Below are 57,671 nucleotides of genomic sequence, written 5' to 3'. Positions count from 1 at the left end.
CGAGCAGGGCACGGCGCAGCTCGTCGGGGCCGGCGTCGATCGGGAGGGCGAGCGGCATCAGATACCCGGTGAAGTCCGGCTCGGTGCGCCATCGGAGCCACAGATCCATCTGCTCGGGGGTGAGCGGCAGATCCACCCCGTCAGCGGCGGCGAAGTCGGCGAGACCGGTCCGGGAGCCGTCGGCGATCGTGCGTCCCGAACTCGCCGCGGACTCGATGTGCGCGGCGAGTGCGGCCACCGTCGGGTGGGCGAACACATCGGCGACGGAGACATGGCCGCCGGTGCCCGTCAGCGTGGCCGCGAGTCGCGCTGCCGACAGCGACGTTCCTCCGGACGCGAAGAAGTTGGTGTCCGCGGCGAGCACGGCGTCCGTGCCGGTCACCGCGCGCATGGCGTCGGCGACGGTCTGCTCGGCCGGTGTCAGTGCTCGGGTCGGTCCCGTCGGCACCTCGGGCAGCAGCCCCGTGAGCCGGTGGCGGTCGAGTTTGCCGGTCGGGGTCATCGGCCAGCCGTCGACGATCGCGAGTCGCGCCGGGATCATGTGCCTCGGGAGCCTGGTCGCGCAGGACACGAGGATCTGCTCCGCGGACAGGGCGTCCAGCACATCGAAGTCGGCGAGACCGTCCTCGGTGACGAATGCGAGCAGCCGTTCCTCGCCGCGGCGGCTGCCCGGGTCGAGGAGCACGCGCGCGTCACCGACGCCGGGGTGCTCGCGCAGCACCGACGCGATCTCACCGAGTTCGATGCGGTGCCCGCGGATCTGGACCTGGTCGTCACTGCGGCCGAGATAGACCATGCGGCCGCCGGCGATCTCGCGTACGCGGTCGCCGGTGCGGTACATCCGGCGGCCGGTGCCGCGCGGGTCGGCGACGAACCGCGCGGCGGTCGTGGCCGGGGCGTTGTGATAGCCGAGCGTGACCTGGTCGCCGCTCACGTACAGTTCGCCGATGGCGCCCACCGGAACCGGGCGTAGGTCGCGGCCCAGGATCGCCGCCGAGACGCCGTCCAGCGGGACACCGATGTCGCTGCGGGCGTCGTCGACGTCGACGTCGACCGCCGTGAGGTGCACGGTCGTCTCGGTGATGCCGTACATGTTGACCAGCCGGACGTCCGGATGCGCGGCCGACCACTCCCGTAACAGCCCCGGCGACAACGGCTCGCCACCGAAGACGACGGCGCGCAACGCGGTTGATCCGGCGTCCGGGGCGACGGCGGCCACCGTCGGGTCGATGAGGTTGCCGAACGCCGTCGGGGTCTGCGAGCAGATGGTGACCCCGTACCGGTCGATCGCCGCCGCCAGCAAGCGCGGGTCGAGCACGGTGGCGCGCTCCAGCACGACGACGGCACCACCGGAGGCCAACGGTCCCAGGATCTCCCAGACGGAGAAGTCGAACGCATAGGAGTGGACCCAGCTCCACACGTCGTCGTCGGACGCGGCGATCGTGTCCAGCGCGGCGCCGAGCATGGCCGCCAGATTCGCGCGGGTCACCAGCACGGCTTTCGGGACACCGGTGGAGCCGGAGGTGTGGATCACGTAGGCGCCACCCGGAACCGGTTGTGCACGTTCGCCCGTCGCGACGGCGCGCACCGCCGGCCCGGCTTCGATGACCGCGACGGGAGCGGTGGCATCGACGATCAGCTCCGTCCTCGACGGCGGATCGTCGGGTTCGATGGGCACGTACACCGCGTCGGCCAAGAGCACCGCGACGATCGCGATCACGGCCTCGGCGCTCCGAGGCAGCGACAGCGCGACTCGGTCTCCCGGTTGTACCCCGTTCTCCCGCAACGTGTTCGCGAGGGCCTCGGCGCGACCGAGCAGTTCCCGATAGGTCAGGGCCGTGTCGTCGGCGATGACGGCGGCGGCGTCCGGTTTCGCCTGCGCACGGCGTCGCAGGGCATCGATCGGGTCGACGGGAGTGGTCCGGCGGCTGCGGTCGGAGAGTGCCCTGGCGGCGGGAACCGGGATGCACCCCGCGACGACCGAGTCGGGCGTCGCGACACCGAGCGCGGCGACCGTCTCGACGAAACGGTCGAGCAGGTGGCCGGCAGCGATCGGGTCGACCCGGCGTTCGGCGACGGCCAGCGCTATCGACAACCCGTCCGGTTCGTCGAAGACGGTTACTTCCAACGCGGTTCGCGCCTGGCCGGCGGACAAGGTCTGGACCTCGGCGAACACCGCCGGGTCGGCGACGTCGGGCCGGGAGGCGTGATAGGCGAAGATGACATCGGCGAGCCCCGTCGGTGCCGCGTCGGCGTGGGTGATCGCCGCCGTCAGGTCCGCGCCCACGCGGGCGAGGACCTCCGCAACGCTGCGGCGCCGCACCCCGGTGATCCGCACCGGTACCGTCGCGACGAACATGCCGACCGGGCGTAGTTCCTCGGTGGTGAATCGTCCTGAGACCGGCACCGACAACACGAAGTCGTCGGAATCCGAGTACTCGGCCAGTACGGCCGAGAGCGCCACGCACAGCATCGTGTTGAGCGTCGTCCCGTAGTCGCGTGCACGAGCAGCGGCACGGTCCCGGGCCCCACGGTCGACGTCACGACGCAGGACGGTCGCCGGACCGGAGGTGAGTCCCGCCGGCACCGGTTGCGCCGGCTCCGGCAGCACGATGCGAGAAGGTGCCTCCCGCAATGTCTTCGCCCAATAGACCTCGGCCGCCGCATCCACCGCGGCCGGCCGTGCGGACAGCGCGGCACTGAAGGCCACCGCGTCCTCGGTCCACACCGGAGTCGCACCGTCGAGACGAGCACGCAGTGCATGCGCGAAGTCGTCGACGACGGTGTGCAGCGACCACTCGTCGATCGCGATGTGGTGGGCGACGAGTACGAGCTCGGTCCGTTCGCAGGTCTCGTCGACGACCGCACGCCACGGCAGGTCCACCGTCAGGTCGAAGGGGGCCGCGACGGCGAGGTCGATGCCGGTCGCGTCGAGGGTGGCCGCGGTCACCGGCGCGGCCACACTCGCCTCGTCGACTCCGCGGACGACCGCGACCGGCTCCCCGCCGTTGTCGGGGTACACGGTCCGCAGCGCCTCGTGCCGCGCCGCGACGTCGATGAGTGCGGCGCGGACGACCTCGGCCGAGATACCCTCGGCGAGAACGACATGCACCGGCAGGTGATAAACGGTCGCCTGCCGGTCGGCGCGATTGAGCAGCCAGATCTCCTGCTGCGCGCGGGTCGGCCGGTAGCGGACGGTGCCCGCGGGATCACCCGGCGCGGCGCGGCGCGGCGCGGAGGCCTCGAGGACGGCGGCGAGTTCGGCGAGGGTCGTGACATCACCGAGATCGCGCACGCTGACGACGACCTGCAAGGTGTCACCGAGGTGCGTGGCCAGTTGCATGAATCCCAGTGACGTGGCGCCGAGCTGGACCAGTTCGTCGTCCAGGGACGGGTCGGGCACGCCGAGGACGGACGTCACCGCGTCGGCAACGGCGCGTTCGATCGGCGTCGACGGACGGCGGCGAGCGGCGGGCGTTTCGGGCGCCGCGGCGATCAGCCCGGCGGCGGCAGACCGGTCGACGCCGCCGAACCCGTCGAGCGGTACCGCATCCAGGATCGTGACCCGGCGGAGCCACAGCACCGCCGGGAGTTCCGCGTTGACCCGGCGTCGAACCGCCGCCCGAATCCGTTGCGGATAAGTCGGTTCGGTCGCCGCCGACGACGCGGAACGGGCGGGCACGAGTCCGAGCCCGAGCCCGTCGCTGTCGCCGAGTACGGTCGCGGTCGCGGCCGCGACACCGGGGACCTCTGTGGCGGCACGTTCGAGCAGCGCGAGATCGACTCGGATGCCGTCGATCTCGACGATCTCGCCGGCGCGGTGATCGACGACGAGAAGTCCCGTCCCCGGTTCGCGGTGCCCGCGGTCGCCGGTGACCAGCATGCGCCGGCCGGGATGCCACGGACAGGCGACGAGCGTCGTCGAAGTACGCGAGCCTTCCTCGGCGAAGTACTGTGGCACAACGCTTCCCACGACGTACACGTCGCCGGTGATGCCGGGCGGCAGGGGTCGTAGACGGTGGTCGAGGATCGCGATGCCGACGCCGTCGCGCGGGTGTCCGCTCGGGAGGGGCCGGTCGATCGGCTGGTCGGAACGGATCCGGTTCGCTGCGGTGTAGGGGCCCAGCACGCCCCGAGGGCTGTAGCCGGCCCGCACATCGCGGCCGGCGGCGTGTCGGACGGCCGGCGCCGGCGCGGCGCCGGCATCGACGATCAGCACCGTCGTCGCGGCGCCGTGCCCCGGGTCGTCGACGAGCAGCCCGGAGGGCACGATCCGGTGCGTCACGCCGGCGGCGTCGGGCTCGACGAGCCGCAACCCGTGGGCGGCACCGGCGACGATCTCGAGGTGGGCCGCCCAGGAGGCCTTCGGCGCCGTGACCGCGAGCTGCCCTTGTTCCGCGTCGGATACGTTGTGGCCGAATGCTTCCGGCGCGAACAGGCCGTCAACGATGAGCGCGGCCACGGCCCGCTGCGGGAGTGCGACCACATCCTCGGCGCCGGCGACGAAGCAGGCGGTGTCCTCCGGACGGGGCGACGCGGGCTCCGCCGACGGCGCGACCCCGGTCAGTCCGGCCAGCGTGTGCACGTCCTCCGCGCGGACGCCGGCCGGCACGTCCGCATCGTCGTCGGCGATCACCAGCACGCCGGACACCCCAGGGACATCCGGCGGCACCGAGTGCGGTGCTGCGGGATCGAGCAGGATCACGGCGGCCCCTGTCGCCGCGACGGCCCACCACGACAGCACCCGGTCCGCGTCCGACCCGACCAAGACGCCGACCGCCGAGCCGGGTCGCGCTCCGAGCGTGCGCAACCGGGCGCCGAGATCGCGAGCCCGCGCGTGCAGCTGTTCGAAGGTCAGCAGCGTTGCGTCCGAAGATGTTCCAGAGATCTCGACGGCGGGATCACGCCGGTGCCGCAGCGCGACGTCGGTGAGGGCCGTCCAGACGGTGCCCGCGTCCGGCGCCTCGTTCGCCGGCAGCTCACGCGCCTCTCCGGCCGAGGTGTCGGAGAAACGCAGCGGGAGGTCGTCGACGCGGGTGTCCGGCGCCCGGAGGAGCGCATCGGCGAACGTGTCTAGCATCGACAGGAACTGCCCGTGGTGTTCGGCGACCTCCGCGTCGTCGTATCGGTTGGGGTTCGCCTCGACGCCGATCATCAGCGAGGAATCCTGATCCTCGCCGGGTACCGGGTAGATGTTGATCGTCAGGTCGTCGGCTGGGCCGACGGTCAGGATGTGAAACGTGGCTCGTGCTTCGCCGCAGGGGAATTCGCGGTCGAACAGCATCAGGTTGAGCATCGGGCCGGAGCGTTCCTGAGCCGCCGTGCGCGGTGTCGCCCCGGAGGATTCGTCGGCGGCGAGGTCGGCCCAGATGTCCTCGCCGCGGTAGCGCTGGTGCCGCAGCGCGCCCATGAGCGCCGCCTGGGTGGACGCGAGCGCGTCGGCGACGCTGCCCGATCCGGTGACCCCGGTGCGCAGCGGCACGATGTTGGCGACCGGGAGCGGGGTGGCACGCAGCGCCGCGGTCGTGCGCGCGGCGACCGGGAACTGGAAGATCACCTCGTCGCCCTGCGCGGCCGCGCGGCCCAGATAGGCCGCGAAGGCGGCGACGAGAACGTTGGGCAGGATCGTCGAACCGCGTTGTGCGGCAGCACGTAACCGCGCCATCGTGTCGGCGGGCACCGCGGCGGCGACGCGTCTGGCAACGGCTGCGGGACGCCCCGGGCGGTGCGCCAGGGTCGCGGCGATCCCCACGCCCGCCATGTTCTCCCGCCAGTACGCGCGGTCGGTGGCGAAGCGCTTCGACTGGCGATACTCGGCGTCGGCGCGGGCCGGAAGGTCCAGGTCGACCGGCTTCTGGGGCGGCGCGGGCTCGCCGGTGACCGCCGCGTGATAGGCCGCGAGGGCCTCGACCATCCGGTCCTTGCCGCCCATCCCGTCCGAGAGCAGGTGATGACCGCGGTTGTAGACCAGCGCCTTGTCGTCGGACAGCCGGAACAGGCACCCGCGTGCGGTCCGGTCCACCCGGGGGTCGAGGGGTCGCGAATAGTCCTGCGCCATCATCTCCTCGGCGACGGCGCGCGGGTCCGGCCGGTCACGGAGATCGATGATGTCGGCCCAGTAGTGCAGGGCGGGGTCGTACACGCCGACCAGCCCGTCCTCGGTGTCGACGAACCGGAGCTGGGTGAACTGCGCGCGCTGCACCACCGTGCTGGTCGCCCGCACGAAGAGCTCGGCGTCGATGGGACCGTCGATCTCGACGTACTGGGCGACGTTGATCGGCACATCGAGCGCCGCCTGCTGGGTGAACCACAGCGATCGCTGGGCCGCGCTGAGGGTGAAACGACGCGGGGCGTCGGGGTCGGAGGGACCCGACGGGACCACGAACTCGCGCTTGGACGAATCGCTCATTGGACGACCCGGCCTTTACGCGTGCGGCCGGGGAGAACGGGGCTCACGGGCCGGGCCGACCGTCTGATCCCCCCGGTCCCAGAAATGCCATGCCACACCCCGACGTGCATGAAAAAGGCATGCGTCGGCCGCGAGATCGAAACACGGGCGTCGTCGAATTCAACGCCTTGCCTCACCACTCACCATGTGCCGTCCTCTTGTCACGCCGATCCGTTGCCGCCGGTCGCGTGGTGATTCTCATCATCGACGCGTCACCGGGGCGAACGGCCATTTCCCGACACTGTCATCGCAACGGCCGCTCGGCGTGAAACCGATGCGCGCCGAGCGGATGACAAGAGCCTATGGGACGGGTTGTCGCCTCACAACTCGGGGGGAACGCCGTTACTGACGCTAATCGATGTGAACGGAATGGTATTTCGCGCGACCTGCGACGGGATTCGGACACACCGTGAATGCACACCCGAATTCACGGTCGGCAGAACATCGTCGAAGTGTAGTGAAATGTCTCGGAATTGCACCCGAGGAGCAAATGACCGAGAAAGGAAAACGACGGCCGTGCGTACACGGGCCGTCGTTTTCCGGACAACAATCGCCGATCGCGCGATCAGCCCCCGAAGATGTCGCGCAGGTGCTCGACCTCGGTGACGCGCTCGGCGTGGGTCGGCGCGGTGGGCGAGGCCAGGACGCACGTGACACCGGCCTCCCGGAACGCCGCGACCCGCTCGGCCACCTGGGCCTTGGAACCGATCAGCGACATCGACGTGACGAGGTCCTCGGGGACCGCGGCCGCGGCCTCCATCTTCTTGCCGTCGAGGTAGAGGTCCTGGATCAGCTTCGCCTCGTCGGCGTAGCCGTAGCGGATGGCGAGCTGGTTGTAGAAGTTCTTCCCGCGGGCGCCCATCCCGCCGATGTACAGGGCGGCATGATGGCGCACGAGTTGCTTGGCGTTGTCGATCTGCTCGGCGTCGTCGGAGATGCGTGCGGTGGCCTGGACGACAATGCCCAGATCCCCCAGCGACGGATCGCGCTTGGCCTTGCCCGCCGCCAGCGACTCACCGAAGGCAGCGTCGATCTGCTCCGGGTGGAACAGGATCGGCTGCAGCTCGTCGAACATCTCGGCGGCCAACTCGATGTTCTTCGGGCCGATGGCGGCCAGGAGCAACGGGATGTTGTCGCGTACGGGGTGATTGATGATCTTCAGGGACTTGCCCAGTCCCGAGCCGCCGTGCTCCTCGTCGAGCGGCAGCGTGTAGTGCTTGCCCTGGTAGTTCAGCTTCTCGCGGCGCCAGACCATCCGGCAGATCTCGGCGTGCTCGCGGGCGCGTCCCAGCGGGTAGTCGTACTTGACGCCGTGGAATCCCTCGATCACCTGCGGACCGGATGCGCCGATACCGAGCACCGCGCGACCGCCACTGATGTAGTCGAGGCCGGCCGCGGTCATCGCCAGGTTGGTGGGCGTCCGCGAGTACATGGGCAGGATCGCGGTCTGCAGTTCCATCGTCTCGGTCTTGGCCGCGATGTACCCCAGCTGCGAGACGGCGTCGAAGCTGTAGGCCTCCGGAACCGCGATGCGCTGCACGCCCGCGGCTTCGAAGTCCGCGAGGTTGTTGATGGTCTCGCGGAAGTCGCCCGCGTAGTTGATCGGCATGCCCAGCTTCATCGATGTCATGCCGACGGATTCTTCCACAGCGGCGACCGGTTTCCGAGGGTCTGTTGAACGTTCGATAGGTCGGCCCCGGCCGGGGACCCCGCGCACCGGAACTGTGCCCGATGTTTAGGTAAATGGGGGCGGTAGGTCCCACAATCGTCACCATGAGCGGCGAGATGCTGATCCTGGTGCTGTTGGTGGTCACAGCCCTCGGCTTCGACTTCACCAACGGCTTCCACGACACCGGCAACGCGATGGCGACGTCGATCGCCACCGGCGCCCTGAAGCCGAAGGTCGCGGTCGGGCTGTCGGCGGTGCTCAACCTGGTCGGCGCCTTCCTGTCCGTGGAGGTCGCGGCGACCATCACCAAGGACGTGCTGAACATCCAGCAGACCTCGGGACCCGACGCCGGGGAGCTGGTGGCCGGCTTGTCGGCGACGACGGCGCTGCTCATCATCTTCGCGGGCCTGATCGGCGGCATCCTGTGGAATCTCTTCACCTGGCTGTTCGGGCTGCCCTCGAGTTCGTCCCACGCCCTGTTCGGCGGGCTGATCGGTTCGGGCCTGGCCGCGATCGGTGTCAGCGGGATCAACTGGTCCGGGATCACCTCCAAGATCCTCATCCCCGCGCTGGCCGCACCGGTCATCGCCTGTCTGGTCGCGGCGTGCGGAACCTGGCTGGTCTTCGCGATCACCCGCCGGATCGCCGACCGGCAGAAGGAGGACGGCTTCCGCTACGGGCAGGTCGCCACCGCATCGCTGGTCTCGCTGGCCCACGGCACCGGAGACGCCCAGAAGACGATGGGTGTCATCGCGATGGCCCTCATCGCCACCGGACACCTCGAGGCGTCGAGCGTCAGCCACGGACTCCCCTTCTGGGTGGTGTTCAGCTGCGCCGCGGCCATCGCGATCGGCACCTACCTGGGCGGCTGGCGGATCATCCGCACCCTCGGCAAGGGGCTTGTCGAGATCACCTCGCCGCAGGGCATGGCCGCCGAGGCGTCGTCGGCCGCCATCATCCTCACCTCGAGTGCCGCGGGCATGGCGCTCTCTACCACCCAGGTCGCGACCGGCTCCATCCTGGGTTCGGGGGTCGGCCGCAAAGGCGCCCAGGTCCGCTGGTCGGTCGCCGGCCGGATGGCCGTCGCCTGGGTGACGACCCTGCCCGCCGCCGGCGCGGTCGGTGCCGCCTGCTACTTCATCGCGCACCTGTTCGGCGACGTCACCGGGGCCCTCATCATCTTCGCGATCCTGGTGGTCGCGTCGGGCTACATGTACTGGCGCGCGCAGGAGAACAAGGTCGACCACGAGAACGTCAACGACGCCTGGGAGGGCGAGGCCCTCGCGGGCGAGGAGTGGGAGGAAGCGGTCGCCACCGAGACGGACGACACAACCCTCCCGCTGCCGCCGGTCATCCCGGCCGAGATCATCGTGCAGCACGACCCGGAGAGGAGCGCTTGAGAATGGAGACGTTCGAGGCCATCGGCAAAGTCCTCATCGTCGGACTGGTACTGGGAGCGGGACTGCCCGCGCTGTTCGCAGTCGGGTTGCGTCTGCGGTCCCTCGCCGAGGGTTCCGTCGCCGCCGACGGAACGACCTCCGATCCGCATCCCGCGCTGAAGCCCGTGGCGTATCTCATCTTCGGCGTCGTCATCCTGGTGATCGTCGTCGGGATCCTCTGGATCACCCGGCAGACGATCTTCTACTACACCGGCGTCAAGATCTTCCCGTTCGGCTACAAGTGATCGTCCCCGCTTCTGATCGGAGACACCCCGTGGACCGCCCGACACTTCTGCAGAAGGTCGTGGAGTGGTTGCGCGCCGGCTACCCCGACGGCGTCCCGCACAACGACTACATACCGCTCGTGGCGCTGCTGCGCCGGCAGCTGACCGACGACGAGGTGAGCCAGGTGTCGGCGGAGCTGGCCCGCGAGTCCCCGCCACCACCCGAACCGATATCGCGGATCGACGCGGCGGTGAAGATCACCCACTACACCCATGAACTGCCGCACGAGGACGACATCGCGCGGGTACGCGCACACCTCGTCGCCCGCGGATGGCCGTTCAGCGACGACCCCGATCCTGATGGGGGCCGTCCGACCGATGGGGACCCGTCCTGAGGACCCTGCGAACCCTGCCGCTGCCGTCGACCGCCGCCGTGCTCGACCACGTCGACGACCTCCGGGCGATCCTCGACGGTTCCTCGGCCTTCCTGCCCGTGCCCGACAACGCCCGCGCCGCAACCGAACTCGCCTCGGCGCTGCAGGTCGACGCACCGATCGACGACCCCGTGTCCCTCGTCGTCTCGACGTCGGGGTCGACGGGCACCCCCAAGGGCGCGCAGCACTCTCCCGCGACCCTCGCCGCGTCGTCGCAGGCCACCGCCGATCATCTGGGCGGGCCGGGCAATTGGCTGCTCGCGCTGGCACCGCACCACATCGCCGGCCTGCAGGTCCTGCTCCGGGCGCTGACCGCCGGGCAGACGCCGGTGGTCCTGGACATGCGGGCCGGTTTCGATCCCGAGGTCTACGCCCGCGCCGTACGCGACTTCGAAGGTCCGCGGCGATACACCTCGCTGGTGCCCACCCAGCTCGTCAAGGTTCTCGACCAGCCCGCCGCGACCGCCGCCTCGCGGGAGCTCGACGCCATCCTCGTCGGCGGCGCGGCCACCCCGAAACCGTTGTGGGACAGGGCGGTCGACGAAGGTCTCCCGGTCGTCGCGACATACGGGATGAGCGAGACCGCCGGAGGGTGCGTCTACGACGGGCGACCACTCGACGGCGTCGCGGTCCGCATCGCCGATCCGGCACCCGACGGGGTGGGGCGCGTACTGCTCGGCGGTCCGGTCGTCGCCTCCGGCTATCGCAATCTGCCCGACCATCCGGCCTTCGCCGAGCCGGGCTGGTTCCGCACCGACGACCTCGGCCGCGTCGACGACGCCGGACTGCTCTCGATCGTCGGCCGCGCCGACGAGGCCATCTCGACCGGCGGGCTGACCGTCGTACCGCAGGTCGTCGAGGCCGTGATCGCCGACGACCCGGCGGTCGCCGAATGCGTCGTCGTCGGACTCCCCGACGACCGGCTCGGCGAGGCGGTCACCGCATTCGTCGTCGTCCGTCCCGGAGAACGCCTCGACGTCAACCGCATTCGCGATTCGGTCACCGAGCGGCTCGACAAGTACGCGGCCCCCCGGCGGGTCGTCGAACTCGACGCCCTCCCCCTCCGCGGACCCGGCAAGTACGACCGACGCGCGTTGCGGGCCCGCTTCGGTGCGCAGATGTAGTGTGTCGTCGCGCCTGGCGCAACGATGTGCGACAACTGCAGTTCAGGCGGCGGTCGCGAGTGCCCGGGAGATCGACGTCGCGACGTGACCCGCTCGGTCGCGGAGGTCACCCCAGGTGTAGTTCAGCACCGTCCAACCCGCCGCGATGAGCGCATTGCGTCGGGTGCGGTCACGCTGGAACGTCTTCGCGTCGCGGTGGAAGGCGAACCCATCGATCTCCACCGCCACCATGCGGTCGAGGAATGCAAAGTCGATCTCGTACCCACACGTCGGATGGTTTGCCACCCACCCTTCGATACCCGCGGTCCGGAGGATCGTGACAGCGAGACGCTCGGCGGCCGACCGCGCACCTGATTCCAGCAGCTGGACCATCGGGCCCATGTCCGCCGCGCCGACGCAACGGCGCCGCCGCTCGTAGGCCTCGACGAGACGCTCGACCGTGGTGCGCCGCTGTTGCAGCGCAGAATCGATGACCTCGATGCCGCCCTCTACCGCACCCTCCAGAACCGACAACGCGACCCCGGTGACCGGTAGCCCGTCCCGGGTCAGCACGTCGGCCTCGGCGAGTGCGCGGTTGAGAATCCGGACTCCCGTCACCGGATGACCGTGGCGGCCGCGCAGCGCGGTGACCGTGGGCAAGCTGGGTGGGGCATCGACGATCCCATGCCACCACGCTGCAGCGAGTCCCGACAGGACCGCGTGTGCGCCGACGGCCAGCGTCGCGGTCCGGATTCGCGTGCGGTCGGTCTCGGGGTGGTCGGCGAGCCGATAGATACGAGGATGCACCGATATCACTCGCCGGCCCGCACCCGGCGGTGCACCGCCGACCGGTTGACGCCGTGTTCGCGGGCATCGGCAGCGGTGAACACGCCGTCCTGGTCGAGGGCGAGTGCTCGAAAGTCCGGCGGAAGATGCATGACCTTCAGACGCATCTGCGCCGCAACCGGTTCCATCGCTCGACGGCCCCCGCAGATGTAGTGTGTCGTCGCGCCAGGCGCTACGAAGTTCTACACCTGCCGGGCAGCCGCCGGCCGGGCGCGCGGCCGTGACACGATGAACCCCGTGGCTACCCCCTCGCAGTGGATCCAGGGCGCTCGTCCGCGCACGCTCCCCAACGCGATCGCGCCGGTCGTGGTCGGTGTCGGCGCGGCGGCGCACTCCGGCGACGTCACGTGGTGGAAGTCCGTACTCGCGCTGGCGGTGGCCGTCGCGTTCATCATCGGCGTGAACTTCGCCAACGACTACTCCGACGGCGTGCGGGGGACCGACGACGACCGGGTCGGTCCGATGCGCCTGGTCGGGTCGGGCGCCGCCTCGCCGAAGGCCGTGAAGACCGCCGCGTTCCTGTGCTTCGGGATCGGGGCGGTCTGCGGGCTCGTCCTCGCGATCGCGACGGTGTGGTGGCTCGTGCTGGTCGGCGCGATCTGCATCGCCGGCGCCTGGTTCTACACCGGCGGCAAACGCCCCTACGGCTACGCCGGCTGGGGCGAGGTCGCGGTGTTCACCTTCTTCGGGCTCGTGGCCGTCCTCGGCACCCAGTTCGTCTCCGCCGGCCGCGTCGACTGGGTCGGACTCGCCGGCGCCATCGGGATCGGCGCGATCTCGAGCAGCGTGCTGGTCGTCAACAACCTCCGAGACATCCCCAGCGACAGCGAATCCGGCAAGATCACCCTCGCCGTGCGCCTCGGTGACGCCCGGACCCGGATCCTGTTCGCCGTGCTTCTCCTGACCCCGCTCGCGATGAGCGTGGTCCTGGCCTTCGCGACCCCCTGGGCGCTGCTCGGCCTGGTGACGTTCCCGCTGCTGTGGCAGGCCTACGCCCCGGTCCGGACCGGGGCGGCCGGACCGGGACTGATCCCGTCGATCGGAACGACCGGCAAGGCGATGCTCGCCTGGGCGGTCGTCACGGCGGTCGCGCTCGCGCTCACTTAACGGACCTCGACGCCAGACCTGCGCCGACGATCAGACCTGCGCCTCGACGTCGGGCAGGCTCGCCACGACCGCGGCGCGGAGTTCGTCGGCGGTGGTGGCGGATTCGATCAACGCCCGCGACGCGTCGTCGGCGGTGTCGATGATCCCCAGCAGCAGGTACTCCGCGCGGAGGCGCCGGTCACCCCGTTCCCGCGCGATCTCCATGGCCCGGCCGAACACCGTCCGGGTGTCGTTCGCGAAACGCGGACGGGCGCCCCGGCCCCGCGGTCCGCGCCGGCCGCGACCCGGCTCCCAGGGCCCCTCGCCGCCGAACGGTCCGCCCGGCCCGAAACCACCCGGCCCGAAACCTCCTGGGCCGAAACCCTCCGGTCCGAGACCACCCGGCCCGAAACCCTCTGGCCCGAGACCCTGTGGGCCGCAATCCGGCCGGGGTCCGCGACCGCGACCATGGTGCCGGTGCCCCCGACGCCCGTGACCACGTCCTCGGGGGCCGCGCTCGGCACGCTCGCCCCAGCCATCGGACAGGTCCTCGCCGAAGCGACCGCGCACCGCTTCCCGGACCTTGTCGAGGTCGATTCCGATGCCGCGCAGGGCTTTTCGATCCTCCTCGTAGCGTTCGCGGGCCGACTCGTCGTCGGCGGTCTCCGCGGTGTCGGACCGTTCCGCGTGCTCGTCGCGGTACTTCCGGACCACCTCCCGGGCCGACGTCAGCGTCAACCCCTGATCGGCCAGCAGCGCGAACAACGGGCTGCGGGCATTGCAGAGCATGCCCAGGATCAGGTGGTCATTGCCGAGTTGCCGGTGACCCAGGTCGCCGGCCTCCTGCGTGGCGAAAGCCAGCAGCATCTTGTCATCGCGACTGATTCGCTCAAACATCTGTGTCTCCTTCTGGCCCACTCGCGCGGGCCTCACGTTGTGAGTGCTTCTGATGCACGGCCTGTCGGCTGATCTGCAGCACTTCTGCGATCGCCTGCCAGCTCCACCCGTGGGCACGGGCGTTGGCCACCTGCACGTCCTCGAGTCGGTCGGCCAGGGTGCGCAGGGCGCGTACCGCGGCCAGGCCCCTCGCCGGATCGCCGCTCGAGGCGTCTCCGGCCAGCTCGGCGCTCGGTGCGTCGGGTGCGGTGTCGGTGCTGTGGTCGTCGTGCATGATGTCAGGTTATGTTGACATCGACGATGTGTCAAGAATTGTTGACGAGCGGGGCATGGCGGATCTGCTCGACCGCGCAGCCGCGGCCGGACTACTCGTTCTGGATCGACTCGCTGATGTTCATCCGCCCGGCCCGGACCGCGGGGACGAAGGCACCGATCAGGCAGAGGGCCACGGCGATGGTCACGAAGAGCAAAGCCGACGGCCGTGGCGAATACACCACCGTCAGGGACGTCGTGATGGTCAGGATCTGGTTGCTGAGCAGATGCATGGCGGCACCGAGGACGACGCCGAGGACCGACCCGACCAGGGCGACCGCTCCCGCCTCGGCGAGCACTGTCCGCGAGACGAACCGGCGGGAGGCCCCCATCGCCCGCAGGACGCCCAGCTCACGGCGTCGTTCGAGGACCGACAGCAGCAGTGTGTTGAGCAGTGCGATCGCGGCCGCACCGGCGACGATCCACTGGATGGCGACCGCGAACGCGCCCGCCTGCTCGACGGTGGCCTGGGTGGCCGCGAGGGCCTCGGCACCGCTGTAGACCCAGATCGGCTTGTTGCCGGTCGTCGGGACACCGTCGACCAGCGCCTCGAGGTCCCGACGGACCTGCTCCGGGTCGGCATCGGGCGAGATGATCACCTGCAGGTAGGTGTCGCCGTCGCGGTCGAACCACTCCCCCAGCAACTCCTGCGACATGGCCGCCACACCGGAGTCGAGGGAGACATAGTCGACGGTGTCACGCACGACCGTCTGCCGCGGACCATTGGGGGTCGCGAGTTCCACCGTGTCGCCCGTGCCCACGCCCAATGCGCGGGCCAGGACGTTCGACATCAGGATGCCGTCGCCGGCGAGGACGCTCGCCACCGCTTCCGGCGACGCCTTGCGCATGAACGGTGCGCGCGAACCCGGCTCGAGCCCTTGCACATTCGCCTTGCTCTCGCCGATGTTGACCGCGGCCCACTGACCGCCGACGACCTCGGTGACCCCGGGAACCGCCGCGACGCGTTCGGCCACCGAGGGCGGCAGGATCGGCCCCAGGGGCAGGCTCGCGGCCGACGTCGACGACACGTAGAAGTCCGGATCCCCCAGTCCGTCGAGCGATTTCGACATCGACGAGACGAGGTTGTCCAGTGCTCCCGACGTCCCCATGCCGACCGCGATGGCCACCGCGACCGTCATCAGCGTCGCCCACGCGCGCCGCGGGGCGCGCTCGCTGTTCACCGAGGCGAGCTGTCCGGGGCCACCGAACCAGCGCGCCACCCGAACCACCGCCCAGGCCAACGGTTTCGACAGCGCGAAGCACAGCAGCAGCGCGCCGACCAGATAGAAGACGCCGGCGACGATGGCCGGGCGGCCCGGCACGGTTGCCACGACCACCCACGACGCGATCAGGCCGGCGACCCCGAGCACCGCGGCGATCACCACCGCGGGACCACGCCGCGCGGCGGAGTCCGACACCTCGACCGGAGCCATCGCCTCCACCGGCGAGACCGCGAACACCGCCCGCGCGGCCAGCGTCGTCGCCGCGACACACGCGACCACGCAGGCGATCACCGCCGCCGCGGGCGCATACCCGGGCAGGTGGTAGTTGATGACGGTGCCGACGGAATCGGCCGGGGGTTCGGGCAGGCTGCTGATCACCGCCCGCCCGGCCAGGATTCCGAGGGGGATGCCGAGTACGCCGCCGACGAAACCCATCAGCGCGGCCTCCCCGAGCATGTCCCCGACGAGGTGAGACCGCCTGGCGCCCAACGCCCGGATCATCGCCAGCGACCTCCGCCGCGACGCCACCGCCATGTTCATCGTGTTGAACACCAGGAAGGCGGCGATCACCAGCGACACGAGCGAGACCAGCAGGGTCGCATCGCGGGTCACCGAACTCGCGACCTCGGCCTGCTTGGCGCGGAAGTCCGGATCGACCACCACCGCGCGGCCGTCCACGATGCCCTGCACCTGCGAGCGCACGGCGGACAGATCGGCGCCGGGCTCGGTCACGATGAGGATCGAGTCGAGCCGGCCCTCGAGTCCGACGAGCCGCTGCGCGAGGTCGACGTAGGCGAAGAGAAAGCGGCCGTTGTTGAGACCGGCGGCCTGTTCGTTGCCGACGACCTCGAGGACCTCGACCTCGATCGCGTTGACGGTCAATCGGTCTCCGCGGTCGAGCCCGAGTCCCGGGCCGACGAACACGCCGGTGCGCAGTCGGTCCAGGTCGACGGTCCCCGGACCGGTCCCGGCCTGCCCCTGTCGCAGGGCGCCGCGCAGACTGCCCGAGAGCTGGGTGACGCGTTGATCGGAGCCGAGCAGCGGCACGGCCGATCCATCGACGACGACCGACCCGCGGATCATCGGCACGACGGCCGCCGCCGCGTCGACGTCGCGACGGATCTCGCCGGCCAGCGACTCGTCGACGCCGGTGTCGGTGATGCCGGCGACCTCGATGTCGGCGACCCCCGACACCGCATTGTTGAAGTCCCGCACCGATTCCGACGCCGACCCGTAGGTGCCGAGCACCGCGATCAGCAACGCCGACGACACGACCACCACCGCCAGCGAGGTGAGCAGGCGCAGCCGGTGGGTACGGATCTCGCGCAGGTTCAGCAGGCGGATGCGGGTGAGACCGGCGGCTAGGGCGGCGGCCCGAGAACCCCGTCGCGCCACTAGGCGATCTTCCCGTCGCGGACCGTGATGGTGGTGTCGGCGACCGCGGCGGCCTTCGGGTCGTGGGTCACCATCACCACCAGCCGGTCGGGGGTGTCGTGGGCGACCTCGGAGAGCAGTTCGAGTACCGCCTCACCCGTCTTGGAGTCCAGGTTGCCGGTCGGTTCGTCGGCGAGCAGGATCGTCGGGTCCATGATGAGCGAGCGGGCGATCGCGACGCGCTGCATCTGGCCGCCGGACAGCTCCGAGGGCCGATGGTCGACCCGGTCGCCGAGTCCGACCCGCGCAAGCAGTTCCACGGCACGGGGTTTCGCCTTGCGGAGCGACTGGTTGTCGAGCAGTCGCGGCAGCGCGACGTTCTCCCACGCCGACATCGTCGGCACGAGGTTGAAGAACTGGAAGATGAACCCGACGCGGTTGCGCCGGAACTCGGAGGCGGCGGTGTCGTCGAGTGCCCCGAGGTCGACGCCGTCGATGCTGATCCGGCCCGACGTCGGGGTGTCGAGAGCTCCGAGTACGTGCAGCAGGGTGCTCTTGCCCGCTCCCGACGGGCCGACCACCGAGACGAACTGACCGCCGTCGATGGACAGGTTCAGACCGTCGAGGGCGCGAACCCGTTCCTCGCCCATCTGGTACTCGCGCACCAGATCGACCGCTTCCACCAGGGCACTTCCGGTGCCGGGCGTCCGCCCGGGTTCCATCGACACTCCCGGATCGTAACCCACCCGCGGCGACCGGCCCGGGTCTCAGGCGGTCCAGCGACCGGTGGCGAGGAACTGGTCGAGCACCGTCTCGGCGGGGCCGAGGTCGAACGAACCGGCGGCGAGCCAGTCGTCGTCGAAGTAGGTCGTCGCGTACCGGTCACCCGAGTCACACAGCAGGGTGACGATGCTGCCGGGCGTGCGCGCGGCGACCATCTCGGCGACGAGCGAGAAGGCCCCCCACATGTTGGTGCCGGTGGAGCCACCGACCCGACGACCCAGGAGGTCGCTCACGCGCCGCGCGGTCGCGATCGACGCCGCATCGGGCACCCCGATCATGCGGTCGATGACCTGCGAGATGAACGACGGCTCGACCCGCGGCCGGCCGATGCCCTCGATGCGCGAGCCGGTCTGGGCGGTCAGCGTGCCGTCCGCCGACGCGTAGGCCGGCAGGAACACCGAGTTCTCCGGGTCGACGACGGCCAGCCAGGTGTCGTGGCGCCGGTAGCGCACATACCGTCCGAGGGTCGCCGATGTACCGCCGGTACCCGCCCCCACGACGATCCAGGTGGGGATCGGGTGTTCCTCCTCGGCCAGCTGGGCGAAGATCGACTCGGCGATGTTGTTGTTGCCGCGCCAATCGGTGGCCCGTTCGGCCATCGTGAACTGGTCGATGAAGTGGCCACCGAGTTCGGACTCGAGACGCAACGCCTCGGCATAGACCTCACCGGGGTGCTCGACGAAATGACACCGCCCGCCGTGGCGTTCGATGAGTGCCGTCTTCGCCGGGGACGTGCTCCGTGCCATCACCGCGATGAACGGGACGCCGATCAGCTCGGCGAAGTAGGCCTCGCTCACCGCCGTCGACCCCGACGACGCCTCGATCACCGGCGTGCCCTCGACGACCCACCCGTTGCACAGCGCATAGAGGAACAGCGAGCGCGCGAGCCGGTGCTTCAGCGACCCCGTCGGATGGGTCGACTCGTCCTTGACATAGAGGTCCACGCCGACCTCGCGGCTCGTGTCGCCGTCGGCGACGGTCCAACGGGACCATGCGGGCAGCGCGACGCGGAGGAGATGGGTGTCGGCACTGCGCCGGCCGTCGGCCTCGATGAGGCGGACGGCGTTCCGGGTCCAGGCCCGATCAGCGCGACGGTCGACGACTCGCGTGGGTTCCACGGGTCGCCGAACTCACTTCTCGCCGCGGAGCCGGGCCTGCAGGTCGTCGTGCTTGGAACGGCGACCGGCCTCCAGTGCCGCGATCTCGCTGTTGACCTTCAGACGCAGGGTCTTGAACAGGACCATGCCGAGCGGGAGCGCGATCAGCACCCCGAACACCGCCGCCACGAGGAACGGCACCTCGACGCCGACCAGGTTGCCGCCGACCATGATGATCACCACGACCGCGGTGACGAGCAGCAGACGCGCGAACGTGTACGCGAACAGGGCGAACGCCAGGGTCATCGGGCGTCCACTCGCCTGCGGCGTGGCGTCGCCGGCCGTGGTCTCGCGGGTGGCCGCGTCGGGCGTGGCCTTCTTGCCGGGGGTGGGGTCGGGCGTTTCACTCACCCCCTCAGCGTACTGGGCGGTCTCGGCGCTCCCGCAGGTCGCGGGCCTTTGCATGCTCTTTACCTCCCACTGACGGTTCGAGTACCTGGGCGATTTGCGTGTATTCATAAGGAACTCGTCCACCACCGTGCAGAGCCGCTTCGCCATCTCGGCGCACCGACCGAGCACTCCAACACGCACAGGGGGAATCATGACCAGCATCGAGACCGCACCGCCCACGACCTACATCACCCCGGGACTGGCCAGCCAGCACACGTTGACCCCCGGCCAGGTCGCCGCGATGTTCAACGTGAATCCCAAGACGGTCGCCCGCTGGGCGAGCTCCGGCATCCTCGGCTCGATCCGCACCCCGGGCGGCCACCGACGCTTCCGCGAGGAGGACGTCGTAGCCTTGCTCAACCGCCGCGCCCACTGACCCGGCGGCCCTGTGGTTCTCCCGACGACCCGACGCCCGGCCGGACCTCATCCGATCAGTGGAGAAGTGCGGGTCAGGTCGGCTTTCGCCCTGACCTCTCAGGCGTCTCACGTACGCTGGTCGTCGGGAGGTTGTCATGATCTATCTGTTCGCCGTTCTGGGTCTGCTGGCCATCGGTTTCCTCATGTGGCGCGCCTTCGGGCCCCACTCCGACGAGTCCGGCGACACCCCTTCGCCCGGCCCGCGTCGATCCCGTCCCCGCGGCCCGCTCGGCCCCGACGACGACCCCGATTTCCTGCGCGACCTGGACAATCGCACCCGCGGCACCAACGGCACCGACGGTGATGAGATCTGAGGCGTGACGCGCGGCCGAAAAGCTGAGACCAGGTTCAGAACGTCTCTGCGGAACATACCCGTGGGTAGGGTATTGTCCACTTCACCATCGACTCCCCGATGGCCGGACCGAGAGAAGGCGCCGTTGAACCCGGGACGATCTCCGCGAGGGGCGTCGACCGATGACGACCTGAGCTTCGCCGAGAAGATCGGATACCTCTTCGAGCACAGCCGTGACGAGAACGGCATCCGATATACCGGCAAGAAGATCGCCGAGAAGGCCAACCGTCTCGGCTACTCGCTGTCCGACGCGTACATCTCCCAGCTACGCACCGGCAAGGCCCGCACGCCGTCGTTCCGCACCGTCGAGGCCATCGCCCGCGCCTTCGACGTCAGCGTCACCTACTTCCTGTCCAACCCCGACGAAGACCTCGAACGCGTTCGGCAGCAACAGAATTACGTCGAGATGCTCCAGGTCACCGGGAGTCACCTGTCCGGGATCGACATGGGTTCGCTGTGCCCGGACACCATCGACGCACTCATCGACCTGCTCAAACTGGTCAAGGCCCAGGCGATCGCCAAGCGGGCCGAGGAGAACTCCCCGAGCGAGGCGTCCGGCTGACGGTTCCGCCGGCGGGCCTCACGACCGGGCGGTACTCACAGGCCGGCGTAGGAGTGCAGTCCCGAGACGACCAGGTTGATGATGAACAGGTTGAACAGCATCGCCACGAAACCGGCGACGTTGATCCAGGCCGCGGCATTGCTGCGCCAGCCCGCCGTCGCGCGTGCGTGCAGGTAGGCCGCGTAGATCACCCAGGCGATGAAGGACACCGTCTCCTTGGGGTCCCAGCCCCAGAACCGGCCCCAGGCCGCCTCGGCCCAGATGGCACCGCAGATCACCCCGAGGCCGAACAGCGGGAAGCCGATCACGACGCACTTGTAGGCCAGGCGGTCGAGCTGCTCGACGGACGGCAGATGGTCGACGACCCGACGGACCGCGCCGCCCAGACCCGGACGGGTCGCGGCTGTGGCGGAGTCGTCGGACGAGGTCGGAGCCCAGCGCATCTTGATCAGGTAGAGGATGCTCGCCACACCGGACACCAGCAGGATGCCCGAGGACACCGAGATGATCGAGACGTGCACGGCCAGCCAGTAGGACTTCAGTGCCGGGACGACGGGTGCGGCCTGGGTGTAGAGCCAGCGGCCGGCGATGAACATCAGCAGGATGACGGGCAACAGCACGAACGAGAGCAGCGGCCGGTGCTCGCGCTTGCGCAGGATGATCAAGGCGGCGAGCACACCCGCGGCGCACGTCATCGAGATGAACTCGTACATGTTGCCCCAGGGCGCACGGTCGGTTGCGATGCCGCGGAGCACGATCGAACCGATGTGCGCGGCGAGGCCGACGACGACGACCGGGAGCGCCATGTTGCCGAGCTTCTCGCCCAGGGTCCGGCGCGACGACTCGTCGACCCGCCCGGGCACCCGCGTGTCGGTTCCGTTCACCCCGGCGTTGACCAGCTGCTTCTGCTCGAGGCGTCGGCCGCGGACCGCGGCGAGGGCGCCCAGGAACAAGATGACCGCGACGACGTAGACCGTCATGGCCGTGCCGTAGAGCAGGTCCGAGTACCGCGCGAGAGTCTCGTCGATCGGCATCGCCGGAGCGTCGGTGTTCATGTGCTTCCTTTCGCCGGCCGCTAGAGCCGCCGGGTCGTCCGCCGCGAGGCAGGTCCGTCGGCGTCGTCGGCCACCAACTCGGCCGCCTGCTCGTCGAAGCCCTCACCCCAACCGGCCTGATCGGTACGCGCCAGCCCGGCGATTTCTACTACAGTACGTCGTTGCCCAGTGTCCGGGCCATCGGTGTCCGGGCCATCGGTGTCCTGGCCATCGCCGTCGGCACGTGCGCTCGCGGCCGGCACCGGGACCAGGCGGGCCCAGATACGGCGGCGGCGGATCAGCAGCGACACCAGCAGACCGCCGAGCATGACGATCGAGCTCACCAGCACCCAGATCTGGGCGGGGTCGTGCGAGACCTGCACCGACACCCACCGCTCGTAGCCGTCGAAGGTCACCGTCGTGCCGTCGGCGAGGGTGTGGCTCTGGCCGACCGCGAGGTTGACCTGCGCCTGACGCTGGAGGCGGCCCTGCTCGATGAGGTCCTGGTCGAGCGAGTAGACGTTCTGCGGTCTGCCGGTGTCCAGACCGGTGTCGCCCTTGAAGATCCGGATCGCGACGAAGGGGTCGTCGGGGGTCGGCGACGACGACGTCAGCAGCGAGCCGTGGAACGACGCGGTGGGCGCGAACAGGCCCTCCAGCGCGATCTGGTTCTTCCGGCGGTCGTCGGCGTCGGGGTACAGGCCCGCCGGGGTGTCGAAGCGTGCCGCGCCCGACGAGAGCATCGTCTGGAGCTCGTCCGGCACGAACGGGGTGGTCTGCGTGCGCTTCTCCCCGTTGGGGAAGGTCACCGTGAACGTCGGCGCGAAACCGTTGCCGAGGACGTAGACCCGGTCGCCCGCGACGCGAAGCGGTTCGTTGACGCGCACCGACGCGGTGTCCCAGCCGGCGGGATCGCCGAGGTTGCCCACGCTGCCGTCACTGCCCGCGGCGTACCGGATGGTGGCGTCGTACATGTCGGGCTGACCGCTGGGCAGGAAGGTCGCCGAGAAGTCGTCGACGCGGAAGCAGAACGGCGACAGGTCGGTGCCGTCGACCAGGTTGCCGGCGCGGAACGAGTCGTAGACGGCGGTCGAGGTGTTGCACAGTCCCTGTTCGCCGTCGGCGACGAGGCTGCGGGTGCCCTCGTAGCCGTACATCTTGCCCAGCGCGATCGACACCAGCAGCGCCAGCAGCGCGAAGTGGAACACCAGGTTGCCGAACTCGCGCAGATAGCCCTTCTCCGCCGAGACCTCGACGCACCCGTCCGGATACGCCTTGCTCGGCTCGCGGACCACGACCTCGCGACGCCACCCGCGCAACCGGCCGTCGATCCGTCGGGCGACCGTCTCCGGATCCCCGTCGACGGTGTGGGTCACGTGCCGCGGCAACCGCGACAGGTTGCGCGGTGCGGCAACGGGTTTCGCGCGCAGGCTGTGGAAGTGCTCGACCATGCGCGGCGTCAGGCAGCCGACGAGGGAGATGAACAGCAGGACGTAGATCGCGGTGAACCAGGCGCTGGAGAAGACGTCGAAGAGCTGCAGGCGGTCCATCCACACGCCGAGCTGACCGCGTGCGGCGATGTACTCCAGGGTCTTCTGCTCGTTGAGCTCGCGCTGCGGGAGCAGGGCACCGGGGATCGCGGCGAGGGCGAGCAGGAAGAGCAGGATCAGCGCGGTCCGCATCGAGGTCAGCGAACGCCACAGGTTGCGTAGCGGCCACAGCACCCGGCGGCGGGCCCAGTGGGGCTTCGGGGCCGGCTCGGGGGTGTCCACCTGCGGGCGGTCGGTCACATCGGTCATCAGGACAGCACTCAGATCGGTAGTTGGGTGTCGGTGACGAAGCGGACCTGGACCCAGACGATGAACTGGTCCCACCAGCCGGTCAGGAGGGCGACGCCGACCCCGATCAGCAGGACGCCCCCGATCACCTGGATCGTGCGGGCGTTCCGGCGGAGCCAGCCGAGACTGCGCAGGGCCCAGGCCGAGGAGAAGGCCAGGATCACGAAGGGCAGGCCCAGGCCGAGGCAGTACGCGACGATGAGGGTCACGCCCTTGGCCGCCGTCGACCCCTCGGTCCCGCTGACGGTGGCGATCACCGCGGCCAGCGTCGGCCCGAGGCACGGCGTCCAGCCGAGTGCGAAGACCGCTCCGAGCAGCGGCGCCCCGACGATGTTGGAGACCCGCCGCGGTTCGAAGCGGACCTCGCGCTGCAACGCCGGGATGAGGCCGATGAACACCAGGCCCATGGCGATGGTCACGACCCCGCCGATGCGTTGCAGCAGTTCGCGATTCAACACGAAGGTACTGGTCACGCCGAGGACGGTGGCGGTGGCGGCGACGAAGACGACGGTGAAGCCGAGGACGAACAGGCCGGCGGCCAGCGCGACCCGCGACCGGCCGCTCTTGGCGCTCTCCCCCACCTTCACCGCGGGCGCCTCGGCCCCGACGAGACCCGCGAGGTAGGACAGGTAGCCCGGGACGAGGGGCACGACGCACGGGGAGGCGAAGGACACGAGCCCGGCGAGCAGGCAGGCGGCGAAGGCGAGCAGCAGCGGTCCGCTGGAGACGGTGTCGGCGAACGTGTCGCCGATCGAGGAGGCGAGCACCAGGGTGGTCGAGTCCTGGGTGAACGGGTCCATCACATCGACCCCGCCGGCTCGGCCGCGACGCGCTTGACGACCTCGTCGAGCTCGTTGTCGGAGACCGCCTTGAGGAACACCGCCGCCGGCCGGTGCTCACGATCGAGGACGATCGTCGTCGGCACCACCGAGGTGGGCGTGGTCAGAGCGGCCAGTGACATCCCCGGGAAGTCGTAGATCGACGGGAATCCGACCTTGCGGTCGATGACGAAGTCCTTGGCCGACTCGCGGTCGTCGCGCAGGTTGATCCCGAGGAATTCCACTCCGTCGGCGCGATTGCGTTCGTAGACGCGCTCGAGGTCGTCGGCCTCACCGCGGCAGGGTCCGCACCATGAACCCCACACGTTGACGACGACGACCTTGTCCGCGAACCGCTCGTCGGACAGCGACAGCGGCTGCTCGGTGACGAGGTCCTCGCCGGCGAGTTCGGCGATCGGCTTGCGCTCGTCGGGCGCGTAGGTGATGACGGTCTGCCCGCCCGGTGACACGAACTGGAAGGTGTTCCCCTGCGCGACCGCGTCGTCGCCGGTGCTGCATCCGGCGACCAGCAGGATCAGGGCCGACAACATCGTCGGCAGGAGGAACTTGCGCACTACGTCAGGCTTTCTTCACGCACCGGTGGCCAGTGGGTCCGAGGACCCGGCCGGCTCGGAGTAGATGATGTCGACGAGGGCGTCGTCGTCGTAGATGAGGCTGGTCAGCGAGGCCAGGGAGCACTGCCGGCGACGCGGGTCGTGCCAGAGTCGCTGACCTTCGAGGAACCGGCGCAGGGTGTACACGGGCAGCTGGTGGCTGACGCAGACGGCTTCGTGACCGCGGGCGGCGTCGCGGGCCTTGTTCGCGGCGGCGAGCATGCGGTGGGCGAGCTGGATGTAGGGCTCGCCCCAGGAGGGGGTGAACGGGTCGCGGAGTTTGGGCCAGTGCCGGGGCTTGCTCAGCGCACCGTCGCCGACGGAGACCTTGAGACCCTCGAAGACGTTGTCGGCCTCGATGAGGTCGTCGTTGGTGAGGATCGGGATGCCGTGCGCGGCGGCGATCGGGGTGGCGGTCTCCTGCGCGCGCTGCAGCGGCGAGGCGAACACGGCCTTGACGTCGTGGTCGGCGAGGGTGTCGGCGACCTTACGGGCCTGCGCCTGGCCGTCGCCGGAGAGGCGGAAGCCGGGGAGACGGCCGTAGAGGATGCCGTCGGGGTTGTCGACCTCTCCGTGGCGCATCATGTGGACGATCGTGTGCATCAGGCGTTGTCCCCCGGGGTGGCTGCGGTCGCGGCCGCCTGCGCTGCCGCGGGCAGCGCATCGGCGATCTGCGAGAAAGCATCCTCGTCCAGCGCCGCGGACACAAACCAGGCTTCGTAGGCGCTCGGCGGCGCGTACACGCCGCGTTCGAGCAGGGCGTGGAAGAACGGCGCAAACCGCCAGGTCTCGGTGGCGGCGACGCCGTCGTAGTCGAAGATCGGGATCTCCGGGTCGGTAGTGAAGAACACACTCAGCAGGCTGCCCGCCTTCTGCACGCGGTGGGCCACCCCGGCCGCGGAGAGTGCCTCGTGCAGCAGGGTCGCGAGCCGGTCGGCGTTCGCGTCGAGCGTGCGGTAGACCTCGACGTCGGCGTTGCGCAGGGTGGCGAGGCCGGCGGCGACGGCGACGGGATTCCCCGACAGCGTGCCCGCCTGGTACACCGGCCCGGTCGGCGCGAGACGTTCCATGACGTCCGCACGGCCGCCGAACGCCGCCGCGGGCAGACCTCCGCTCATGACCTTGCCGAAGGTGTAGAGGTCACCGGCCACGCCCTCGAGTCCGTACCAGCCACTCGGGCTCACCCGGAACCCGGTCATGACCTCGTCCATGATCAGCAGCGCGCCGTGGCGGCGCGTCAGGTCGCGGAGTCCGGCGTTGAATCCCTCGACCGGCGCGACCGCGCCCATGTTCCCGGCCGCGGCCTCGGTGATGACGGCCGCGATGTCGTCGCCGAACTCCGCGAAGGCGTCGGCGACGGCGGTGAGGTCGTTGTAGGGCAGCACGAGGGTGTCGTGCGCCGACGCACCGGTGACGCCGGGGCTCGTCGGCAGGCCGAGCGTGGCGACGCCGGAGCCGGCCGCGGCCAGCAGCGCGTCGACGTGACCGTGGTAGCAGCCGGCGAACTTGATGATCTTGGACCGGCCCGTGTACCCGCGGGCCAGGCGGATCGCCGACATCGTCGCCTCGGTGCCGGAGTTCACCAGCCGGACGCGCTCGACGGGGTCGACGCGGCCGATGATCTCCTCGGCGAGTTCGATCTCGGCCTCGGTCGGGGCGCCGAACGACAGGCCGCCGGTGGCCGCCTCACGCACCGCCTCGACGACGGCCGGGTGCGCGTGCCCCAGGATCATCGGACCCCAGGAGCTCACGAGGTCGACGTAGTCGTTGCCGTCGGCGTCGGTCAGCCGGCATCCGGACGCCGAGGCGATGAAGCGAGGGGTCCCGCCGACCGCGGAGAATGCGCGCACCGGGGAGTTGACGCCGCCCGGGATGGCCTGGGTCGCGCGGGTGAACAGCGCGGCGGAGGCGGCCGTGCCGGGAGCGGGCGTGGCAGCAGCGGAAGGGGTCACGGCCTACAGTGTTCCAAACGGCACCGGGTGACCCAAATCCTCGCTGGTCGGAGGGGGTGCGACCCGGCTCGAACCGGACCCGGTCAGCTCGCGAGCGCGGTGCGTACCTGGTCGGCGATCGCCGCCTGACCCTTCTCGTTGGGGTGCACCGCACCCGGACCCGGGGTGGTCATCGGCTCGATCCAGCGCTGCGCGCCGGCACAGGCGTCGTGACCCTCGGACACCTGAGACATGTCGACGAACTCGACGCCCTCGTCCTGCGCCGCGCGCCGCCCGTACGTGTTGAGCGCGGTCTGGAGCTCGCGGATCATCGGTACGTCCCCGGCGGCGAGCCGCATCTCGGGATAGCAGCCGGTCGTCGGCGGGACCAGCCAGGGATAGCCGACGAGCAGGACGCGCGCGTTCGGCGCGCGGTCCCGGACGTTGCGCAGGGCCTGCCGCACGGCGGGATAGATGTCGGTGGCGACCGGCTCGATCAGCGCCCGTCCGTAACGGTCCGTGCACGGCGAGCCGGTGCGGTCGGAGTCGGCCAGTTCGCCGCAGAGCCGGATCGCGCGACCGTAGGTCTCCTCGTCGTTGCCGCCGATCATCATCGTGACCACGTCGGTGTCGCCGTCGAGGGCGTCGAGCTGGGGCGGCACGCCCTGGTGCTGCGACTCGCCGAAGTCGTCGGTGTCGGCGCCCGCGCAGCTGACGTCGGTGAGGTCGAAGTCCTCGTCCGCCGCGACGACATGCGCGTAGTTCCTCGACGACCGCAGGCAGTAGATCGGCGAGTCCTCCTCCAGCGGCCGCACGCCGGTCCCGGCGCTGAAGCTGTCGCCGAGGTTCACGTACTCCGTCGACCGGGTGTCGTTTTCCGTCGACTGGGCAGGCGTTTGCGTCGACTGGGCAGGTGTTTCCGTCGACTGGGCGTCGTTCTGCGTCGACTGGGCACAGCCGGCGAGGACCGCTCCCGCCGCGAGCAGCACGAGTCCGGACCGGATGAGCCGCCGTGGACGTCGATCGTCGAACCTGCGTGCCGTCATGCCGCCATCCTGCGTGCGGTGAAGCCCGTCGGCAACCACCGGCCGGCCGCCCGCCCGCGCGGGTAGCGTGGTTCGCCGAGGGGATCGCCGCTTCGTGCGGAGTCCCGCAGCCGAGTCACGAGGATGTGAATGCGCATGAGCGACAAGGAGATTCTCGACCCGCAGGCCGTGCTCGACGGCGTGCCCACCGGACTCTGGATCGACGGCCGGTCCACACCCGCAGCCGACGGCGGGACCTTCGAGGTCTACGACGCCGCGACCGAGGAGTCGCTCGTCTCGGTCGCCGACGCGGGGGTCGCCGATGCCCGCCGCGCTCTCGATTCCGCCGTCGCCGCGTCGGCGGACTGGGCGGCCACCCCACCACGGGAGCGCGGCGAGATCCTCCGCCGGACCTTCCAGTTGCTCACCGATCGCGCCGACGACATCGCCATGCTGATGACCCTCGAGCTGGGCCGCGCCCTCCCCGACAGCCGGGCGGAGACCACCTATGGACTCGAGTTCTTGCGGTGGTTCGCCGAGGAGGCCGTCCGGATCGGCGGTCGGTTCAGTCCGGCGCCGGCCGGCAACGGGCGCATCCTGGTGGCCCACCAGCCCGTCGGGCCGTGTCTGGCAATCACCCCGTGGAACTTCCCGCTCGCGATGGGGACGCGCAAGATCGGACCCGCGCTCGCCGCGGGCAACGTGATGCTCGTGAAACCGGCCCGCGAGACGCCGCTGACGATGCTGGCACTGGCCGAGGCCTTCGCCGAAGCCGGTTTGCCGCCCGGCGTGCTGTCGGTGTTGCCCACCACGTCGAGCGGCGACGTGTCGTCGACGTTGATCACCGACGATCGCATCCGCAAGATCAGCTTCACCGGGTCGACGCCGGTGGGTCGCAGCCTGCTCGGCCAGGCCGCCGACCGCGTCCTGCGCACGTCGATGGAGCTCGGCGGCAACGCCCCGTTCCTGGTCTTCGACGACGCCGACGTCGACGCCGCGGTCGAGGGCGCCTTCGCCGCCAAGATGCGCAATGGGGGCGAGGCCTGCACCGCCGCGAATCGGTTCCTGGTGCAGTCCGGTGTCGCCGAGAAATTCACCGAGAAGCTGGTGGCGAAGATGTCGGAGGTCCGGATGGGACCGGGGTACGACGACGGGGTGACCCTGGGGCCGCTGGTGAACGCCGACCAGCGGGACAAGGTCGCCGACGCGGTCGAGCAGGCGGTGGCCGACGGTGCCCGTGTGCGACTGGGCGGTGAACGTCCGGAAGGTCAGGGTTTCTTCTATCCCGCAACGGTTCTCGACAACGTCGATCCGTACGCGCCGGTCACGCGCGAGGAGATCTTCGGCCCCGTCGCGGTGATCAGCAGCTTCGACGACGAAGCCGCGGGGATCGAGGCCGCGAATTCGACCGAATACGGCCTGGCGTCGTACTTCTACAGCCGCGACCTCGAGCGCTGCATGCGCGTCGCGGGCGCCCTGGACTCCGGCATGGTCGGGGTCAATCGCGGCGTGATCTCCGACGCCGCAGCACCGTTCGGTGGCATCAAGCAGTCCGGGATCGGGCGTGAGGGCGGCAGCGAGGGCATCGACGAGTACCTCTCGGTGAAGTACATCGCGCTCACCTAGCGTGTTACGTATGTGACTAGTGATACAGGTGTTATCGATCCGATACCTGTACGACCGTACTGATCCCTACACTCGGTCACCATGCGTCGTAGAACCCTCACGACCGCGGCAGCCGCGGCCGCAATCGCAACTGCCGCCTCGGTGGCGGTCGCCGTCGCACCGTCCGAACCGGTGGCGTAGGTCGAGAACGCCGCGATCAGTACCGATTTCGGCAGCGTCGACCTCGGTAGCTCCGAACTCGGGACCCCCAACAGCAACTTCCTCTGGCAGAGTCCGGGGACCCGGTACATCGTCGTACTCGGCGCCAAGTTCGGCGTTCTCGGGCAAACTCCGGATGTCCTCAAGCGTCGTCTCGACGTCGCGGCGAACCTCGGCAAGAAGCACCCGTTCAACCGCATGATCGTCTCCGGTGGCGACACCCACTGGCTGCCCGTCACCGAGGCCCAGTTCATGAACCTCGGACTGATCCGGCGCGGAATCCCGCCGTGGCAGATGGTGAACGAGGTCGCGTCGACCTCGACGGTGCAGAACGCCCAGAACACGGTGGCGATGCTGAAACGGATGGGCGGAACCGGCGCGCTCATCGTCACCAACGGCTTCCACATGGAACGCGCGATGAAGAACTTCCGCGACGCGGCCCGGCAACAGGGCGCGCGCATCGAGTTCCGGTCGGCGTACGCCTAGCACCTCGCGAATACCCTTCTCGCGTCGCCATTTCCATCCCGCTGATTCGATCCCATCAGCGGGACGGAAACGGCACCGCGAGAACGCAGCTCGCCCCGCCGGCCGAAGCCGACGGGGCGAGATCGTGTTGCTTCAGGGGCGATCAGCGCAGGAGCGCGCGGCTCATGACGACGCGCTGGATCTGGTTGGTGCCCTCGTAGATCTGGGTGATCTTGGCGTCGCGCATCATGCGCTCGACCGGGAAGTCGCGGGTGTAGCCAGCGCCGCCGAAGAGCTGGACGGCGTCGGTGGTGACCTCCATGGCGACGTCGGAGGCGAAACACTTCGACGCCGAGGAGATGAAGCCCAGGTTCTTCTCGCCGCGCTCGGCGCGAGCGGCCGAGGTGTAGACCATGAGGCGAGCGGCCTCGACCTTCATAGCCATGTCGGCGATCATGAACTCGACGCCCTGGAACGAGCTGATCGGCTTGCCGAACTGCTTGCGGTCCTTGACATATGCGATGGCCTGGTCGAGCGCGCCCTGCGCGATGCCGACGGCCTGCGCGCCGATGGTCGGGCGGGTGTGGTCGAGGGTCTGCAGGGCGGTCTTGAAGCCGGTGCCCTCGTCGCCGATGATGCGGTCGAGCGGGATGGTGCAGTCCTCGAAGTACAGCTCCGCGGTCGGCGAACCCTTGATGCCGAGCTTCTTCTCCAGCGGTCCGACGGTGAAGCCGGGGTCGTCCTTGTGGACCATGAACGCGGAGATGCCGTTGGCCTTCTTCTCCGGGTCGGTCACGGCCATCACGGTGTACCAGCTCGACTTGCCGCCGTTGGTGATCCAGCACTTGGACCCGTTGAGGACCCAGTTGTTGCCGTCCTTACGGGCGCGGGTCTTCATGCCCGCGGCATCCGAACCGGCCTCGCGCTCACTCAGGGCGTACGACGCCATGTCCTCACCGGAGGCGATGCCGGGCAGCACCTGCTGCTTGAGTTCGTCGGAGCCGTTGAGGATCAGGCCCATGGTGCCGAGCTTGTTGACCGCGGGAATGAGCGACGACGATGCGTCGACGCGGGCGACCTCTTCGATGACGATGCAGGCGGCGATGGAGTCGCCACCCTGGCCGCCGTATTCCTCGGGCACGTGGATGGCGTTGAAACCCGATGCGACGAGGGCGTCGAGCGCCTCTTGCGGGAACCGCGAGTTCTCGTCGACGTCGGCGGCGTGCGGCTCGATCTCCTTCTCCGAGAGCGCACGGATCGCCTCGCGCAGCGCGATGTGCTCTTCCGGGAGCTCGAAGACGTTGAAGTCGGGATTTCCGTAGCCCATGACAACTCCTCACGGCACAGCGAGTGCCTGTTCGTTCCCGGCACACGGGGTGCCGGCAGATGTTGACAACCAGTTCAGCACGGCACTGAGTGCCATGTCAATCGATGCAATCCCCGTCCCCGCCGATTGTCCCCGAAACCGGCGCCGATGTCCCGCAGCCCTCCGCCGGGTCAGTCCTCCCCCAGCTCTTCGGCCACCCGACGTGCGACTTCCGAGCGAGACATCCCGGCCGGATAGGCAACCACGGTGACCTGTCCGCGCGACCCGCCGCCCGGGACCGATGCGCCGCCGGCGCCCCCGGCACCGAGTGCCATCGCCACTCGGTGCAGCTCGTCCCGCAGTCGTTCGGGGGTGGCTTCGGCGTCGCCGCGGATCATCTGCCGCAGCAGGAAGTTGTGGGTGCCCGTGACCGCCGCGACGTAGGCAACCACCCGCACCGGCGACTCGCCGGGCAACCGTGCGCGCAGGAACTCCTCGAACGCACCCTGGTAGCGGTACGTCGTCACCAGCTCCCGATCCCGCAGCGCGGGCACCTCCTGCACCACCTGTGCGCGCCGCACCGCGAGTTCGCGATCCCGGACGAAGTGGGCGAAGACCAGCTCGGCCGCCGCACATACCGCCAGCCACGGATCCTCGTCGGAGGCCGCGAGCCGGTCGCCGACCTGCGCGAGCAGCGACTCGTGGTCGGCGAAGATCACGTCCTCCTTCGACCCGAACTGCCGGAAGAACGTGCGACGGGACATCCCGGCGGCGGCCGCGAGCTGCTCGACGGTCGTCGACTCGTAGCCGTGCTCGCTGAACAGACGGATGGACTCGGCGACGACGCGCGTGCGGAAGGCGGCCGGATCGGTGTCCGCGACTGACATGGGACAAGTATCACCACATCGAGGCGACGAGACCCTCGGACCGTCCCGAACCGGGAGTTCGGCGCGGACCCGTGCAGCGGATCGGTGCGCATTACTCGTCAGTAGCGACCGCCACAAAAGCTGGGTCCGACGCGTGGTCACTACGTACGGTGGAGCCATGGCAACCCCCACCGCTCCCACCGAGAAGACCCCGGCTGAGAAGAGCTCGACGGAGAAGACCCCGTCGACGACGAGTCCGACACCCATCGCGACCGAACCGACCGTCGACGACCCGGTCGCCCCGACCGACGTCTCCGCCGACGACGAACTGTCCGCGGACGAGCGTGCCCTGCTCGTCGACAATCTGCGGTTCGTCCTCGACGGTCGCTGGCGCGCGACGAGGGAGACGGTGCGGGAGAACTCGAACCGCGCCGACCTCCTGCCCGACCCGTCCCGGACGCTCGACGAGGCGCGCGCCCACACCCTCGAGGTGATGCGCGAGCTCGCCTCGCAGGGTTTCGCGGCCGCCGGTTTCGCCGAGGACCACGGCGGCAGCGGCGACATCGGCGCGTCGATCACCGCCATCGAGATGCTCGGCTACGCGGACCTGTCCCTCATGGTCAAGGCGGGCGTGCAATGGGGTCTCTTCGGCGGCGCCGTCGAAAACCTCGGTACCGCACGGCATCACGAGAAGTACGTGCCCGGCATCATCGACCTGAGCGTCCTCGGGTGCTTCGCGATGACCGAGACCGGGCACGGTTCGAACGTGCAGGCCATCGAGACCACGGCGACCTACGACCGTGAGGCCCGCGAGTTCGTGATCAACTCCCCCACCCCGTCGTCCCGCAAGGACTACATCGGCGGTGCCGCCGCGCACGCCCGGTACGCCGCGGTGTTCGCCCAGCTCGTCACCGGCGGGCCCGACGAGGAGCCCGAAGGTCGTGGCGTCCACTGTTTCGTGGTGCCGATCCGCGACGAGGACGGCTCCGACCTGCCCGGCGTCACCACCAGCGACTGCGGGTACAAGGGCGGACTCGCCGGCGTCGACAACGGCCGGATCATGTTCGACAACGTCCGCATCCCCGCGGAGAACCTGCTCAACCGCTACGCCGACGTCGCCGAAGACGGCAGCTACAGCTCGCCGATCGAGAACACCAACCGCCGCTTCTTCACCATGCTGGGCACCCTCATCCGCGGCCGCGTCAGCGTGGCGGCGACCGCGGGTGCCGCCGGCCGCAAGGCGCTGGCACTCTCGACCCGCTACGGATTGATCCGCAAGCAGTTCGAGGCGCCCGAGGGCACCGACGAGATCACCGTGATGGACTACCTCGGTCACCAGCGGAAGCTGTTGCCGATTATCGCGAAGTCGTACGCGATCGGATTCGCGCAGAACGAGATCGTCGACGAACTGCACGAGGTCCAGTCGGTCGCACCCGACGACTCCGACGCCGGACGCCAGCGCCAGCTCGAGGGGCAGGCCGCCGGCCTCAAGGCCTACGCCACGTGGCACGCCTCCCACGCGATCAACGTCAGCCGTGAGGCCTGCGGCGGCGCAGGCTATCTCGACGAGAACCAGCTGTCGATCATGCGGGGTGACATCGACGTCTTCACCACCTTCGAGGGCGACAACACGATCATGACGCAGCTCATCGCCAAGGAGCTGCTGTCGGCGTACTCCGAAGACGTCCAGGGCCTTTCGGCGGGCGGCTGGGTGCGCTTCATCGCGGGGATGGCCCGCGACGTGGTGGCCGAGAAGACCGCGGTCCGGCAGGTCGTGCAGACCCTGCTCGACGGTTCCGACGAGGACACCGAGAAGTCGGCGCTCACCGACCGCAGCACCCAGATCAGGTTGTTCCGCAACCGCGAGGACCACCTCGTCCGGACGTGCGCGCAACGTCTACGCCGCGCGCTCGACGACGACAACGACGCTTTCGAGGTGTTCAACAACGCGCAGGACCACCTGCTGAAGGTCGGGCACGCGCACATCGAACGCGTGGTGCTCGAGGCCTTCGTCGAGGCGATCGAGAATTGCGATTCACGTTCGGCGGCCGAGCTTCTGGGCAAGGTGTGCGACCTCTTCGTCTACTCGGCACTGGAGGACGACCTGTCCTGGTTCATGATGCACCGGCACATCTCGGTGGAGCGCGCCAAGGCGATCCGCCGCGGCGTGAACGAGCTCTGCCAGGAATTGCGGCCGCATGCCCGGTCGCTCGTCGACGCCTTCGGCGTCCCGGAAGAGTTGCTGCGCGCACCCATGCTCCAGAACGGCTGAACCCCGCTCTCGAGACCTTCGCGGCCACCGTCGAACAGGCGGTGGCCGCGTTTCGTTTCGGCGCCGGTGTTTGGACATGCGCACCACGGGCATACTGCCGCCGACGCCGCTGTGGAGACCACGCTGCGACGCACCGACGAGATCGCGCGGGCTCGCGTCCACTGCCTGTGCCCCGACTTGTCCCACTCGCGCTGCCACAGCGTGCCACATGCCTATTCGGAAGGGGAATCATGTTCCGCCACACCGACTACATGCAGTTCGACGTCAAACCCGAGAAGCCCGACCCCATCTACGCCCGCAAGCTCCAGGAGTTGCTCGGCGGCGCCTATGGCGAGATGACGGTGACGATGCAGTACCTCATGCAGGGCTGGAACTGCCGCATGAAGGGCAAGTACAAGGACATGATCATGGACATCGCGACCGAGGAGATCGGTCACGTGGAGATGATCGCCACCATGGTCGCACGTCTGCTCGAAGGCGCGCCGGTCACCAACTCGACCGAGAACGCCCTCGGTGACCCGGTGGTCGCCGCCGTCCTCGGCGGCACCGACCCCACCCAGGCCATCTTCTCCGGCGGCGGCCCCCGTCTCGCCGACAGCAACGGTGTGCCCTGGAACAGCGGATACATCACGCACAGCGGCAATCTGCTCGCCGATTTCCACGCCAACGTGACCGCCGAGGCGCAGGGGCGCGTCCAGACGGCCCGCCTGTGGCACATGACCGACGATCCGGGCGTGAAGGCCATGCTGCGGTTCAACCTCGCCCGCGACACCTTCCACCAGAACCTCTGGCTGAAGGGGATCGAGGAGCTCAAGGAGGACGGCCTGGAGGGCACGATCGCCCCCGACGACCTCTTCGACGAGGAGTTCAGCGAGCACGCGAGCACCCTGTGGCACCTGTCCGACGGGGAGGACTCCAACAAGGGCGGCTGGGCCAGCGGCCCCACCCCCGACGGCGCGCACGAGTTCAAGTTCCTGGCCGATCCGCAGCCCCTGGGCGACCGGCAGTCGGGTCCGCCGCCGGACCCGAAGCTCTACGCGACCTACGACGGCGCGATGGGCACCCCGCAGAAGCCGCAGTTCGGCACCGAGAAGGGTGTCATGGGCAAGATCAAGGACGTCGTCGACCCGGACCCGTCCGGCTAGACCGACAGCATGTGCAGTGCACGCTGCCCGGCGGGGGACCCGATGTCGGGGACGCCTCCGGGCACGCGTGCGCCCACCCGACAACCGGAGTTCTCATGAGCGCACTACCCGACCTCATCACGACCCCGTTCCGCTGGCTGGCCGCCCTCAGACACGCCCGGGTGTTCCACCCCGACGGTCTGCTGTGTGGTGGCACGGCCGCGCTGTCGGCCGACCACCCACTGCCCTTTCACAGCGGCCCGGTGTCGGTGCGGGTCTCCAAGGGCATCGGCACACCCGGCGGCCTACCGGACATCGTCGGCCTGGCCATCCGCTTCCCGTCGACCGACCCCGGCACCGTCGGCGGCGGCGGGGTGTCGCCGTCGACCAACGCCACCGGCGCGTGGGATCTCCTGCTCGCTGGCCCGGCCCCGCTCGACGGCCGACTACCCGTCCCGCTGCCGACGACGCACTGGGCCACCGCGGTGTCGAGCCTGACGCCGTACCGGTACGACGGTGACCTGTACTGGATTCGGGCGCGCATCCTCGAACCGGCGGACTCGTCGGGCCTGTCGATCGAGGACCTGGCCGCCCGTCTCCGCCGCAACCAACCGATCGTCATCGTCCTGGAGGCCGGCGCCGGACGATTCGTGCCGGTCGTCCGGATCGAAGTCGACCACGTCCTCACCGAACTCGACGTGGATTTCGACCCCATCCTGCACCGGCCCGAGGGCGTCGAGTTCGCCCCGTCGTGGCTCGGGGATCTACGACGCCGCGCCTACCGCGACAGCCGGGCGGGGCGTCACTCCGTCGTGTCCTGATCCTCCGGGGACGGTTCGGTCGTCGACGTCCCCCGAGGCGGCAGCCCCAGCCGGACGGCCTCGTGCGCCTGCGTGAGCTCGCTGCGCAACCGCTCGACATCGCGGGCCCATGCCTGCGCGATCCGCCCGGAGGTCAGCTGCACGCCGATCCCCTTGCGGCGGCGCGGCACACCGTGCAGCTCGCCCAACGCGGACGCACTCTCCCAGTCCTCGGGGGTGTGGCTGTGATTGGGCGGGAAGATCTTCGCGATGTCGGCCAGCGGCGTCGTGACGGCACCCTGGCGGAGCGTGGTCTCGGTGAGCTCGACGCTGACATGCCGACGGGCTGCCGACACCTGCACGAGCGAGAACCCCAGCAGCAGCACGAAGAAGATCGCCAGCACCGGCCAGTGCACCTGACCGGGCCCGGCGATCTCCATCGCGAGGACCGCGCCCACCAGGACCGGACCGATCAGCACCACCCACCAGCTGCCGCCGGACTCGGCGAACAGCACCTCACCCGCCGGCTCGACGGGGTCGGAGTCGTGACCTTCCGGATCGTCGTCGGTCATGTGCCCTACTTGCGCGACCGCGGCGTCTTGGGTTCCGGCTCCTTGCCGGTGTACCAGGTCTCGGCGGGCGGACGGTAGGCCAGCAGGGACCCGAACAGACCGACGAGTCCCGCGAGCAACGGGAACGCGAAGAAGTTCATCCCCAGGCTCAGGAACAGCAGCATGGCCACGACGACCAGGGTCAGCGCCGCCAGCGACGACCGCCACCGCGCATCGCCGGTATAGGCCTTGCTGCCCAGCAGGATGTACCCGACACCCACGACGGCGACCATGGCGCCGAGCACCCCGGACGTGACGGTCCCGGTGTCGCTGGCCGCCGACACGACGATGACCAGTGCACCGAGCGCGATCAGCAGTGCGCCGGAGGTCAGCCAGCACCGGTAGGCCCAGACGACGAGTTTCGGACGCAGCGCCGGATCAGGACTTGTCACTGGTTCTTCGGTCCTTCGTTCTGGGTGTCGATGCCCCGGTTCTCCGGATGCGGCTTGTCGAGGTGAACGGGCTCGGATCGGGCGTCGTCGGAGTACGGGCCGGGCGCGCCGCGATGATCGCTGTCACCATACGGCCTGTTCTGGCCGTACGGGTTCTGGCCGTACGGGTTCTGGCCATACGGGTTCTGGCCATACGGGTTCCGGCCGTACGGGCTCTGGCCGTATGGGTACGGGGGTGACGGCGGGTGGACCGGCTGCGGCTTCCGCGCCGCGGCCATCTCTCGGCAGTACTTTTCCGAGTCTCCGCGCATGAGGAGCACGGTCGCACCGAGCGCCGCGACGCCGCTGATCACCTGCGGGACCATCGCCCACGCCGGCGACGTGTCGCCACCGAACAGCGAGAAGAGCAGGCTGACCACGACGTAGACACCCATCGCCGACAGCACGATCCGCGCCCAGTTGTAGCCCTTACGGGTGAACCAGACGACCAGTGCCGTGATCGCGGTGAGGAACAGCGACGTCACGACCAGCACACCGACCACGAACCCCGACGAGGTCATGAAGTCGATCTGCTCGGGCGGGACCCCTTCCTGCGGAGCAGAACTCACCTGATCGCGGATCATGTCGACGAAGGTGCCGGTCTGCGCGAACATCGCCACGATCTGCCCGACGATCACCACCACCCACAGCTCGACGGCGATGGAGACGGAGTCGGGGATCTTCGGTCGCGACGGCGCGCCGGGGTCGGACGCGGGGTCGTACGGTGCGGACATGGGACCAGCCTAGTGAACGGGCAGCACGACGAGCCCTACACGCTCAGGTCAGGACAGGCGCTGCGCCACCTCGGCCGCCCAGTAGGTCAGGACGATCGACGCACCGGCCCGTCGGATGGCGGTCAGCGATTCCAGGATCGCCGCGTCGCGATCGATCCACCCGCGTTCGGCGGCGGCGGAGATCATCGAGTACTCACCGCTGATCTGGTAGGCCGCGACCGGCACGTCACTCATGTCGGCGACGTCGCGCACGATGTCGAGGTAACTCATCGCCGGCTTCACCATCACGATGTCGGCGCCCTCCTCGAGGTCGAGCCGGACCTCGCGCAGCGCCTCGACCCGGTTGGCCGCGTCCTGCTGGTACGTGCGCCGGTCGCCCTGCAACGACGAGCCGACCGCCTCGCGGAACGGGCCATAGAACGCCGAGGCGTACTTCGCGGCGTAGGCCAGGATCCCGGTGTCGGTGAAGCCCGCCGCGTCGAGGGCGGCCCGGATCGTGGCGACCTGGCCGTCCATCATCCCGCTCGGCCCGAGGAGATGCGCACCCGCCCGCGCCTGGGCCAGGGACATCGACACGTAGCGTGCGAGGGTCTCGTCGTTGTCGACGCGACCCCGACCGTCGACGACGCCACAGTGCCCGTGATCGGTGAACTCGTCGAGGCAGGTATCGGCCATCAGGACCGTGGCGTCCCCGAGATCGTCGCCGAGGGTACGCAGAGCCTGGTTGAGGATTCCGTCGTCGGCATCCGCACCCGACCCGGTGGCGTCCTTGTCCTCGGCGCGCGGCACCCCGAACAGCATGAGCCCGCCGACACCGGCGTCGACGGCCTCGGCCGCGGCGGTCCGCAGCGAATCCATCGTGTGCTGCACGACGCCCGGCATCGACGAGATCGGTACCGGGTCGTCGATGCCGTCGGCGACGAACATCGGCAGCACCAGATGTCGCGGCTCCAACGAGGTCTCGGCGACCAGCCGGCGCATGGCCGGGGTGGTCCGCAGTCGTCGGGGCCGGATCACGGGTGGCATGGGTCTCCTTCGTCTCACGGGCCCTTCGAGGCTCGTCGACCTCGACGCGCTCCTTCGTCGCTTGCTCGGCCCGGCGGCTATCGCTCCTCGCACCTCAGGGAGCAGGAGCAGCTCAGGAACGCGAGCGTCGAGACTTCTTGCGCGGGGGCGGAAGTGCGCCCTCGGCCCGAAGTCGGGCGGCGTGCTCGGCGAGCGCGTCGACGAGTTCGAGCACCGATGCGTTCTCCGGCTGCACATCCACCCGGAGCCCGAATTCCGTTGCGGTCTCGGCGGTCTTGGGTCCGATGCACGCGACGATGGTGCGCGCGTGCGGCTTTCCGGCGATGCCCACGAGATTGCGCACGGTCGAGCTGGAGGTGAAGCAGACCGCGTCGAAACCACCGGTCTTGATCATCTCGCGGGTCTCGGCGGGCGGCGGCGCGGCGCGCACGGTGCGGTACGCGGTGACGTCGTCGATCTCCCAGCCGCGGTCGCGCAGTCCCTCGGACAGTGTCTCGGTCGCGATGTCGGCGCGCGGCAACAGAACTCGGTTCACCGGGTCGAAGACGTCGTCGTAGGGCGGGAAGTCCTCGAGGAGACCGAGCGAGCTCTGCTCACCCGACGGCACGAGTTCGGGGTTGATGCCGAAGGAGCGCACCTTCTCGGCGGTGGCCTCACCGACGCAGGCGATCTTGACGCCGGAGAACGCCCGGGCGTCCAGCCCGAACTCGGCGAACTTCTCCCACACCGCGCGCACCGCGTTGGTGGAGGTGAACACCACCCACTGGTACCGCCCGTCGACAAGACCCTTGACGGCGCGTTCCATCTGCGCGGGGCTCCGCGGCGGCTCGACCGCGATGGTCGGCACCTCCTTGGGCATCGCACCGTGGCTGACGAGGCGTTCGCTCATGTCGCCGGCCTGGTCCTTCGTCCGCGGCACCAGGACGGTCCAGCCGTACAGGGCGCGCGACTCCCACCACGACAGCTTGCCGCGCGCACCCACGACCTTGCCGACCGTGACGATCAGCGGACCGGTGAGCGCATTGCCCTGCTCGTTGAGCGTCGCGAGCGTGGCCTCGATGGTGCGCTGCGCGCAGGTGGTGCCGTTGATGGTGATGGCGGCCGGGGTCTGGGGGGCCATGCCGTGCTCGGTGAGCGCGCTGGCGGTCTCGGCCAGGTGGCCCGATGTCGCGTGCAGCACCAGCGGGCCGGGGGCGGCGGCCAGCGCGGCCCAGTCGACCTCGCCGCGCACGTCGGCCTCGGTGTGGGTGGAACCGAGCGGCATGCCGGCGTAGCTCGGGACCACGGATGCGGCGGGCAGGCCCGGCAGCACCTCGAAGGTGACGGTCGTACGGGCGACGGCGTTGACCTCGGCGAGGACCGAATCGGTGGTCAGCGGATCGCCAGCGACCACGCGCACGACGTCGTCGCCGTTGCGGGCCGCGGCCACGAGGGTCTTGGCGACCTCGGCCGGATCGCCGAGCGCCGGCCGGACCACCGACTCCTCGTCGGTCTGCCCGGCATCGGTCGCGCCGGCCTCGTCACCGGCGGCCTGCGAATCGTCGGCCGGTGCGGCGGGCGTCGACGCGGCGTCGTCAGCGGGCTTCTCGGCCTTCTTGGTGGATCGGCGAGTATCGGCGGCGGGTTCGTCGCGATGCGCACTGCCGATCAGCGACACCACCGGCGCGGGTACATCGGGATCGATGTAGGCGGTGGTCGCGTTGGTGATCACGGTGCGTGCCCGCACGGTGAGCAGGTCTGGGTCCCCTGGACCCGACCCCACGAACAGGATCCGTCCGGGATTTGCCTTCTTCGTACGGCTCATGGGTTCGCACTCTCCTGCCCTCTCGGCGAGGGCTGCAGTTCGTTCTCTGCTAGGGAGAGTTGACGAGGTCGCCCGCTCCCAGCTCCAGCAGTTCGGCGGCGAGGTCCTTGCCCAGCTGAACGGCACGATCGACCGGACCCACCACCGAAGCGCGGATCACGTCCGACCCGTCCTCGGCCGCCACCGCCGCACGCAACGACAGTTCGGCGAAGATGCGCCCGTCCTCGTCGATCGACTCGACCACCTCGGCGATCGCACCGACCGGTGCGGTACATCCGGCTTCGAGAGCCGCGAGTACCGCCCGTTCGGCCTCGATGGCCGCGCGGGTGGACTGGTCGTCCAACTCGGCGAGAATTCTCACCAGTTCGGCATCGTCTGAGCGGCACTCCACAGCGAGTGCACCCTGCGCCGGCGCCGGCAGCATGACCACCGGTTCGAGCGCCTCGGAGACCACGTCGGTCCGTCCGATCCGCACGAGTCCGGCGCGGGCGACCACGACTGCGTCGAGTTCGCCGCTGGCGACTTTGCCCAACCGAGAGTCTAGGTTGCCTCGTAGGGGGCGGATTTCCAAACCGAGACCCAGTGCTCTAAGCTGCGCGGCCCGCCGCGGGGCCGAGGTACCGATCACCGAGCCGGGCGGCAGTTCGCCGAGCACCATTCCGTCGCGTGCGACCAGCGCATCCCGGGGATCGACGCGCGGCGGGATGGCCGCGATCGTGAGGTCGTTCTCGGGGGCGGTCGGGAGGTCCTTGTACGAGTGCACCGCGACGTCGACCTCGTTGTTCCGCAGCGCGACGCGGATCGCCGTGGTGAACACCCCGACGCCGATCTCGGTGACGGGGGCCGCCGAGGCGTCACCGGCGGTCTTGATGATGACCAGTTCGGCGGGATGTCCGGCGGCGGTCAGGGCGTCGGCGATGGTCTGCGACTGGGTCCGGGCCAGCAGCGAGCCCCGCGTACCGATCCGGATCGGCGCGGTGGAGGGTTCGCTCATCGGTCACCCAGATCGCCGGCCGCGTCGCCCGAAGGCAGGCCACCGAGATGGTCGGGAGCCGAAACCGCTTCGGCTGCACCGGGTTTGAGTTCGAACAGCTCACGCAGCGCCTCGGCGTAGTGATCCCCGTTGGGGGTCGAGGCGAGCTGCTTGACGCGCACGGTCGGTGCGTGCAGCAGCTTGTCGACGACGCGGCGGACGGTCTTGGCGACCTCGTCGCGCTGTGCGCCCTCGAGGTCGGGCAGGCGGGTCTCGAGGCGCAGGATCTCGGCCTCGACGACGTCGGCCGCGCGCTGGCGCAGGGCCGCGACGGTCGGGGTGACCTCGGCCTGACGCTGGTGCGTGAGGTAGTCGGCGAGCTCGGCGGCGACAATCGACCGGGCGGCGAGGGTGTCATTCTCGGCGGCTTGGGTCTCGGAGTCGCCGCGCAGTCCCTCGATGTCGACGATGTGCACGCCGGGCAGGCGGGCCGCGGCGGGGTCGACGTTGCGCGGGAGCCCGAGGTCGCAGATGACGAGCGGTGCTGCGTCCCCGGTACGGGCCGCGAGCGCCGAGTGCACCGACCCGACGCCGACGACCGCGCCGATCGCGCCCGTACACGTGACGACGACGTCGGCCGTGGCCATCGCCTCCGGCAGGTCGTCGAGCCCGACGCCGCGGACGCTGATGCCGTGGTTGGCGGCGATGTTGCCCGCGAGGTGGTCGGCCTTGTCGACGGTCCGGTTGACGACGACCATCTCGGTCACGCCCTCACGGGCCAGCTGCGCGGTCGCCAGACCGCCCATGGCGCCGGCACCGACGACCACCGCGCGGCGCAGGCGATGCGCGCCCGTCGCGGGATCGGTGAGCAGCGACTTCGCACGGTGCAGCGCGACGGAGACCACGGACGCACCCGCGCGGTCGATGCCGGTCTCGGTGTGCACGCGCTTGCCGACCCGCAGCGCCTGCTGCGCCAGTTCGTGCAGCACTCGTCCGGCGGAGTCGTTGGCGTCGGCGCTGAGGTAGGCGTTGCGGATCTGGCCGAGGATCTGCTGCTCGCCGACGACGAGCGAGTCGAGGCCCGCCGCGACGGTGAAGAGATGCTCGACGGCGGCCTCGGAGTAACGGACGTAGGCGTGGCGGGTCATCTCGTTGACGGTCATGCCGGAGTGGTCGCCGAGGACCGAGCCGACCGCCTCGAGCGCCGGGTGGAAGGCGTCGACGACGGCGTAGATCTCCACGCGGTTGCACGTGGAGACGAGCATGGCTTCGGAGATCGCCCGCGAGGAGAGCAGTTCGTCGATCAGTTTGGGGCGGTCGTGGTCGGAGACCGCCAACCGCTCGAGCACCTCGACGGGAGCACTGCGGTGCGATACCCCGAACAACAGAACACTCACGCTGTCACCGTTTCTTCACCCATCACATTTCCCTGGTGTCCGGCACTTCCCCGGTGCCCCCGCGTCGGCTTCGCCTCGCGCGGCTCCTTGACGTCGTCGCGCGGCCCGCGAGAGGCCTGGAAAGCCAACACCTGTAGTTCCAAGGCTAGATCAACTTGTCTGACGACAACATCCGACTCCGCCGGAAGCGACACGGGCGTGACGTTGAGCACCTGCCGGACACCCGCGGCCACGAAGGCATCGAAGACGCGTCGGGCGTCGTCGTCGGCGGTGGCGATCACCGCGATCTCGACGGCCGGGACCACCTGTGCGCAGACGGCGGCGATGTCGGTCAGCGGGGCGACCCGCGGGCCGCCCGGCTCGAGAACCGCGCCGGTCAGGGCCGGATCGGCGTCGAACATCGCGGCGACCCGGAAGCCGCGTCCGAAGCCGGCGTGCGACAGCAGCGCACGGCCGAGCGAGCCGGCGCCCGCGAGCGCGACGGTGTGGATGCTGTCGGTGTGCAGCGTCATCGAGATCCGGGCGGTCAGCTTGCCCACGTCGTATCCGACGCCGCGCACGCCGTTGGCGCCGACGTAGGAGAGGTCCTTGCGCAGGATGGCCGGGTTGACCCCGGCTGCCGTCGCGAGCTCGCCGCTCGACGCCAGCAGGATGCCCCGACGGCTGAACGAGCGCAGTACGTGCAGGTAGGTGGCCAACCGGGCGACCGTGGGGCCGGGGATGTCGGTGGCGGGGCCGTCGACCGGAGGGACGGCGGACGCAGGAGGGTCGGCGTCGGCCGACTTCGCACTCTCCGCGCCCACTCGCACTCCCACACATCTGCCGGCGTCACCAGACACCGGGACCCGACTCTTCCCGACCAAGGGAGGATATAACTTCCCTGTGAATCTGTTCACACGGCCCCTCGGGATCGGCCGAGCTGTGTTAAACGTCTCGTCGAACGTGGGCGCCGATCACCGCCGCGCCGCGAGATCGTCCCGCAGACGCGGTTCGTCGACCTCCCAGTAGCTGTGCTCGTCACCGTCGAGGAGGACCACCGGGAGCCGGTCGCCGAACTCGGCGCGCACGTCCGGCCGACCCCCTTCGGCCGCCTCGTCGACGTCGACCTCGGTGAACTCCACGCCCATGTCGGCGCAGATCCGGGTCAGTTCGGAGCGGGCCGCCGCGCACGCCGCGCACCCCGCACGGGTCAACAGTTCCACCGTCATGCCGACCATCCTCCCAGCGCAGCGCCCGCGGGATCAGCCGGGTGACCCTCCCCCGCCGACGGTGTGCGGTCCGTCACCGGGCGTGGGGATCGAACGCCGGAGACCAGTCGCCCGGTTCCCAGGCGCACCACTAGGCTGTACCCGGCAAGCAGTGCTGGCGCTACGCGTGGGAGGTGGGCAGTGGGCGAGACCCCGGGCCCGGAAGACCGGCAGGACGACGAGACGCCCGACGACGCCGCACTTCTCCCGCCGAATCCGATGCAGGGCGACGGCCCGACGGGCGACGACTGGGAGGCCCACGCCGCGAGCGTGGAGTTCACCGACGACTTCGACGAGGACGCCGAACTCCACGAACTCGTCGACGACGAGACCAACCGGGTCACCACCTGGATCTCCCAGCGAGCGACCGCCGCGACCGGCCGCTTCCGGCAGACCGCGCACGAACTCCGCCAGACCCTGGCCGGTGAGGCGAGCGCGAAGGCCGCCGTCGACTCGCTGCGTTCGCGCCCGACGGCCGAGATCCCGGGCGAACCGCGGCGCGACCTCACCGCGGCCGCCTTCTTCGACGTCGACAACACCCTGGTCCAGGGCGCGTCGATCGTGCACTTCGCTCGCGGTCTCGCCGCGCGGAAGTACTTCACCTACGGCGACATCATGGATTTCGCGTGGACGCAGGCGAAGTTCCGGATCACCGGCAAGGAGAATGCGCGCGACGTCGCGGAGGGCCGGGAGAAGGCGTTGTCGTTCATCGCGGGCAAGCCGACCTCCGAACTCGTCGAGCTCGGCGAGGAGATCTTCGACGACTACATCGCGGACAAGATCTGGCCGGGTACGCGGGCGTTGGCACAGCGTCACCTCGATGCCGGACAGCAGGTCTGGCTGGTGACCGCGACACCCGTCGAACTCGCGCAGACCATCGCCGACCGGCTGGGGTTGACCGGTGCGCTGGGCACCGTCGCCGAGAGCGTCGACGGGGTCTTCACCGGGCGGCTCGTCGGCGACATCCTGCACGGCCCCGGTAAGGCCCATGCGGTGCGCGCGCTCGCGATCCGCGAGGGGCTCAACCTGAAACGCTGTACGGCGTACTCGGATTCACACAACGACGTACCGATGCTGTCGCTCGTCGGCCGCGCGGTGGCGATCAACCCCGACACGGACCTGCGCGACGTCGCCAAGGTCCGCGGCTGGGAGATGTACGACTTCCGCACCGCGCGCAAGGCCGCGAAGTACGGCGCCGGCACCGCCATCGTGCTGGGCGCCGCGGGCGGTGGCGCCGCAGCCGCGGCGCGGTTCCTCCGGCAGCGCTGACCGTTCGACGCCGACGGCCCTGGCTCCCCGGATCAGAAGGGCGGTGGGTCGAGGCGATCGAGTTCTTCGCGGGCTCGTTTGTTGCGGGCGCGTTCTTGTCGCCGGCGGGCCAGTTTGGCGTCCAGTCGGCTGGTTGTGCGCTCCGGGTTGTCGGAGGCGATGACCCGTGGGGTAGGTGGAGCTTGGGCGGCTTGTTCGAACCGGATACGCCGCAGGTTGGGGAAGGTGTCTTCCAGGGTTTCGGCGTCGCCGGGCAGGGTGACCCCTTCGGGGGTCTCGTATTCGGTGACAAGGCGGCCGTCGTCGTCGCGGTACTGCACATCGACCCAGTCCCCGTGGGTTTTCAACAGGTGACCGGGGCGGCATTTGGCGTTGAGGTTCTCACTCGACGTCGCCCCACCGCGGGCGGGGTCGGTGTGGTCGTACTCGGTGACGTGGTCGAGATCGCAGGCGAATGCTGAACGGGTGCAGCCGGGTTCGGTGCAGTATCCGTCCCGCACCCGCACGAAGTCGGCGCACGACGTGGTGGGCCGGTACCCGTTGCCGGGATGGGTGGCCGGGTAGATCACTGCGACACTCGCGGTGGTCTCGACGGGTCGATCGGGTTCGGCTGCGTCCGTTTCGTTTTCGCCGTGTGCGCCGGTCGTGGCGTCGTCGGCTCGGGTGTCCTCGGCTGGTGCCGGGCGTTGCGCGCTCCGCCGCTGGTCATCGTCGGCGGTATCGGCGGTGTCGGCGAGGTAGGTGGGTTGGGTGCGGGCGGGGGTGACCGGGGTGAGGGTGGCGTCGGGGCGGGCGGCGAGGTCACGGACATGCTCGTCGCTGATGATGCCGTGCTCGTCGAGAAACCCCACCCAAGGTGCCCCGGCCAGGGTCGCGGCATCGGTCACCACATGGATCACGACCTCGGCGCGGACCGCGTCGAGCACACTCTGTGGGTCGGGGATGTCGGCGGTGCAGGGCTGTTCATCGTCGCATTGGCAGTCGAAGCTGGTGCGGGTCAACAGCGCGAACATCGCATCGGATCGTCGTATCCCCTGGGTGCGGCCATCCCGCCGACAGACCGAGTCGGCGAGGATGGCGACGGCTTTGGCCGAGATCCGCACGTTCTCCGCCGACATCACGGCGGTGAGTTCGGCGGTGCCGTCGGGCAGTTCGTGAGTCCACACCCCACGTTGGTCCATGGCGTCTTTGCGGCGTTGGCGTACCGCATCCGGATCGTGGCGGAACACCAGGCGGTCGACCATGTCCCGCAACCGCGCCCGATCCCACACACCTGTACGGCGACGCACCGTGTCGGCGATCTCGGCATCCAACGCGGGGGTGATCGGGTCATCGGCGGGGATCAGCTCGGTGCGGGAGATGACCAACCGGATCTGCCACTGCGACAGGACCCCGTCACGCAGGGTGTCAGCAACCTCGGGGAGCCGATCCCGTAGTGCGAGGGCCTCGTCGATGAGGGTTTCGGCGTGGCGGCGGGACACCCCGGCTTGGCGGGCGATACGGGCGGCGCAGTCGGCGTGACCGTCCATGACGAACCCGGACGCGCTGGTGGTGATCAGGCGGTCGGTCATCGCCGCGATCGTCTGATAGCGGTGCCAGGCGAGGTAGGACTCGCCTCGCCGGGTGGCGTCGAGGCCGGCCATCAACATGACCATGTCGGTCTCGGCCGTGTGGGCAGGATCGACCCCGGCGATGTACTCGCTCGGTAGATCGGTCCACGCCTTCACAACGCCCCCCGACGCCTGTCCGACCCACCCCTTTTCCGGGGCGTGTTCTGATACCAACCAATCTAAACCCGACCACCGACAATTCCGGATGAGCCTCCACAGCGCGTCACCGTCGTAGACGAAATAGACTCTGAGCGTTGCGGTCTGAGGTCGGCGAGGTTCGCCGATAGCTGAGTTGTGCGGGTCGCCAGGTGGTTTCGACACGGCGACTCGCCTAACGGCTCGTTGCCGGCTCAACCAGCGGGGGGTGGGGGTGGTCGCCAGGTGGTTTCGACACGGCGACTCGCCTAACGGGGCCGGCTCAACCAGCGGAGGGGCCGCACAGTCGACGGAATCCTGCGCACGATCGACGAACCTCCCCCTACAGCGAGTCCACCTCACTCATCGGGTCGATGAGGACCTTGGCGTGGTGTTCGGCGCGGCCGAGGGCATCGAATGCCGCTCCCACGCCGTCGAGACCGACCGTCGCGGTGATCAGCGGTGCGACGTCGACCTTGCCGTCGGCCATCATGTGCAGCGTGTCGTGGAACTCGGCGGGGTCGTAGGCGAACACGAACCGCAACTCGTGTTCCTTGTTGAGCGCCATCGCCGGGCGGAAGGTGTCGGGCTCCATGCACACCCCGACCACGACGATCCGCGACCGGAACGGCGCCTCGGTCACGATGTGCTCGATCATCCCGGGCGTCCCCACACATTCGAAGACGACGGGGCCCTTCGGTGTGGCACCCAGGCGGTCGGCCATGCGGAACACCGAGGACCACGGCGCCAAGGGGATCCGCCGCAGCGTCCGCATGGCGTCGAACGCCGCGCCCAGCAGATCCTGCGCGCGAGTGATGTACTTGCCGACCTCGGCACACCGCTCGAACGGCGACGACACCGTCGGGTCGACGACGATGTCGGCCCCCACGCGATGAGCCAGCACCCGGCGGCCGGGTGACGGGTCGCTCGCGATGACCGTGCGAACTCCGTCGGCCTTCAGCATCGTGATGACGGCCAGCCCGATCGGGCCGCAACCCACGACGACCGCGACATCCCGGCGTCCCACCTCCCCGCGTCGGACCGCGTGATGGGCGACGGCCATCGGCTCGGTCAGCGCAGCATGCTCGGCGGGCAGGTTCTCCGGGATCTCGAAGGTCATGTCCTCCGACACCAGGACGAACTGGGCGTACCCGCCCGGCGCGGACTCCGACAGTCCGGTCAGGTGGGCGTCGGCGCCGTGCCGGATCATCGGGACCGACACCACCGGGGTCCCGGGAGACCAGCGTTTACGGCAACCGGGCCCGTAGGAGACCACCTCGCCGGCGAACTCGTGTCCCATGACCACCGACTGCCCGGATCGCATGAATGCGTCGTAGCCGACCTCGGCGGACACCTGCGCCGTGGCATCGGCATGGACCCGGGCGTGCAGGTCCGAACCACAGATGCCCGCGCGGAGAACGCGGAGCAGTACCTGACCCTTGCCGGGCTCCGGGGTGGGGATCTCCTCGACCGTCAGCTCGCCCTGCCGGCACACGACTGCACGCATGCTCCATGAGTATCAGCTGACGGACCGGAACGGGCGTCGAACGCGCGCCACGCCCCCGCGCGACACCGAGCTCAGCCGAAGTAGACGCTTCCGCGCCGGCTCAGCATCCGGAAGAGGGTCTGCTGGATCTCTTCGCGCACGTGGTCGGTGAGATCGAAGACCACCATCGGGTCGTCGGCGGACGCCTCGTCGTAGGAGCCGGTCTCGATGGGCCGGCCGAAGTGGATGTGCCACTTCGACGGCAACGGCACCATGCCCAGCGGCCCGAGCCACGGGAACAGCGGGGTCACCGGGAAGTACGGCAGGCCGAGGATCTTGGCGAGCGGCTTGAGGTCGGCGAGCATCGGGTAGATCTCCTCGGAGCCGACGATCGACACCGGGATGATCGGCGCGGCGTTGCGCAGCGCGGTCGTCACGAACCCGCCGCGGCCGAACCGCTGGAGCTTGTAGCGGTCCTTGTACAGCTTGCCGATGCCCTTGTACCCCTCGGGCCAGACCGCGGTCAGCTCACCCGCGCGCAGCAGACGGTCGGCGTCGGAGTTGCACGCCAGCGTCGCACCGATCCGCCGCGCGACCTCACTGACGCCCGGCGTGTCGAAGGCCATGTCGGCGGCCAGGACCCGCAGGTACCGGCCCTCCGGGTGGTTGTCGCGCACGGCCAGCGAGGTGATCACGGCGTCGACCGGGATCGTGCCCGCGTGGTTGGCGACCAGGAGCGCCCCACCCTCGCGCGGCAGGTTCTCCACACCGGTGACCTCGACGCGGAACCACTTCTCGTAGACCTGCCGGATCGCCGGGAACCACACCGATTCGGTGAAGTGGGGATCGAATCCGAACTCGTCGACCTCGTACTCCCCCGCCATCCGTTCCCGGATGAACCCGGCGGTCGAGGTGAGGGTGTCGGCGACCGCGCCGCGCAGACCGCCCAGGCTGAACAGCGGACTCGATTTCGACGGACCGCGATGTTCGACGCCCAGCGCCTCGTCGGGAAGGGTGATCTCGTCGCTGATCGGGGTCACCTGCGCGGGCGCGCGGCCGAACCCATCGGTGTTGGGGTGTCCGAGCGTCGACGATCCCCGTTGCGCCGCTGCGCTTTTCGATCGTTCACGACCGACCTGCTGACTCGGATGGCGTCGGCGACCCGATTCCCGGACACCCCGGGCATCGGGACCCGTCGGCGATGTGTAGAGCTGAATGACTTTCGCGGTACGTGCATCTGTCGCTCCGCCACCTGCCAAAGTGCTCACCCCTAGCTGAGTCCTGGGTTCGAAATCCGGGCCGGGTCTGGGCTCGGGTTGCTGCCGGCACTCGGACCGCCGGGGCGAACGAGTCGCGGCGTAGGAGCGCTGGGCGCGATGTGGGTCTGGCGTCCAAGTCTAGAGGTTGCACCCACGTTGCGCATGCTCACGGCGACTTCGCCGCCATCATGACCCTGAATTTCACTGCAACTGGTGGGCGGCCGACACGACCCGTCGCTCGAACGATCTCCACGAATCGGACCCGATCACCGGCGTCACCCCGCTGCGTTCGATGAAGTCGTCCAACGTCTCCAGCGTCGTGTACCGCGGGACGAAGCCGAGTTCGGTCCGCATGCGGGTCGTGTCGAGCACCCGGCCGTAGGTGAGGAACTCCGTCTGCGACGACCGCAGCTTCGCCGACCGCAGGTCCTGGAACACCCCCGCGATCGGCGCCAGCAGACTGCTCGGAACAGGCAGTTCGATGTGCCCGACGCGTCGGATCGCCTGCGTGAGCGTCACCACGCCCTCGCCCGAGATGTTGTAGGTGCCGACCTTCCCGGCGAGGGTGACGTGCTCCATCGCCGCAAGCGCATCCTCCTCGTGCAGGAACTGCAGGCGCGGCTGGAATCCGATCACCGTCGGCACGACCGGCAGGGAGAGGTACGAACTCATCCGGGTGGTGATGCGCGGACCCAACATGGCCTGCGGGCGGACGATGGTGATGTCGATGTCCTGACGCCGCCGACCGAGGCCGCGGACGTAACCCTCGACGTCGAGTAGATCTCGACCGTATCCCCGCTTCGGCTCCCGGGGAGCGCGCGTCTCCTCGGCGAAGTGCGACGGGTCGCGGCTGCCCGCGCCGTACACCATGGCGGTGGAACGCAGCACGAGACGCTTCACCGATGGTGTGCGCTGGCAGGCCGCGCACACCTGCATCGCCCCGACGAGGTTGAACTCCTTGATCGCAGGGGAGTGCGGGGCGGTGTCGGCGATCGACGTCGCGGCGTGGACGACCGTGTCCACGTCATAGGCGGCGAGCGCCTTCGCGATCGTGGGACGCCGGATGTCCACCCGGAGGAACTCCGCTCGCCCCATCCGGCGGAGGAGATCCTTGCGCGGCACCCGCGAGTCCACGGCGAGCACCTTCTCGATGTCCGGATTGGCCGCGAGACGGGCCACCAGGTAGCCGCCGAGGAAGGTCGACGCCCCGGTGACCAGGACCACCCTGGGGGGTGCGGAGGTGGATTCGGCCATGCCCCGAGGCTATCGCCAGTCGGGCGTTCCGGCGCACCGAGGAGGCCCGGGACGACAAAAGGACCCGCCGTAGCGGGTCCTGATGCCGAAGAAAAGCCTATTTACCGAGTTTGCGACGCTGCACCCGGGTCCGACGCAGCAACTTGCGGTGCTTCTTCTTCGACATGCGCTTGCGGCGCTTCTTGATCACTGAACCCATCGGGGCGCTTCCTCACGATTGACACTGATGTACTTGTTCGGCCCTGGTCTGCACTTCAGCCGGGTACGGCGCCGGGAGCGAAGCGACGAGCGGCGGTGTGTCACGTAGGGCTCACCGGCGCATCCAGGTACGCGACCACCGAGCCTACCGGGCGGCACGCCGGATCGGGAAATCGCGATGGCCAACGAGCGGCGGCCGGGGACGCCCACACGCAAAAGGCCCCGTGACCGGCGTGGGCCGGTCACGGAGACCTTTCGAAGAAACTGCTGTTCAGGCGTGGTGCGAAAGCCGGATCAGCCGGCGTCGAAGTACGACGTCTCCAGGTAGTCGTGGACCGCTTTCGCGTGCACACGGAACGAGCGTCCGACCCGAACCGCGGGCAGTTCGCCGTTGTGGACGAGACGGTAGACGGTCATCTTCGAAACGCGCATCAACGATGCAACCTCGGCGACGGTGAGAAACTGCGACGCCGAAGCCGCGTTGCTCACTGCGCCTGTCCTGTCACCAGGAGTGTCTGCAGGTGCCATGAATCACTCATACCTCCGGTGCACGCGTCGCGGCCGCAGGCTTCCCCTCCTGCGGACATCAGACACGCACGTGCTTAAAGAAGCTTAGCGTGGCAGATGTGAAAAAAGCGACGTGAGAGACCGGTATTTCTGAGATTCCTGTGACTCGACCCCAACATGCTGGGGTTTGTCGGCCGTTCGACCACAATTCATGGGGTGTCGGTGACGGCGTGTCCCTGCGCCAAACCCTCGACTTCCACTCGACGTCCGCCGCGGGCGCTGGCGGCCGCGCAGGCACGAGTCGCCTGGTAGACCGCGTGCCGCAGACCGTTGGCCTCGAACTCCCGGATCGCCTCGGCGGTGGTTCCGCCGGGCGAGGTGACGGCCGCACGCAGGTCGACCGCGGACAGCCCCGAGTCGCTCAGCAGGATGCCCGCGCCGCGAATGGTCTGCACCGCCATCTCCGAGGCCTGGGCACGGGTGAGCCCCAAGCCGACGCCGGCGTCGATCATCGCCTCGGCGAGCAGGAAAACGTAGGCCGGACCGGAACCGGACACCGCGGTGACCGCGTCCATCTGCTTCTCCGGCACAACCGTCACCCGGCCGACCGTCTGCAGAATCTTGACCACCGCCTGCAGCTGTTCGTCGCCGACGTACCGGCCGGCCGAGACCGCCGACATCGCCTCGTTGACGAGCATCGGGGTGTTGGGCATGACCCGGATGACGGGCGACCCGGCCTGCAGCGCGCTCTCGTAGCGCGACAGGGGCAGGCCGGCCACCAGGGTCACGGTCACTCGCTCGGATTCCGCGTTGTCCTCCGCCGAGGCGAGGATGCGCAGGATCGAGTCGACGTCGTCGGGCTTGATCGCCAGGAACACATACTGCGCCGACTCGGCCGCGCTCTTGACGTCGGTGACCAGCACGCCGTACTCCTCGGCGATCTCGGCGGCGCGGCTCTCCACCCGCTCGGCGACGACGAGGTCCTTGGTGGGGGTGCCTGCACCGATCAGACCGGCGAGCAGTGCCTCACCGATCTTGCCTCCGCCGATGATGGCGATGCGTTCGGACACGGATGTCTACCTTCCTGCGGGGATGAGGGCGAGCTGACGGGACTGTGCGACGACGGTCCCGGTCGAGTCCACCACGAGGTGGTCCTCCTCGAACATTCCGGGGCCGACCTCGGAACTCGTCGCGGCGAAACGCAGCCAGCCGGGCGCGGGATGGCGCCGGACGTAGGTGGTCAGCTGCACCGTGGGCGCCCATCCGAACAGCGCCAGGTTCATGACGACCGGGGGCGAGATGTCACCGACCAGGACCGTGAAGTACTCGTCGGGTTCGACGCCCTTCGGCCGGATCCACCCGCGGACGAGCGGCTCGCCGGTCTCGCCGCGGACGACGGGGAACGTCTCCGAGTCGAGGACCAGGTCGATGGCGGCGCCGAGGTGGTTGACCTCGGCGATGGGCGAACCGTCGAGCGGGATGCCGGTCGACGACGGTTCCACGGGCACGGAGTCGAGGACCGTGGGGCCGGAGTGGTGCGGCCGGCCGCTGTCGGGACGGGCCATCGTCACCGACGAGGACACCACGGTCCGACCGAGTTGCACGGCGTCGACCGACAGGACCGTGACGGTGCGCCCGCGCTTGCGCACACTGATCACCAGGTCGACGTCCGCGGCATCGGGAGCGGTGAGGTAGTCGCTGGAGATCGCCACCGGGATCATCGCGGCCGCCGACTCGGCGAGCCGGTCGCCGTCCGGCGTGAGCGCGGTCAGCGCGGTCCGGGCCGCCTTCGCGACCACCATCTGCAGCGTGCCGCCGTGCACCTTGGGGCCGATCGTGAACGTCTCGTCGATGTGCGCCCGCAGGGTGATCGAGTCCGGACCGCCACGGTCGACCTCGGTCAGCTCCTGCACCTGGGTGATCTTGCTGGTCATCGTCCCGCCTTCGTCGAGGAGACCCGTCCCCCGACGAATCAGCTGCTCAACTGGCCGGTGGGCTCGGGGTGCAGCTCCCGTTTGAGATGCCGCCGCGCAAAATCTAGCGAACGGGCCAGCAGCGCGCTGCGCTCGGGTTTGGTGCGCGCGCTCCCCGTGGTGACCTCGAGCACAACCGCCCCGGCGAAGTCGCTCGCCGCGATGCGCCGGCACACCTCGGCGCAGGGCTGCGCCCCGTCACCGGGGATCAGGTGCTCGTCGGTGGCGGCACCGTTGCCGTCGGCGAGATGCAGGTGGTTGAGGCGCGAGCCCATCCGGTCGAGAAGAGCGAGGGCGTCGACGCCGGCGGTCGCGGTGTGCGAGAGATCGAGCGTGTAGTGCGCGTAGCCGTCATCGGTCGGATCGATCGACTTGCCGAACGCCGATGCCGCCAGACCGGGACCACCGCCGCGCTTGCTGAGTCGCCGGACCGAGGGCTCCCCTGCGCCGAACAGCCGGTCGGCGCGCATGGGGAACATGTTCTCCACGGCGACCGCGACCCCGCTGTCCGCCTCGAGTTCGTCGACGAGATCGTCGAAGGCGGCGACGTAGCCACGCTGCCACCGGAACGGCGGATGCACGACGACGGTCGACGCACCGAGATCCTCGGCCGCCTCCACCGCACGGGCCAGCTTCACGACCGGGTCGCGTCCCCACACCCGCTGGGTGATGAGCAGACACGGGGCGTGGATCGACAGCACCGGAACCTGGTAGTGGTCCGACAGGTACTCGACCCGCCGGATGTCCTGGCTCAGAGCGTCACCCCACACCATCAACTCGACGCCGTCGAAGCCCAGTTCGGCGGCGTAGGCGAAGGCCGCCTCGGTGTTCTGGGGATAGACCGACGCCGTCGACAGACCGATCGGGATCTCGGCGGACGGACGCAGGAGGTCGGGTCTCATCCGGTCCGCCCGCTTCGCTCCGCTCCCGACGGGTTCATCGGTTCACACCGGCTCACGCGGCCAACAACACCAGCGGCCCGATGGTGACCAGCAGACCCACGCCGAGCGCGAGCAGCGTCGTCGGCAGGTCTTTGGTGCGCCGGACCACATGCGACAGCGTCACGATGCCGAAGATCACCAGGACCGCGAGCACCAGCGCGAAGTACGGATTCCATCGCCACAGTTCGGTGAAACCCCAGAACAGGCCGACGCCGACCGCGAGGCCGACGATCGCCTGTCCGAACAACACCAGCCAGGCCTTCACCGGCGACTCCTCGGCGTCGTCGGTCGCCCGACCGTCCGGTGCCGGTGCCGGCGTGTCGACGGTGCCGGTCCGCTCGGCGGACTCCGCGTCCGCGGCCGAAGGCACGACGTCCTGTCCGGCGTGTTCCGCCGTGGCGGCTGCCGAGTCGGGATCGGCGTCGTCATCGGAGGTCTCGTCGATGTCCGTGGTGTCGTGCAGAGCATCGAACTCCGCCGGGCCCTCGGGCTCGGCGGGACCCTCCGGCTCGCGCTCCTTCACCAGGTCGACCCGGCCCTCGTCGTCCTCGGACGCGGACTCGATCGGTTCGATGGCCTCGGTCGGGTGGTCGTCGGTGGGGCGGTCGGCGGTCTGGAGACTCTCGGTCTCGTCCGAGCCGGTCCACCGACCGTCGGCCTCATGGGTCTCGGGGTGCGCCGCGGCGATCGCCGCCGTCGTGCCACCCGCAGTCGCGGCGGCGGCCGCGGTGGCTGCCCAGTCGTGCGTCGACTCGTTGCCGTCGGTGTGTGCGTCCGGGTGGTCGTCGGTGTGGCGATCGGGATCGTTCCGGTCCCGGTTCTTGCCGCCGAAGAGCTTGCGCGCGAACCCGACGACACCCGACGGACCGGTCTTCTTCGACGCCCCGATCTTGCGGGCCGGGCCCCCGGACCGGCCCTTGCCCCCCGGCCCGTCGTTCCCGCTCTCCACATCTGCGAAGTTGCGATAGGCGTCGAAGTCCATGACCTCGGAGAACCCGCCGTCGCCGCGCTCGCGGGGGCCGTCGGTGCCCGCATCGACCTCGGTCAGGTCGTAGGTGACCACGTCGTCGGAGTCGACGACCGAAAGACCCGACCCGTTCTCACCCACCACCGGGATGATGCCGGTGACGGCGTTCGCCGACTCCTGGTCGACGGGAGCGGAATCTCGCGGCGGCGTCTGCCCGAGGCGACGTGCCACCGCCTCGGAACTGAAGTCGCGCGTCGACATCGGCGGGACGGCTCCCTGGCCGTAACCGGGCATCCCGCTGGCGGTGCGGTTACCCGGCCGTGCCTGGTGTTGCTGGTCGGCGCGCGGCCGGTCGACGACGGGCTGATCGTCGGCCGGGCGGCGCGGGACCGGGTTCGTCGAACGCGGGAACGGCGCGGCGGCCGCGGCCGGACGGTTCCGCGGGGTCGTGTCCCGCTCCGGGGCACCGTTCTCCGCAGCAGTCTTCTCCGGAGCTGCCTTCTCCGGGGCCGCCGTCTCCGGGGCCGCCGTCTTTGCAGGCGCGGTGCTCGCTGGTGGGGCAGCCGGCTCGGGCCGGGTTGCGGGTTCGGGCCGGGTTGCGGGTTCGGGCCGGGCAGCCGGCTCGGGCCGGGCCGCGGGCGCCGCGGAACCCTCTCCCGCGTCTGCGACCTTCGGGATCTCGCCGGTCAGCTCGGACACCGAGAACGATCCGTCCCGGCCGGCGCGTCGGCGGCCGCGGCCGTCACGGGTACGTGCCGGCGAGTCCCCCTGGGACCCCTGCGAGCGGGCGAGAAGTTCCGACACCGAGATGGGTCGGGATTCGGGCTCCGAATCCTTCGGCATGTAGTGGCTCTCCGTCCTCGTTCTCGAACGTTTGGGTCCGGGTCTACCAGGGTGTCAGCCGACGCCCTCGCGAACGCCCTGCACCGGTGTCGGCTCCAGCGCGTCGGCCTGCTCCGCGTCGAGTCGGCGCAGGATCACACCTTCCCGGAGTGCCCACGGACAGATTTCCAGTGTATCGACTTGCAACGCGCGCATCGCCGCCTCGGCGACCAGCGCCCCGGCGACCAGCTGGCCCGCCCGGTCCGAGCTGACGCCCTCGAGTTCGGCGCGATCGGCCTTGGTCATGCGGGAGATGAAGGAGATGAGCTGGCGAAGCCCGCTCGTCGTCAGTTCGCGGCGCACCCGCGGTCCGGCACTCGACGGCGCCGCGCCG

The 57,671-nt window shown here is 69.7% G+C and carries 51 protein-coding genes and 1 pseudogene (2 of these 52 running past the window's edge); 14 read left to right on the top strand and 38 right to left on the bottom strand.

The window, feature by feature from the left end:
* Both B1818_RS13585 and B1818_RS13580 read right to left on the bottom strand, forming a co-directional pair.
* A protein-coding gene (locus B1818_RS13585) for a non-ribosomal peptide synthetase (RefSeq protein ID WP_078113030.1) crosses the window boundary here: on the bottom strand, positions 1–6,409 show its 5' end (the start). 8,558 nt of this gene lie to the left of the window's left edge; 6,409 of the gene's 14,967 nt are visible here — the first part of the coding sequence; its start codon is at positions 6,407–6,409; the stop codon falls past the left edge of the window.
* Between the two features lie 604 nt (positions 6,410–7,013).
* Positions 7,014–8,078, bottom strand: coding sequence for an LLM class F420-dependent oxidoreductase (locus tag B1818_RS13580; protein WP_078113072.1), 1,065 nt, complete (start codon positions 8,076–8,078; stop codon positions 7,014–7,016).
* A gap of 143 nt (positions 8,079–8,221) precedes the next feature.
* Between B1818_RS13580 and B1818_RS13575 the strand changes: the two genes are divergently transcribed.
* The 4 genes from B1818_RS13575 to menE are packed head-to-tail and all read left to right on the top strand — an operon-like array spanning position 8,222 to position 11,338.
* Positions 8,222–9,517, top strand: coding sequence for an inorganic phosphate transporter (locus B1818_RS13575; protein WP_078113029.1), 1,296 nt, complete (start codon positions 8,222–8,224; stop codon positions 9,515–9,517).
* A 2-nt stretch (positions 9,518–9,519) separates the two neighbouring features.
* Positions 9,520–9,801 carry a hypothetical protein gene (locus B1818_RS13570; protein WP_065629227.1) on the top strand — a complete coding sequence of 94 codons (282 nt, stop codon included), beginning with the start codon at positions 9,520–9,522 and terminating at the stop codon, positions 9,799–9,801.
* A gap of 29 nt (positions 9,802–9,830) precedes the next feature.
* A complete protein-coding gene (locus B1818_RS13565) occupies positions 9,831–10,175 on the top strand; it encodes a DUF3349 domain-containing protein (protein WP_078113028.1) in 345 nt (114 codons plus the stop codon).
* A gap of 38 nt (positions 10,176–10,213) precedes the next feature.
* On the top strand, positions 10,214–11,338 hold the full coding sequence (menE, locus tag B1818_RS13560) for an o-succinylbenzoate--CoA ligase (RefSeq protein ID WP_254859666.1): 1,125 nt from the start codon (positions 10,214–10,216) through the stop codon (positions 11,336–11,338).
* Positions 11,339–11,380: 42 nt separating this feature from the next.
* Here menE and B1818_RS13555 read toward each other — a convergent pair.
* A pseudogene (locus B1818_RS13555) lies at positions 11,381–12,255 on the bottom strand (type IV toxin-antitoxin system AbiEi family antitoxin domain-containing protein).
* Positions 12,256–12,400: 145 nt separating this feature from the next.
* On the opposite strand from B1818_RS13555, the gene B1818_RS13550 reads away from it, so the two are divergent.
* Positions 12,401–13,270 (top strand): 1,4-dihydroxy-2-naphthoate polyprenyltransferase, encoded by an 870-nt coding sequence (locus B1818_RS13550; RefSeq protein WP_078113071.1) that lies wholly within the window; start codon positions 12,401–12,403, stop codon positions 13,268–13,270.
* Positions 13,271–13,300: 30 nt separating this feature from the next.
* Here B1818_RS13550 and B1818_RS13545 read toward each other — a convergent pair whose 3' ends face one another.
* The 6 genes from B1818_RS13545 to B1818_RS24445 all read right to left on the bottom strand — a co-directional run bounded on the left by B1818_RS13545 (position 13,301) and on the right by B1818_RS24445 (position 19,241).
* On the bottom strand, positions 13,301–14,146 hold the full coding sequence (locus B1818_RS13545; RefSeq protein WP_078113026.1) for a Clp protease N-terminal domain-containing protein: 846 nt from the start codon (positions 14,144–14,146) through the stop codon (positions 13,301–13,303).
* Entirely contained in the window at positions 14,139–14,420 is a 282-nt protein-coding gene (locus B1818_RS13540) for a hypothetical protein (protein ID WP_078113025.1), read from the bottom strand. The genes B1818_RS13545 and B1818_RS13540 overlap by 8 nt, the downstream gene beginning before the upstream one ends.
* A 91-nt stretch (positions 14,421–14,511) precedes the next feature.
* The gene (locus B1818_RS13535) at positions 14,512–17,076 is read right to left on the bottom strand and encodes an FtsX-like permease family protein (RefSeq protein ID WP_078113024.1); all 2,565 of its coding nucleotides are present in this window, start codon (positions 17,074–17,076) and stop codon (positions 14,512–14,514) included.
* Positions 17,076–17,777: an ABC transporter ATP-binding protein gene (locus B1818_RS13530; RefSeq protein ID WP_058252685.1), complete on the bottom strand. Its 702-nt coding sequence runs from the start codon at positions 17,775–17,777 to the stop codon at positions 17,076–17,078. The genes B1818_RS13535 and B1818_RS13530 overlap by 1 nt, the downstream gene beginning before the upstream one ends.
* Positions 17,778–17,822: 45 nt before the next feature.
* A complete protein-coding gene (locus B1818_RS13525; RefSeq protein ID WP_058252668.1) occupies positions 17,823–18,956 on the bottom strand; it encodes a PLP-dependent cysteine synthase family protein in 1,134 nt (377 codons plus the stop codon).
* 12 nt (positions 18,957–18,968) lie between these two features.
* Positions 18,969–19,241 (bottom strand): DUF4229 domain-containing protein, encoded by a 273-nt coding sequence (locus tag B1818_RS24445; RefSeq protein ID WP_223258954.1) that lies wholly within the window; start codon positions 19,239–19,241, stop codon positions 18,969–18,971.
* Between the two features lie 295 nt (positions 19,242–19,536).
* On the opposite strand from B1818_RS24445, the gene B1818_RS13515 reads away from it, so the two are divergent.
* From B1818_RS13515 to B1818_RS13505, 3 genes are all read left to right on the top strand, one after another.
* Positions 19,537–19,761: a BldC family transcriptional regulator gene (locus B1818_RS13515; protein WP_058252666.1), complete on the top strand. Its 225-nt coding sequence runs from the start codon at positions 19,537–19,539 to the stop codon at positions 19,759–19,761.
* A gap of 136 nt (positions 19,762–19,897) precedes the next feature.
* Entirely contained in the window at positions 19,898–20,116 is a 219-nt protein-coding gene (locus tag B1818_RS13510; protein ID WP_058252665.1) for a hypothetical protein, read from the top strand.
* 123 nt (positions 20,117–20,239) lie between these two features.
* Positions 20,240–20,716: a helix-turn-helix domain-containing protein gene (locus tag B1818_RS13505; protein WP_058252664.1), complete on the top strand. Its 477-nt coding sequence runs from the start codon at positions 20,240–20,242 to the stop codon at positions 20,714–20,716.
* Positions 20,717–20,751: 35 nt separating this feature from the next.
* On the opposite strand, the gene ccsB is transcribed toward B1818_RS13505, so the two are convergent.
* The 7 genes from ccsB to B1818_RS13470 all read right to left on the bottom strand — a co-directional run bounded on the left by ccsB (position 20,752) and on the right by B1818_RS13470 (position 27,997).
* Positions 20,752–21,771: a c-type cytochrome biogenesis protein CcsB gene (gene ccsB, locus B1818_RS13500; protein WP_078113022.1), complete on the bottom strand. Its 1,020-nt coding sequence runs from the start codon at positions 21,769–21,771 to the stop codon at positions 20,752–20,754.
* A gap of 20 nt (positions 21,772–21,791) precedes the next feature.
* Complete coding sequence (locus tag B1818_RS13495; RefSeq protein WP_078113021.1) at positions 21,792–23,549, bottom strand: cytochrome c biogenesis protein ResB; 1,758 nt, start codon at positions 23,547–23,549, stop codon at positions 21,792–21,794.
* A gap of 11 nt (positions 23,550–23,560) precedes the next feature.
* Positions 23,561–24,388 carry a cytochrome c biogenesis CcdA family protein gene (locus tag B1818_RS13490; RefSeq protein WP_068971439.1) on the bottom strand — a complete coding sequence of 276 codons (828 nt, stop codon included), beginning with the start codon at positions 24,386–24,388 and terminating at the stop codon, positions 23,561–23,563.
* Positions 24,388–24,981: a TlpA disulfide reductase family protein gene (locus tag B1818_RS13485; protein ID WP_078113020.1), complete on the bottom strand. Its 594-nt coding sequence runs from the start codon at positions 24,979–24,981 to the stop codon at positions 24,388–24,390. Before B1818_RS13485 ends, B1818_RS13490 begins: the two co-directional genes overlap by 1 nt.
* A gap of 15 nt (positions 24,982–24,996) precedes the next feature.
* Positions 24,997–25,623: a histidine phosphatase family protein gene (locus tag B1818_RS13480; protein WP_078113019.1), complete on the bottom strand. Its 627-nt coding sequence runs from the start codon at positions 25,621–25,623 to the stop codon at positions 24,997–24,999.
* Complete coding sequence (hemL, locus tag B1818_RS13475; protein WP_078113018.1) at positions 25,623–26,972, bottom strand: glutamate-1-semialdehyde 2,1-aminomutase; 1,350 nt, start codon at positions 26,970–26,972, stop codon at positions 25,623–25,625. Before hemL ends, B1818_RS13480 begins: the two co-directional genes overlap by 1 nt.
* Before the next feature lie 83 nt (positions 26,973–27,055).
* Complete coding sequence (locus B1818_RS13470; RefSeq protein ID WP_078113017.1) at positions 27,056–27,997, bottom strand: SGNH/GDSL hydrolase family protein; 942 nt, start codon at positions 27,995–27,997, stop codon at positions 27,056–27,058.
* 135 nt (positions 27,998–28,132) lie between these two features.
* Here B1818_RS13470 and B1818_RS13465 point away from each other — a divergent pair, with 135 nt between their 5' ends.
* Together B1818_RS13465 and B1818_RS13460 are read left to right on the top strand one after the other, a co-directional pair.
* Positions 28,133–29,602: an NAD-dependent succinate-semialdehyde dehydrogenase gene (locus B1818_RS13465; protein ID WP_078113070.1), complete on the top strand. Its 1,470-nt coding sequence runs from the start codon at positions 28,133–28,135 to the stop codon at positions 29,600–29,602.
* Between the two features lie 195 nt (positions 29,603–29,797).
* Complete coding sequence (locus tag B1818_RS13460) at positions 29,798–30,286, top strand: YdcF family protein (protein WP_254859675.1); 489 nt, start codon at positions 29,798–29,800, stop codon at positions 30,284–30,286.
* 142 nt (positions 30,287–30,428) lie between these two features.
* On the opposite strand, the gene B1818_RS13455 is transcribed toward B1818_RS13460, so the two are convergent.
* Together B1818_RS13455 and B1818_RS13450 are read right to left on the bottom strand one after the other, a co-directional pair.
* Entirely contained in the window at positions 30,429–31,592 is a 1,164-nt protein-coding gene (locus B1818_RS13455) for an acyl-CoA dehydrogenase (RefSeq protein ID WP_078113016.1), read from the bottom strand.
* 170 nt (positions 31,593–31,762) lie between these two features.
* The gene (locus B1818_RS13450) at positions 31,763–32,458 is read right to left on the bottom strand and encodes a TetR family transcriptional regulator (RefSeq protein WP_078113015.1); all 696 of its coding nucleotides are present in this window, start codon (positions 32,456–32,458) and stop codon (positions 31,763–31,765) included.
* Positions 32,459–32,615: 157 nt separating this feature from the next.
* Here B1818_RS13450 and B1818_RS13445 point away from each other — a divergent pair, with 157 nt between their 5' ends.
* The 3 genes from B1818_RS13445 (at position 32,616) to B1818_RS13435 (ending at position 36,654) form a co-directional block, all read left to right on the top strand.
* Positions 32,616–34,709 (top strand): acyl-CoA dehydrogenase, encoded by a 2,094-nt coding sequence (locus tag B1818_RS13445; RefSeq protein ID WP_078113014.1) that lies wholly within the window; start codon positions 32,616–32,618, stop codon positions 34,707–34,709.
* A gap of 230 nt (positions 34,710–34,939) precedes the next feature.
* Positions 34,940–35,854, top strand: coding sequence for a manganese catalase family protein (locus B1818_RS13440; RefSeq protein ID WP_078113013.1), 915 nt, complete (start codon positions 34,940–34,942; stop codon positions 35,852–35,854).
* 95 nt (positions 35,855–35,949) lie between these two features.
* Positions 35,950–36,654: a hypothetical protein gene (locus B1818_RS13435; RefSeq protein WP_078113012.1), complete on the top strand. Its 705-nt coding sequence runs from the start codon at positions 35,950–35,952 to the stop codon at positions 36,652–36,654.
* Here the strand turns inward: B1818_RS13435 and B1818_RS13430 are convergent.
* The 9 genes from B1818_RS13430 to B1818_RS13390 all read right to left on the bottom strand — a co-directional run bounded on the left by B1818_RS13430 (position 36,636) and on the right by B1818_RS13390 (position 44,817).
* Positions 36,636–37,205 (bottom strand): DUF3093 domain-containing protein, encoded by a 570-nt coding sequence (locus tag B1818_RS13430; protein WP_078113011.1) that lies wholly within the window; start codon positions 37,203–37,205, stop codon positions 36,636–36,638. The two genes, B1818_RS13435 and B1818_RS13430, sit on opposite strands and share 19 nt — an antisense overlap.
* A gap of 5 nt (positions 37,206–37,210) precedes the next feature.
* Entirely contained in the window at positions 37,211–37,636 is a 426-nt protein-coding gene (locus B1818_RS13425; protein WP_078113010.1) for a hypothetical protein, read from the bottom strand.
* Complete coding sequence (locus tag B1818_RS13420; RefSeq protein ID WP_078113009.1) at positions 37,633–38,409, bottom strand: hypothetical protein; 777 nt, start codon at positions 38,407–38,409, stop codon at positions 37,633–37,635. Before B1818_RS13420 ends, B1818_RS13425 begins: the two co-directional genes overlap by 4 nt.
* Positions 38,410–38,457: 48 nt before the next feature.
* Positions 38,458–39,435: a porphobilinogen synthase gene (gene hemB, locus B1818_RS13415; protein ID WP_078113008.1), complete on the bottom strand. Its 978-nt coding sequence runs from the start codon at positions 39,433–39,435 to the stop codon at positions 38,458–38,460.
* A gap of 112 nt (positions 39,436–39,547) precedes the next feature.
* A complete protein-coding gene (locus B1818_RS13410; protein ID WP_055475195.1) occupies positions 39,548–41,239 on the bottom strand; it encodes a bifunctional uroporphyrinogen-III C-methyltransferase/uroporphyrinogen-III synthase in 1,692 nt (563 codons plus the stop codon).
* A gap of 49 nt (positions 41,240–41,288) precedes the next feature.
* On the bottom strand, positions 41,289–42,233 hold the full coding sequence (hemC, locus tag B1818_RS13405) for a hydroxymethylbilane synthase (RefSeq protein ID WP_065629205.1): 945 nt from the start codon (positions 42,231–42,233) through the stop codon (positions 41,289–41,291).
* The gene (locus B1818_RS13400) at positions 42,230–43,609 is read right to left on the bottom strand and encodes a glutamyl-tRNA reductase (protein WP_065629204.1); all 1,380 of its coding nucleotides are present in this window, start codon (positions 43,607–43,609) and stop codon (positions 42,230–42,232) included. The genes hemC and B1818_RS13400 overlap by 4 nt, the downstream gene beginning before the upstream one ends.
* Positions 43,606–44,412 carry a redox-sensing transcriptional repressor Rex gene (locus tag B1818_RS13395; protein WP_078113007.1) on the bottom strand — a complete coding sequence of 269 codons (807 nt, stop codon included), beginning with the start codon at positions 44,410–44,412 and terminating at the stop codon, positions 43,606–43,608. Before B1818_RS13395 ends, B1818_RS13400 begins: the two co-directional genes overlap by 4 nt.
* A 150-nt stretch (positions 44,413–44,562) precedes the next feature.
* Positions 44,563–44,817, bottom strand: a complete 255-nt coding sequence (locus B1818_RS13390; RefSeq protein WP_055475263.1) for a glutaredoxin family protein — start codon at positions 44,815–44,817, stop codon at positions 44,563–44,565.
* Between the two features lie 180 nt (positions 44,818–44,997).
* Between B1818_RS13390 and B1818_RS13385 the strand changes: the two genes are divergently transcribed.
* Entirely contained in the window at positions 44,998–46,125 is a 1,128-nt protein-coding gene (locus B1818_RS13385; RefSeq protein ID WP_068972464.1) for an HAD family phosphatase, read from the top strand.
* 32 nt (positions 46,126–46,157) lie between these two features.
* On the opposite strand, the gene B1818_RS13380 is transcribed toward B1818_RS13385, so the two are convergent.
* The 11 genes from B1818_RS13380 to B1818_RS13330 all read right to left on the bottom strand — a co-directional run.
* Complete coding sequence (locus B1818_RS13380; protein ID WP_078113006.1) at positions 46,158–47,852, bottom strand: HNH endonuclease signature motif containing protein; 1,695 nt, start codon at positions 47,850–47,852, stop codon at positions 46,158–46,160.
* Between the two features lie 361 nt (positions 47,853–48,213).
* Positions 48,214–49,377 (bottom strand): zinc-binding dehydrogenase, encoded by a 1,164-nt coding sequence (locus B1818_RS13375; RefSeq protein ID WP_078113005.1) that lies wholly within the window; start codon positions 49,375–49,377, stop codon positions 48,214–48,216.
* 71 nt (positions 49,378–49,448) lie between these two features.
* Positions 49,449–50,624 (bottom strand): lysophospholipid acyltransferase family protein, encoded by a 1,176-nt coding sequence (locus tag B1818_RS13370; protein WP_171011610.1) that lies wholly within the window; start codon positions 50,622–50,624, stop codon positions 49,449–49,451.
* A gap of 192 nt (positions 50,625–50,816) precedes the next feature.
* On the bottom strand, positions 50,817–51,869 hold the full coding sequence (locus tag B1818_RS13365; protein WP_058252640.1) for an NAD-dependent epimerase/dehydratase family protein: 1,053 nt from the start codon (positions 51,867–51,869) through the stop codon (positions 50,817–50,819).
* A gap of 97 nt (positions 51,870–51,966) precedes the next feature.
* Positions 51,967–52,068 (bottom strand): AURKAIP1/COX24 domain-containing protein, encoded by a 102-nt coding sequence (locus B1818_RS13360; protein WP_003402602.1) that lies wholly within the window; start codon positions 52,066–52,068, stop codon positions 51,967–51,969.
* Between the two features lie 293 nt (positions 52,069–52,361).
* On the bottom strand, positions 52,362–52,595 hold the full coding sequence (locus tag B1818_RS13355; protein ID WP_004019963.1) for a helix-turn-helix domain-containing protein: 234 nt from the start codon (positions 52,593–52,595) through the stop codon (positions 52,362–52,364).
* Between the two features lie 188 nt (positions 52,596–52,783).
* Positions 52,784–53,644, bottom strand: coding sequence for a pyrroline-5-carboxylate reductase (gene proC / locus B1818_RS13350; protein WP_065629198.1), 861 nt, complete (start codon positions 53,642–53,644; stop codon positions 52,784–52,786).
* 6 nt (positions 53,645–53,650) lie between these two features.
* Entirely contained in the window at positions 53,651–54,508 is an 858-nt protein-coding gene (locus B1818_RS13345; RefSeq protein WP_058252638.1) for a thioesterase family protein, read from the bottom strand.
* Between the two features lie 38 nt (positions 54,509–54,546).
* A complete protein-coding gene (locus B1818_RS13340) occupies positions 54,547–55,449 on the bottom strand; it encodes a sugar phosphate isomerase/epimerase (protein ID WP_078113004.1) in 903 nt (300 codons plus the stop codon).
* Between the two features lie 52 nt (positions 55,450–55,501).
* A complete protein-coding gene (locus B1818_RS13335) occupies positions 55,502–57,298 on the bottom strand; it encodes a hypothetical protein (protein ID WP_078113003.1) in 1,797 nt (598 codons plus the stop codon).
* Between the two features lie 54 nt (positions 57,299–57,352).
* Positions 57,353–57,671, bottom strand: partial view of a Ppx/GppA phosphatase family protein gene (locus tag B1818_RS13330; protein WP_176455923.1) — the final stretch only. 659 nt of this gene lie beyond the right edge of the window; 319 of the gene's 978 nt are visible here — the last part of the coding sequence; its start codon lies beyond the right edge, outside the window; the stop codon is at positions 57,353–57,355.

Origin of the sequence: Gordonia sp. IITR100, assembly GCF_002009645.1 — a bacterium.
GTDB lineage: Bacteria > Actinomycetota > Actinomycetes > Mycobacteriales > Mycobacteriaceae > Gordonia > Gordonia hongkongensis.
The sequence above is the reverse complement of the archived record's forward strand: the minus strand, read 5'-3'. Positions and strand labels throughout refer to the sequence as shown.

Excerpts from the sequence above, each read along its gene's own strand:
- B1818_RS13580 (WP_078113072.1), bottom strand. The coding sequence starts at position 8,078 with ATGACATCGATGAAGCTGGGCATGCCGATCAACTACGCGGGCGACTTC.
- B1818_RS13575 (WP_078113029.1), top strand. The coding sequence starts at position 8,222 with ATGAGCGGCGAGATGCTGATCCTGGTGCTGTTGGTGGTCACAGCCCTC.
- B1818_RS13570 (WP_065629227.1), top strand. The coding sequence starts at position 9,520 with ATGGAGACGTTCGAGGCCATCGGCAAAGTCCTCATCGTCGGACTGGTA.
- B1818_RS13545 (WP_078113026.1), bottom strand. The coding sequence starts at position 14,146 with ATGTTTGAGCGAATCAGTCGCGATGACAAGATGCTGCTGGCTTTCGCC.
- B1818_RS13540 (WP_078113025.1), bottom strand. The coding sequence starts at position 14,420 with ATGCACGACGACCACAGCACCGACACCGCACCCGACGCACCGAGCGCC.
- B1818_RS13530 (WP_058252685.1), bottom strand. The coding sequence starts at position 17,777 with ATGGAACCCGGGCGGACGCCCGGCACCGGAAGTGCCCTGGTGGAAGCG.
- B1818_RS24445 (WP_223258954.1), bottom strand. The coding sequence starts at position 19,241 with ATGACCCTGGCGTTCGCCCTGTTCGCGTACACGTTCGCGCGTCTGCTG.
- B1818_RS13515 (WP_058252666.1), top strand. The coding sequence starts at position 19,537 with ATGACCAGCATCGAGACCGCACCGCCCACGACCTACATCACCCCGGGA.
- B1818_RS13510 (WP_058252665.1), top strand. The coding sequence starts at position 19,898 with ATGATCTATCTGTTCGCCGTTCTGGGTCTGCTGGCCATCGGTTTCCTC.
- ccsB (WP_078113022.1), bottom strand. The coding sequence starts at position 21,771 with ATGAACACCGACGCTCCGGCGATGCCGATCGACGAGACTCTCGCGCGG.
- B1818_RS13495 (WP_078113021.1), bottom strand. The coding sequence starts at position 23,549 with ATGACCGATGTGACCGACCGCCCGCAGGTGGACACCCCCGAGCCGGCC.
- B1818_RS13490 (WP_068971439.1), bottom strand. The coding sequence starts at position 24,388 with ATGGACCCGTTCACCCAGGACTCGACCACCCTGGTGCTCGCCTCCTCG.
- B1818_RS13480 (WP_078113019.1), bottom strand. The coding sequence starts at position 25,623 with ATGCACACGATCGTCCACATGATGCGCCACGGAGAGGTCGACAACCCC.
- B1818_RS13470 (WP_078113017.1), bottom strand. The coding sequence starts at position 27,997 with ATGACGGCACGCAGGTTCGACGATCGACGTCCACGGCGGCTCATCCGG.
- B1818_RS13465 (WP_078113070.1), top strand. The coding sequence starts at position 28,133 with ATGAGCGACAAGGAGATTCTCGACCCGCAGGCCGTGCTCGACGGCGTG.
- B1818_RS13455 (WP_078113016.1), bottom strand. The coding sequence starts at position 31,592 with ATGGGCTACGGAAATCCCGACTTCAACGTCTTCGAGCTCCCGGAAGAG.
- B1818_RS13450 (WP_078113015.1), bottom strand. The coding sequence starts at position 32,458 with ATGTCAGTCGCGGACACCGATCCGGCCGCCTTCCGCACGCGCGTCGTC.
- B1818_RS13445 (WP_078113014.1), top strand. The coding sequence starts at position 32,616 with ATGGCAACCCCCACCGCTCCCACCGAGAAGACCCCGGCTGAGAAGAGC.
- B1818_RS13440 (WP_078113013.1), top strand. The coding sequence starts at position 34,940 with ATGTTCCGCCACACCGACTACATGCAGTTCGACGTCAAACCCGAGAAG.
- B1818_RS13435 (WP_078113012.1), top strand. The coding sequence starts at position 35,950 with ATGAGCGCACTACCCGACCTCATCACGACCCCGTTCCGCTGGCTGGCC.
- B1818_RS13430 (WP_078113011.1), bottom strand. The coding sequence starts at position 37,205 with ATGACCGACGACGATCCGGAAGGTCACGACTCCGACCCCGTCGAGCCG.
- B1818_RS13420 (WP_078113009.1), bottom strand. The coding sequence starts at position 38,409 with ATGTCCGCACCGTACGACCCCGCGTCCGACCCCGGCGCGCCGTCGCGA.
- hemB (WP_078113008.1), bottom strand. The coding sequence starts at position 39,435 with ATGCCACCCGTGATCCGGCCCCGACGACTGCGGACCACCCCGGCCATG.
- B1818_RS13410 (WP_055475195.1), bottom strand. The coding sequence starts at position 41,239 with ATGAGCCGTACGAAGAAGGCAAATCCCGGACGGATCCTGTTCGTGGGG.
- hemC (WP_065629205.1), bottom strand. The coding sequence starts at position 42,233 with ATGAGCGAACCCTCCACCGCGCCGATCCGGATCGGTACGCGGGGCTCG.
- B1818_RS13390 (WP_055475263.1), bottom strand. The coding sequence starts at position 44,817 with ATGACGGTGGAACTGTTGACCCGTGCGGGGTGCGCGGCGTGCGCGGCG.
- B1818_RS13375 (WP_078113005.1), bottom strand. The coding sequence starts at position 49,377 with ATGCGTGCAGTCGTGTGCCGGCAGGGCGAGCTGACGGTCGAGGAGATC.
- B1818_RS13365 (WP_058252640.1), bottom strand. The coding sequence starts at position 51,869 with ATGGCCGAATCCACCTCCGCACCCCCCAGGGTGGTCCTGGTCACCGGG.
- B1818_RS13360 (WP_003402602.1), bottom strand. The coding sequence starts at position 52,068 with ATGGGTTCAGTGATCAAGAAGCGCCGCAAGCGCATGTCGAAGAAGAAG.
- B1818_RS13355 (WP_004019963.1), bottom strand. The coding sequence starts at position 52,595 with ATGGCACCTGCAGACACTCCTGGTGACAGGACAGGCGCAGTGAGCAAC.
- B1818_RS13345 (WP_058252638.1), bottom strand. The coding sequence starts at position 54,508 with ATGACCAGCAAGATCACCCAGGTGCAGGAGCTGACCGAGGTCGACCGT.
- B1818_RS13340 (WP_078113004.1), bottom strand. The coding sequence starts at position 55,449 with ATGAGACCCGACCTCCTGCGTCCGTCCGCCGAGATCCCGATCGGTCTG.
- B1818_RS13335 (WP_078113003.1), bottom strand. The coding sequence starts at position 57,298 with ATGCCGAAGGATTCGGAGCCCGAATCCCGACCCATCTCGGTGTCGGAA.